Genomic DNA, 57,671 nt, shown 5'->3' with positions numbered 1-57,671 from the left:
AGATAACACTAAAGTAACTAGAGTTAACTACACTGTTGAAATAATGGCAGGAAAAAACAAACCAGAATCTAAAAGAAAGACAACTGCTGTTTTAGATATACAAGAAAATAATTCACGCTTTATGGATTTAGGCTTGTATAATCAACTCGATGTTGATAATATAAAAAATAATGAAGATATGGCTCGCCCCCTATTTAATTGGGCAGTTGTAAAAGATGGGAAAACACTTAAATTCTATGAGACAATTGGCTTAACAAAAAGTTATTATGAAGATGATATTAAATCATTAAATTGGCATATTGAACCAGAAATAATTGAGTGGCAAAACTATAATGTACAAAAAGCTACTTGCGATTATGGAGGTAGAGAATGGACCGTCTATTTTACCCAAGATATAGCAATACAAGGAGGTCCTTATAAATTTGTTAATCTACCTGGTTTGGTTGTTAAAGCATGGGACGCTAATAATGAATATTCCTTTGAAGTTATAAATAGTGAAAATATAGCAACTAATTGGATAATTCTAGATAATGATTATTACCAACCTTATACAAAAAAGGAAACAGATAAGGCAAGAAAAACAAATGCCAACAAAACGTATCTACAACTATTTGAGGAACGTGGTCAAAAAGTTGGCGAAGCAAATAAAGCTTTTTTTAATCGTAAAATTGGAGATACAGAAAACCCTATCGAAAAAGACTTTTAGAAACACTCCCTATTCACTTTTATATAGCTTACTACTTCAGCTTTTTTGTATTTTTGCTCAAAAGAGAAATTAACATATATGTTTAAATTTAAACAATTTACAATACAGCAAGATAATTGTGCGATGAAAGTAGGCACGGATGGAGTATTACTTGGAGCATGGACACCTATTAACAATAATCCTTACTCTATCTTAGATATTGGAGCTGGAACGGGATTATTAGCCTTAATGATGGCACAAAGAACAAATGCTGAACAAATAGATGCTATAGAAATAGATGCTTCTGCACATGAGCAAGCAGTTGATAACTTTGAAAACAGCCCTTGGGCAGACCGTTTATTCTGTTACCATGCAGATTTAGAAACCTTTGCTAATGAGATGGAGGAAGAATATGATTTAATTATCTCTAATCCTCCCTTCTATGCAGAAGACTATCATACAAATGATAAACAACGAGATACAGCACGATTTCAAGAAGCATTACCATTTGATTTACTTATCGAAGCAGTAGAATATTTTTTATCTGAGAAAGGTATCTTCAGCGTGATTATTCCTTCTAAAGAAGAAGATACATTAATTCGCTTAGCAGCAGAATTTGGTATTTATCCTTTCAAAGTAACCCGCGTAAGAGGGAACGAAAAAGCAGAAATCAAACGTAGCCTTATTGCTTTTTCACGTGAATTAATAGATAAAATACCGTTGGACGAGTTAATTATTGAAGAAGAAAGACATCAATACACTCCAGCATTTCAGGCACTTGTAAAGGAATTTTATTTAAAACTATAAAATAATTTACTTTTATTTTGTTTTTTACAAAAAATATTTATGATATTTGTACCAATAAAAACATAGAAGAAAAAATGAATACAGTTTATACAATGATGATGAGCATGATGATGTGGAGAAATCCGCAGGGCTTGTTATTTGCATAAACTCAAATTCTAAATAACATATAATTAGCCCTTGCAATTGCAGGGGCTTTTTTTTTGACATAAACTAAATTAAAGAAACAATGACTTTTACTACTAACAAAAATATGATGATGGCAATGATGATGAACATGATGATGTTCACACCACCCTATTGCCGTAAGTCAACGAGTTAGTAAGTCATAAAGAAGACAGAAATACTTAAAGTCCTTTCGGTAATACCGAAAGGACTTTTTTTTTTAAAACAATAATTAATAACAATATAAAAATCAGCATTATGAGCAATTTAAATTTTTCAACACAAGCATTACACGCAGGACACGATGTACAATCTACTTCAGGTACAAGAGCAGTTCCAATTTATCAAACTTCATCTTATGTATTTGAAAATGCAGACCATGCAGCGGGAGCATTTAACTTATCTATTCCTACATATATCTACACTAGATTAAATAATCCAACAAATGATGTACTAGAAAAAAGACTAGCAGCCCTTGAAGGCGGTATAGGAGCTGTTGTAACAGCATCAGGAGCAGCAGCAATTACTACAACTTTATTAACATTACTAAAAGCTGGAGATCACATTGTTTCATCAAATAGCTTATACGGAGGAACTTATAATTTATTTAATGTCACATTACCTAGATTTGGAATCAATACAACATTTGTAGATCCTTCAGATGTAGAAAACTTCAGAAAAAATATACAACATAATACAAAAGCTATATTTGTTGAAAGTCTTGGAAATCCAAAACTTGATATTGTTGACTTAAAAGCAATAGCTAAAATAGCACAAGAATTCAACATTCCTTTCATAGTAGATAATACTGTAGCTTCTCCTGCCCTATTAAAACCTATTGAATTCGGTGCGAATATTGTCATTCACTCTTTAACAAAATACATCACTGGAAATGGAACTTCACTAGGAGGGGCAATTATCGATGCAGGTACTTTTGATTGGAGCAGTGGTAGATTTCCTGAATTTACAGAACCTTCACCAGGATATCATGGTTTAGTTTATCATGAAGCTCTAGGAAATGCAGCTTTTATAGCAAAAGCAAGAATAGAAGGTCTAAGAGATTTAGGTGCTGCATTAAGTCCATTCAATGCATTCCAAACAATACAAGGGTTAGAAACACTACCTATCAGAATCAAAAAACACAGCGAAAATGCTCTTGCATTAGCAGAATGGCTAGAACAACAAGACGAGGTAGCGTGGGTAAACTATCCTGGATTAAAATCTAGTAAATACTATGATCTAGCAAAAGAATACTTACCTGAAGGACAAAGTGGCGTAGTAACATTTGGTTTAAAGAAAGGATTTGAAGCGGCTAAAAAAATAGCAAACGAAACAAAACTATTCTCACTACTTGCTAATATAGGTGATACCAAATCATTAATCATTCACCCTGCATCTACAACTCATCAACAACTTACAGTAGACGAACAAAAAGCTACAGGAGTAACACCTGACTTAATTAGACTATCAGTAGGAATAGAAGATATCGAAGATTTAAAGGCAGATCTAAAAAACGTATTCAAACAGTTATAAACAATGAGTAAACAAATAGACATATTAAATAGTATTCCTATTGACCCACTTACTGGAGCAATTGCTGTGCCTATTTACCAAACTACCACATTTGTACAAGAAGCTCCTGGTGAAAATAAAGGTTTCTCTTATACTCGTACAAATAATCCAACAAGAGAAGTTTTAGAAAACTTAATAGCTAAGCTTGAGAATGGAACATGTGGATTAGCTTTTGCTAGTGGATTGGCAGCAATAGACGCAGTATTTAAAACGCTGAGTTCAGGTGATGAGGTAATTGCAGTAGCAAATATATATGGTGGTACTTTTCGTCTTTTAAATGATGTTTATGCAAAGTTTGGAGTTGTAGCAAAATACGTAGACACTACAGTTATTAAAAATATAGAAGAAGCCATTACGCCTAGTACTAAGTTAATTTGGATTGAAAGTCCAACTAATCCAACGCTGAGAATATCAGATATTAAAAAGATAGCAGCTATTGCTAAGGAAAACAATATCACACTGTGCGTGGATAATACCTTTGCTACACCTATCGCCCAAAAACCTTTAGATCTAGGCGCAGATATAGTAATTCACAGTGCTACAAAATATATAGCTGGTCACTCTGATGTAGTAGCAGGATTAATAATTACAAAAACAGAAGAACTAGGTAATAAAATAAAGTTTCATCAAAACTCAACAGGTGCTATTCTAAGTCCATTTGATAGTTTTTTAACCATAAGAGGAATTGAAACACTACTTTTTAGGATTAAAGGGCATTCTGAAAATGCACAAAAAATAGCAGAATACTTAAATCAACATCCAAAAATTAATAAAGTCTATTATCCTGGATTAGCAACGCATCAAGGACATGAACTAGCTAAAAGTCAGCAGAAATACTTTGGAGGAGTAGTCAGTTTTGATTTAAAAGATGATAACAAAGCTACTGCATTAAGACTCATAAAATGCTTACAACAATTTAAGCTTACAGAAGGCTTAGGAGGTATAAAAAGTATGAGTAATTATCCTTACGAAATGTCACATGGCTCAGTCCCTAGAGAAACAAAACTAAAAGCAGGGATAACAGATAGTCTTATACGCCTATCTGTTGGTCTAGAAGAAGCAGAAGAACTAATAAAAGATTTAGAACAAGCTTTAGCAACAATTTAAAGCATTTACAAAATGAGCAACTTAAAAGAAATTACAATTACCGACTATTCTTTATCTACTCAAAATATTCAAGATATAACATTGAGTTACCAAGTATTTGGTCAGCCATTACATAGCGCTCCTATTGTATTGGTCAATCATGCCTTGACAGGAAATAGTGAAGTTTCTGGCAATAAAGGATGGTGGAAGAGCTTAGTAGGTCATGACCAAGTAATTGACTTAAATCGCTATACTGTAATTGCTTTTGACATCCCTGGTAATGGTTATAACCAACAAGTAGAAAACCTCATCGATGACTATAAACAATACACGACAAAGATCATAGCAGACTTATTTTGGCGAGCTCTTGATGCAATAAGTGTACACAAACTATTTGCAGTAGTGGGTGGTAGTTTAGGAGGTGGGATTGCTTGGGAAATGGCTTTTTTAAGACCTCATGATATTGAACATTTAATTCCAATTGCAACAAGTATTAAAGCTTCGGACTGGGTAATAGGTAATGTATTAATACAAGAAAACATATTAAACAATTCAACTCAACCCATACAAGATGCTAGAATGCATGCGATGTTATTGTATAGAACACCTGCATCCTTTCAACTAAAATTTAACAATCACTTCTTAGAAGATGAAAATAAATACTCCGTTGAAAGCTGGTTACAATACCACGGAACAGCTCTTAGTAACCGATTTAAATTGTCTTCATACAAATTAATGAATCACTTACTAAGAACAATTGGGAATTATATTACAGAAAAGGACATTGTACTATTTGCTCAAACAAGCAGTGTCAAAATACACAGTATCGCAGTTGATAGTGATTATATGTTTACAAAAGAGGAACAAGAAAAAACGTTCAAAACAATACAACAGTTTAAAGAGGATATCTCTTTTCATCAAATTCAATCAGTACACGGACATGACGCCTTTTTGATTGAATACGAACAATTAAACAATTTATTAAAAAATATATTTTAAATCAGCACAACATGAAAGTAGTAAAGTTTGGAGGGAAATCCCTTGCATCAGGTCAAGCTTTTGATAATGTAATAAATATTATAAAGAACAAAGCAAAAGAAGATAAAATAGCAGTAGTAGTATCGGCAATAGGTGACACTACTGATACACTAGAAAATATATTAGAATTAGCAAAAACACAACAAGATTATATCACACTTTTTGAAGAGTTCAAAAATAGAGCATATCATCAAAATGCAGATATAAAAAGTGAACTTGATATATTGAGTAAATTATATGAAGGAGTTTCCTTAATAGAAGACTATAATTTAAAAATAAAAGATCAAGTATTAGCACAAGGAGAAGTAATATGTAGTAAAATATTAGCTTCAAAATTATTAGACCAAGGTATAAAAGCTATTGCAGTCGACAGCCGTAACTTTTTTATAACAGATAATAATTTCGGAAGTGCACAAGCTAATGAAAATATATCACGTCAAAAGACACAAGCGTATTTTAATTCTTTAGACAAAGATGCAATCGCAATAGTTACTGGTTTTATTGGGGCTACTGAAAAAGGAGAAACAGTAACACTAGGTCGCAATGGTAGTAACTATTCTGCAGCTTTACTTGCCAACTTTATCAATGCTGATGAATTACAAAATTATACTCACGTAGATGGAATTTACACTGCGAATCCTGACTGGGTTAAAAATGCACAAAAAATAGAAGAGCTTCATTTCGACGATGCAAATGAACTTGCCAACTTTGGCGCTTCTATTTTACACGCTAAAACTATTCTACCATTAGTAGAAAACAATATACCATTGCGTATATTAAATACACTAAACCCTAATAGCAGAGGAACTTTAATCTCTGGAAAACCAACTACGCAAGGTATCAAATCACTTTCAGTAGAATCAAATGTTGCATTAATACAATTTGAAGGTAGAGGATTATTAGGTATTGTAGGTATTGATGCTCGTGTATTTACTGCATTAGCTAATGAAAATATAAGTGTTGGAGTTATTTCGCAGGGTTCTTCTGAAAGAGGTTTAGGTTTCATTGTAGAGAGTAAAGATGCTGAATTAGCAGCAGAAGCATTGAGAAAAGAGTTTCAAAATGACTTTTACACAAAAGATGTTAACAATATTTCTATCCTAAAAGACATCGCTGTAATTTCTATTATTGGACAAGACTTAAGCACCTTTGACAAACCTTATGCTGCATTAGTTAAAAATAAAATAGTTCCTATTCTATTCAATAATACTGTAACAGGTAAAAACGTCAGCTTAGTTGTTAAAAAAGAGGAAGCTAAAAAAGCATTGAATGTAATACATGGACAAATATTTGGAATTGCTAAGAAAATCAACATTGCTGTTTTTGGCCACGGATTAGTAGGTGGAACTTTAATTGATCAAGTATTACAATCGACCACTTCTATTGAAGAGAAGAAAAATATTAGACTTAATATTTTTGCAATAGGTAACTCTAAGAAAGTACTGCTAAGCGAAAATGGTATCTCAAACAATTGGAGAGAAAATATCAAAACAGAAAGTGTTCCTTATACCATTCAAGATGTAATAGATTTTGCAAATCAAAATCACTTAGAAAATTTAATTGCTATAGACAATACTGCTTCAGGAGAGTTTATTAAAAATTACATACCTCTAGTGCAAAATGGTTTTGATTTAATTTCATCAAATAAAATTGGAAATACAATATCATACAGTTTCTACAAAGAATTGCGTGAAACTTTAAAAGCGAACCATAAAGAATATTTATACGAAACGAATGTTGGTGCTGGTTTACCACTTATAGATACCATCAAGCTTTTACACTTATCAGGAGAGAACATCACTAAAATAAAAGGAGTATTCTCTGGTAGTTTAAGCTACATTTTCAACACCTATTCTGTACAAGACCGTCCATTTAGTGCAGTTTTAAATGAAGCAATACAAAAAGGTTTCACGGAGCCTGACCCTCGCGAAGACTTATCGGGTAATGACGTAGGTAGAAAACTTTTAATACTTGCTAGGGAATTAGACTTACAAAATGAATTTGAAGAAATCATTATTCAAAACCTAATCCCAGAGGAACTACAAAAAATAGACACACCTACTTTCTTAAAGAGCTTAGAAAAACTAGATCCTTACTTTGATAAGATTAAACAAAATCTAAAACCAGATACTGTTCTTAGATATGTGGGAGAATTATCAGGTGATCTACAAAAGGATAAAGGTGTTTTAGAAACAAAACTAATTGAAGTATCTACAAACTCTGCCCTAGGTCAATTGAAAGGCTCTGATAGTATTTTCGAAATATATACTGAAAGTTATGGCGAAAACCCAATAATTATACAAGGTGCTGGAGCTGGAGCATCCGTTACTGCGAGAGGAGTATTTGGAGATATTTTAAGACTGGCCGATAAATAAAATAGTAAACTCTAAGAGTTTACATTCACTCAATATTACCAAAAACAAATTAAAAAGATGAGTACAACTAATGCAAACGAAGGCTTTTGTTTTGAGACGCAAGCCATAAGAACACAAACAGAAAAAACACAATACAATGAACATTCAACACCATTGTATTTAACTTCAAGCTTTGTATTTGACGATGCGGAAAACATGAGAGCTGTTTTTGCAGAAGAAGTTGAGCAATATTCGTATTCAAGATTTACTAATCCTAATCAAACTGAACTCGTTGATAAGATATGTTTGTTTGAGAAAGCAGAGGCTGGTTATGCCTTTGCTACAGGAATGGCAGCTGTATATTGTAGTTTATTCCCATTGTTAAAAACAGGAGATCATATTGTTTCATGTTCTAATATCTTTGGTTCGACTAGATCACTTTTTAGTAATATGTTTCCTGAATGGGGAGTAACTACAACTTACTTTGACCTAAATAATGTCTATGATATAGAGAAAGTTATTCAGCCAAATACAAAGATCTTGTTTGCTGAAAGTCCAACAAATCCAGGTGTTGATGTTTTAGATCTAGCCTTTCTAGGAGAGATTGCAAGAAAACACAACTTACTATTTATTGTTGACAATACCTTCGCTACGCCCTATTTACAAAACCCAATTGCATTAGGTGCTCATCTTGTTATTCACTCTACGACTAAACTTATTGATGGTCAAGGTAGAGTTTGTGGAGGTGTTACAGTTGGAAATAAAGACCTCATCCAAAAAATATATGTATTTGCACGAACAATAGGAGCTTCTATCTCTCCATTTAACGCTTGGGTATTATCAAAAAGTCTAGAAACACTAGCTGTGCGTGTTGACAGACATTGTGAGAACGCACTAGCAATTGCAGAGTTTCTAGAAAAACACCCTAGTGTAGAGTTCGCTAAATACCCTTTCCTGCCAAGTCATCCTCAATATGCAATTGCCAAACAGCAAATGAAACAAGGAGGAAATATAATTGCCTTTGGTATTAAAGGAGGCTTAGAAGCAGGTAGAAAATTTATAGATGCTGTACAACTTTGCAGTCGTTCTGCAAATTTAGGAGATAGTAGAACAATTGTTACTCATCCAGCATCTACCACTCATAGTAAAGTCCCTCCTGCTGAAAAGCTAGCTACAGGAGTAACCGATAACCTGATTAGACTATCTGTAGGGTTAGAAAATGTAAAAGATATCATTAACGACTTAGACCAAGCTTTATCTGCTGCAAACTAAAGAGCTTTTTTTAAGAAATAAATGAAAACGATTAACAACAAAGATTATGTCAACAACGAAAATAAAAACTGATATTAAAAGCCTTTTAAAAGAAAAAACACTTGTACTTGACGGAGCGATGGGTACATTGTTACAGGCTTATCATTTTTCAGAAGAAGACTTTAGAGGTGCGCGCTTTGCTGATTTTGCACATCCTCTAAAAGGAAACAATGATTTGTTGTCATTAACACAGCCTGATGCTGTAAAAGAAGTTCATCGAAAATATCTTTTAGCAGGAGCGGACATTTTATCAACAAACACTTTTTCTGGTACTACTATCGCAATGGCAGATTACCATTTAGAAGATATTGTTTACGAATTAAATTACCAATCTGCAAAAATAGCGAGAGAAGTTGCTGACGAAATTGAAACGCTCATACCAGACCAACCTAGATTTGTTGCTGGAGCAATAGGCCCTACAAACAAAACAGCTAGTTTATCTCCAGACGTAAATAATCCTGGATATAGAGCAATTACATTTGACGACTTGAGAATTGCTTATAAACAACAAGCAGAAGCACTATTAGACGGAGGATGTGATCTCTTATTGGTAGAAACAATTTTTGATACCTTAAATGCAAAAGCTGCGTTGTTTGCAATTGATGAGATTCAAATAGAGCGAAATATTGAAATACCAATTATGATATCAGGGACAATTACTGATGCCTCTGGACGTACCTTATCAGGACAAACAGTTGAAGCTTTTCTTATCTCAATATCACACATTCCGCTATTGAGTATAGGATTTAACTGTGCCTTAGGAGCAGAACAATTAGAACCATATATCAAACAGCTTAGTCAACATGCAGCAGTTAATATCTCTGCCCATCCTAATGCTGGATTACCAAACCATTTTGGAGAGTATGATCAAACTCCTACTGAAATGAAAGCGCTAATAGATAGCTTTTTACAACAGAACTTAGTACAAATTATTGGAGGATGTTGTGGTACAACACCAGAACATATAAAATTAATTGCTCAGTCTGTTAAGGAGCATCAAGAAGCTAGAAAAAAAATACCTAGAGCAAACTCTTCTGTTAAACCTTTTCTGGCATTATCAGGTCTAGAACCTTTGTATGTAACTGCTGAATCGAATTTTATAAATATTGGCGAGCGTACTAATGTAACAGGTTCACGCCGATTCTTACGTTTAATAAAAGAAGAGAAATTTGATGAAGCACTAGCAGTTGCAAGAGATCAAGTAGAAAATGGCGCTCAGATTATAGATATTAATATGGATGAAGGTTTATTAGATGGCGTGCATTGCATGACTAATTTCTTAAATCTCATCGCGTCAGAACCCGATATATCTAGGGTGCCTATAATGGTGGATAGTTCGAAATGGGAAATAATAGAAGCAGGATTAAAAGTAATACAAGGAAAAGGAATCGTTAACTCTATTAGCTTAAAAGAAGGAGAAGAAAACTTTATAGCACATGCACAGTTAATTAAACGCTATGGTGCGGCAACTGTAGTTATGGCATTTGATGAAAAAGGACAAGCAGATTCTTATGAAAGAAGAATAGAGATATGTAAGCGATCTTATGACATTTTAGTAAATGAAGTAGGATTTCCACCACAAGATATCATCTTTGACCCAAATATTTTTCCAGTAGCTACAGGAATGGAAGAGCACAATAATAATGCTCTTGATTTCTTTCACGCTACAAAATGGATAAGAGAAAACCTACCTTATGCTAACATAAGTGGAGGTGTAAGTAATGTATCTTTCTCGTTTAGAGGAAACAATAAAGTGCGAGAAGCAATGCATGCCGCTTTCCTGTATCATGCTATACAACATGGTATGAATATGGGAATTGTCAATCCAGAAATGTTAGAAATCTATGATGAGGTGAATAAAGAATTGATGGAGTACGTAGAAGACGTTTTATTAAACAGACGATCTGATGCCACAGAACGCTTATTAGATTATGCTGAAAGTATCAAAACAGATACCCATACAGACTCAATAACAGCAAAAATCGAAGAATGGCGTTCTGGCTCTATTCAAGAAAGACTAACACATTCATTAGTAAAAGGAATTGAAACTTACATACATGATGATGTTGAAGAAGCTAGATTAAGTGTAGATCAACCTATTCAAGTAATTGAAATATACTTAATGAACGGCATGAATGTCGTGGGAGACCTATTTGGTGCAGGAAAAATGTTCTTACCTCAAGTAGTGAAATCAGCAAGAGTGATGAAAAAAGCAGTTGCTTATCTCCTACCTTTTATTGAAGAGAGCAAGAAGAAAAATGCCATAGCATCGACTTCGAATGCTGGCAAAATACTTATGGCGACAGTTAGAGGAGATGTCCATGATATTGGCAAAAATATTGTAGCCGTTGTACTTGCTTGTAACAACTATGAAATTATTGATTTAGGCGTTATGGTTCCCCCTGAAAAAATAATTGAAACAGCTATAAAAGAACAAGTAGATATCATAGGACTGAGTGGCTTAATTACTCCTTCTCTTGATGAGATGGTTCATCTAGCTAAAGAATTAGACAAGATTGATTGTAAAATACCAATAATGATTGGTGGAGCAACTACATCACGTGTTCACACTGCTGTAAAAATAGCACCTGAATATCACAATTGCGTTGTACATGTACACGATGCTTCTCGTTCAGTAACAGTTGCAAATCAACTATTACAAAAAGAAGTTAGAGAAGAATTTAAAGAAAATATCAAACAAGAATATGAAAAACTAAGAGGTGACTATTTAGGCAGAGCGAGAGAGAAAAACTATATCACCTTACAACAAGCGAGAGAAAACAAATTCAAAATAGACTGGAAACAAGAAGACATCACCCGTCCCAATTTTATAGGGACAAAGACAGTAACTATTGAGCTTGATGAGCTATTGCCTTTTATCGACTGGGCACCATTTTTTCGTTCATGGCAGTTATTTGGAAAATTTCCAGAAATACTAACAGACGAAATAGTAGGACAAACAGCTACTCAGGTATATGATGATGCTCTTAAAATGCTTGATAAGATCATTAATGAGCGTTGGTTTGAAGCTAGAGGAATTATAGGAATATTCCCTGCAAATCAAGTTAATGATGACGACATTGAGATATATGGAGAGAAGGGTGAAGTACTAGATTCACTACTTACTTTACGTCAACAATCATTAAAAAACGTCAAAGCACCCAATATTGCCCTAGCCGATTTTATTGCACCTAAGAAATCAGGGCTTGAAGATTATATAGGTTTGTTCTGTGTGACAACAGGTTTTGGCGTAAATGAAATAGCAAAAGAATATGAAAAAAATCTTGACGACTATAATGCTATAATGGTAAAAGCGCTAGCCGACAGATTAGTAGAAGCCTTTGCAGAATATTTACACCATCAGGTACGAAAAGAAATATGGGGCTATGCTAATGATGAGGTATTGAGTAACGAAGAGTTAATCAAAGAAAAATATCAAGGAATACGACCAGCTCCAGGATATCCAGCCTGTCCTGATCATTTAGAAAAAGGAACTATTTGGAAGTTATTGGACGTAGAAAAACAAATCGGTGTCAAGCTCACTGAAAGTTATGCCATGTTTCCAGCTGCTGCAATTTCAGGTTACTATTTTGCTCATCCCCAGAGCAGATATTTTGGACTTGGGAAAATAGAACAAGATCAATTAGAAGATTACGCTAGAAGAAGAAAAATAAGTAAAGAAGAAGCAGAAAGATGGTTAGCACCAAACTTAGCTCAGAATAATAAATTAACAGCAAACGAACTATGAAAGTAACAGAACACATCCAAAAAGCAAAAGGAAAAATCCAATTCTCATTCGAGATATTGCCTCCTTTAAAAGGTCAAAATATCCAAGGTATTTTTGATTCTATAGCGCCTTTAATGGAATTTAAACCACCTTTCATAGACGTAACCTATCACAGAGAAGAATATGAATATCGAGAAGCTGGTAATGGACTATGGGAAAAAAGAGTCGTAAGAAAACGCCCTGGAACCGTAGGTATCTGTTCTGCTATACAAAGCAAATTCAAGGTAGATGCTATTCCTCATATCTTATGTGGTGGTTTTTCTAAAGAAGACACTGAAAACTTCTTAATTGATCTTGACTTTTTGGGTATAGACAATGTAGTAGCCTTAAGAGGAGATGCTGTTAAAAATGAAACTTATTTTAAACCAGAAGAAAAAGGTAATAAATACGCTTGTGATTTAGTACAGCAAATTCAAAATCTAAATGATGGTATCTACTTAGATCCCGAACTTGAAAACACAAGTAAAACAGACTTTTGTATTGGTGTCGCTGGATATCCAGAAAAACATATGGAAGCGCCTAACTTTGATACAGATTTAAAATATCTAAAGCAGAAAATAGACAAAGGAGCAGATTATATTATCACTCAAATGTTCTTTGATAATCAGAAGTTTTTTGATTTTGTCAAGTCATGCAGAGAAATCGGTATAGATGTTCCTATTATCCCAGGTCTGAAACCATTAGCTACACTAAGTCAATTAAATCTATTACCTCAACGTTTTAAAGTAGATTTACCTGATACATTAGTAGCTGAAGTACAGAAAGCCAAAGACAATACTGCTGTTAAGGAGATTGGTATAGAATGGTGTGCTCAACAAACAAAAGAATTAATAGCAGCTGGTATCCCAATCGTTCACTACTACTCTATGGGTAAATCAGAAAACATCAAACAAATTATTAAAAGAGCCTCTATCTAATTAATTCTCTTTTAAAGAGAAATGACTCAAGAATGTATTCTTAATTCCTAATTTATAATTATTTGTTTAGCTCCTTTTATTTAATGAATAAAGGGAGCTTTTCTATTAAGCAATACAACTTCCTATCTTCTAAAAACTTATCCCTATAATTAGGGATTTATCACAATATTCTATCTTTCATTGCATTATATAATAAATCAATGTTTACATTTATAAATAAAAACGCTATGAAAAAGACGCTTAAACTCTTAACTCTTCTGCTATTCGTAGCTGTATCTTCTTGTTCTAATCCTTCGCAAGTTCATGAAACTTCCAGCATTAACTTACTAGATAATAATGCAAGTGAAACTTCTGAAAACTCAAGTAATACGAATAGTCCAAGTTCTAAAGGAACACAAAATAATCAAGAGGAATCAGAGGCCATTGAACGTTTAATTGTCAAAGAAGGAAACTTGCGTTTTGAAACTGCCGATGCTAAAAAAACACGAGAGATAATTAATAATGAAGTTAAGCAATTTAACGGTTATATAGCTCAAGATAATTCCTCTAACTACAATTCGCGTACAGAATATACAGTAACCATACGCATTCCTGCAAAAGACTTTGAATCCCTACTTAATGGTATAAGTGAGACAGCTTCAAAAATAGATAGCAAAAACATCAGTACCATCGATGTAACAGAAGAATATATTGATGTTCAAGCAAGAATTAAAACTAAAAAAGAAATAGAAGAACGCTATAAAGAACTACTTAAAAAAGGTAATTCGATAGAAGACATCTTAAATATAGAAAGTAAATTAGGCGAGTTAAGAGCAGATATAGAATCTTTTGAAGGTAGATTAAAATACTTACAAAGCAGAATCTCTATGAGCACACTGACAGTCACTTTCTACGAAAAAGGAGAGTCTAGCAGTAGCTTTAGTAATGAACTGTCCTCTGCTCTAAGTGATGGATGGGATAATATGCTCACATTTATTATCGGTATCTTTCACATCTGGCCATTTATCTTATTATCAATTGCGATAATAGTTATCATACGAAGAATACGAAAACGTAAAAAACAAAATAAAATAAGTTAGTAGTAAACGAAAAATCCTTCTGTATAGAAGGATTTTTTCATTTATCTAAAATAGAACTATTTGATGATATTACTAATTGCTAAATACAGTGATAATAAATAGAGTTTGTCATCATATAATAGCTTAAAGAGCAACTCTACCATCACATTTATAATACAAAAAGAACTTCTTAAAAAAGAAATGTCTTACCCTTTACTGTAAGACATCTCTACACCTAATTATATCACTTAATTTATGCAAGTTCAAGAAAATCAAATATAAACTTTACATATATTATTACTCCATAATTCAAAAACTGCACCAAACTATCAAATTCCCTATTTTATATTTTAAAGAAACTCAGAAGAATAACTGTCACTCCCCATATAGAGCAATACTTGTACATAAAAGTAAGTAATGATAGTGCTATGTTAGGGCAATGATAGGGCAATGATGCCGCTATTTTAATAGGTTTTACCGGCATCATTGCGGTATCATAGCGGCATCATCTACAAAAAGAGAGTAAAAAGACAGCAATTAATCCTTTCTAGAAAACAATATTTACTGCTTTCTAGAAGGACATATCTGTAAAAATTAAGTGATAAGAATAAATGGTGTAATGACTGAAAATTGCATATACAGCAAAATATAAATACTAGAGATCACTATATAAATATACCTCATCTCTATAAATGACTATTGCTTTTTATAAAGATGAGGTAGAAATAAAATGTTTTGTATTATGCGATAATGATTATCTAATAAAGAACTAGTATTTACTACTATATAAAAGTAGAATTAGATAAAGTAAGGCTATCTTTAATTAACTACTTAGAAATCAATTCTTCAATTTTTTCTTGAAAGTCATCGTCTTGAATACCCTTCAACTTTTCAATTAAATATCCTTCAGGATTAAATAAGAAGTAGCTAGGTGTCCCTGTCATTCTATACATCGTAATAATCTTAAAAAGTTCATTATCACTATGTGATAGCAATATTCCTTTATTTCCTTTTAATTCTGAATAATACTTATGTTTATCTTTTTTATCATTCCCTGTATAGAAAGTAACATAAGTCACCTGATCTTTCAGAGAGTCTGCAATCACAGCAGTCTTTGGTGCTGCCTCTTGACAAAAACCACAATTAAGAGTAGAGAAATCTAACATTACATATTTACCATCAAAATATTCACTAAACTTAACCTCATTTCTATTACTATCCTCTGCCTTAAAATTATAATACTTATCTCCTAATTCTAGTGGAGGATAATCAATATAAACTTTTAGAAGTTGTACTTCATCAGTTATATAATAATTGGGATCTATTAAATCATATAATTCCTTTGCATATTCAGGCGTAAAATTTAAAACATTGTACATCATTAGTTTTCGCCCATAACTCGTATTTATATTCTTTTTAATAAAAGCATGGTCTTTTTCTGAGATTAAAAGGGTCAACTTTTAAATTTTACCAAAAGGCTGTTGCTCACTTAGATATACTTCAGCTACACTATCTCTATCTTTGCCTTCTGCTAAAAGTTTATAGAACTCATCTACGTAGATTGCCCTTTCTTTAATTAGATGATTAATCTCTGATTTATTCTCATATCTCAAACTATCATGAGGTGAATTCATAGCTCTAAGTTTATCAGAAAAGTTATCTATTGCTCCATTTATCTCAACTGATTCATTATCCAAAAAGAAAAAAGCATATTTTGGATTATTTCCAGTATAAGCAATCAACTGTACAAAATTAGGAGCTTCTTGTAATGCCATTGATACGTCAATCTTTCCATCCTTTAAATAAAATTCTTGTTGCTGCTTACCACTTGATAATACCATTTTAATACTATCGCTAATTCCTTCAATATTACCAGTAATATGAAGTTTCTCTTGTGCTTGTACTACGACTGGTAGCAATAGGACAAGCATTATAGCTACAATACACTTCATAATCTAATCATTTTAAATATTAATATTACATTCTTAAGATAATCCACTATCGATTTAACTTAAGAAATAGCTAGTCTAATATGGTAAACTGCATAAGCAGATTTAAAAACTTACCTCTTTTTTCTTTATAGTAACACTTCCCTTTATTAAAATTAGACTATCTTCAATTAACTACCTAGAAATCAATTCTTCAATTCTTTCTTGAAAGTCACTACCTTGCATAGCTATAAACCTTTTTATTAATTTTCCTTCTGGGTTAAATAATAAATAATTAGGAGTTATATCTTGTCTATACATCGCGATGATCTTTAGAAAATCATTACCGCTTTGTGATAACAATATTCCTTTATTCCCTTTTAATTCTGAATAATACTTAACTATATCTTTTTTATCACTTTCTGTATAAAAAGTAACATAAGTCAACTGATTTTTCAGAGAGTCTGCAATCACAGCAGTCTTTGGTGCTGCCTCTTGACAAAAACCACAATTAAAAGTAGAAAAATCTAACATTACATACTTACCATCAAAGTATTCACTAAACTTAACTGTATTTCCGTTAACATCCTTAGCCTTAAAATCATAATACTTATCTCCTAATTCTAATGGTGTACTCTCCGCTAGTGCTTTTAAATATTGTACTTCTTTTTTATCAATAAACTCTGGCTTTACAGCATCTAATAAAACTTTAAACTGTTCTATACTATAATTACCAGTCGTAAATCGCAATAAAGACCTTCCATAGTCAGAATTTATATTATTCAATATAAATCCAAATTCTTTCTGCGCCATCTGATCCTCAATACCATTGTATTTTTCAATAGCTTGTTGTTTAATACTATCTGTTAGTACTCCTTCTTCATCTAGTCTCTTCATATCTAAATAAATCTGGTTCATCTCATCTTTAAATTTCTTTGTCAATAAAAAATATTCATACCTAAGAGCATCATTACTAGAGCCGATAGCTTTTAAATTTCCTCCAAAATCATTTATAGATCCTTGTAAAGTAACTTCCTCATTTCCTAAGAAAAAACTAGTACGCTTAATTCCATCATTTTTGAAAACATATAAATAAACAAATGATGGAGCTTCTTGTAACGTCATTGATACGTCAATCTTTCCATCCTTTAAGTAAAACTCTTGCGCAGCCCCCTCACCCGATAAACGTAGTTTTGTTTCATTATCAATTCCTTCAATATTACCTGTAATATGAAGTTTCTCTTGCGCTTGCACTACCACTGAAAGCAACTGTAAAACTCCTAAAAACAATAGTTTTCTCATATCAAAAAATACTAAATAGTTATAAGCTTTAATTATTCATTGCATCTAATATTGATTTTTTAAGATCAATATTAGTACCTAAAAACTTACCTAAAAACACACCTTCTGGATTAAATAATAAATAAGTAGGTGTTCCTGTATTTCTATACATTGCTATAACTTTAGAATAATCACCCTCCTTATTCCAGATAATATTTCCTTTGCCTCCTTTGAGCTTGTAATACTCTTCTGCATCTATTCTATTATTTCCCGTATGATAAGTAATATAAACCAATTTATCTTTCAAATCCTCTGCTAACTCTGCAGTCTTTGGAGCTGCCATATAACAAAAACCACAATTCACATTAGAGAAATCTAACATTACATACTTACCATCAAAGTATTCACTAAACTTAACCTCATTTCCGTTAATATCCTCTGCTTTAAAATCATAATACTTATCTCCTAATTCTAATGGTGTACTCTCCGCTAGTGCTTTTAAAAATTGTACTTCTTTCTTATCAATAAACTCTGGCTCTACAGCATCTAATAAAATTTTAAACTGCTCAACACTATAATTACCAGTCGTAAATTGCAATAAAAACCTTCCATAGTCAGAATTTATATTTTTTAAAATAAAACCAAATTCTTTTTGTGCCCTACGGTGCATTATATCCTTCCATTTATTACTAGTTTGCTGTTTAATACTATCTGTTAGTAACTCTTTTTCAGCTAAGCTCTTCATATCTATATTGAGTTGTTTTATCTCATCTTCAAATTCCTTTGTCAATAAGTAATTCTCATACCTTAAGCCATCATAGATAGAACCGATTGCTTTTAAATTTCCTCCAAAATCATCTATAGATCCTTCTAAAGTAACTTCCTCATTTCCTAAGAAAAAACTAGTATATTTACTCTCCCCTTCCTCTAAAACAATTAAATAAACTGATGACGGGGTTTCTTGTAACGTCATTGATACATCAATCTTTCCATCCTTTAAGTAAAACTCTTGCTCAGCTCCCTCAACCGATAAACGTAGTTTTGTTTCATTATCAATTCCTTCAATATTACCTGTAATATGAAGATTCTCTTGCGCTTGGACTACCACTGAAAGCAATAATAGCAGAGATATAGTTATTTTATTAATCATGATTCAGTAAATTAGACTTTAATTATTAATAATTTGGACGATATACTATCTATATAACTTAATAAAGAGTATAACTATTGTTCTAAAGTATATTATTAAAATCCTAAAGTAACTCATTTAAGCCTAATGATAACATTGCTTCACTAAAGAAAAGGAGCTATTCACAAATAAATCATACTTTATTACTTCTAATTATTTTATAGAATAATCATCTTTTACAGATCTCCTTTTTAACGTATCAATTGGTCAATTCGAAATAATGTCTATTTTTGTTTACCAACTAAAAACTATTCAAACATTATGAAACCAGATTTATTTAAAGCACCTGATTATTATTTATTAGATGATTTATTAACAGAAGAACATAAATTAATACGAGATACAGCACGAGCTTGGGTTAAAAAAGAAGTTTCTCCTATTATCGAAGACTTTGCTCAACGTGCAGAATTCCCAAAACAATTAATACCAGGCTTAGCTGAAATTGGAGGTTTCGGTCCATATATACCGACTGAATACGGAGGAGCAGGATTAGATCAGATATCTTATGGTCTTATCATGCAAGAAATAGAAAGAGGAGACTCCGGTATTCGCTCTACCTCATCTGTACAATCATCTTTAGTTATGTATCCTATTTGGAAATATGGTAATGAGGAACAACGTAAAAAATATCTACCTAAATTAGCAACAGGTGAATACATCGGCTGTTTTGGACTTACAGAACCAGACTATGGTTCTAATCCTGGAGGTATGGTTACCAATTTTAAAGACATGGGTGACCATTACTTATTAAATGGTGCAAAGATGTGGATATCAAATGCTCCATTTGCTCAGATAGCTGTAGTATGGGCTAAAAATGAAGAAGGTCGTATTCATGGGTTAATTGTAGAAAGAGGAATGGAAGGATTCACTACTCCTGAGACGCATAACAAATGGTCTTTAAGAGCTTCTGCTACTGGGGAGCTTATTTTTGACAATGTCAAAGTTCCAAAAGAAAACTTATTACCAAATAAATCAGGATTAGGCGCTCCTTTAGGATGTCTAGATTCAGCTCGTTACGGAATCGCATGGGGAGCAATAGGTGCAGCAATGGACTGCTATGATACTGCATTGAGATATTCACAAGAGCGCATTCAATTTGACAAACCTATCGGAGCAACGCAATTGCAACAAAAAAAATTAGCAGAGATGATTACTGAAATTACCAAAGCTCAATTACTAACATGGCGCCTAGGAGTATTGCGCAATGAAGGAAGAGCTACTACTGCTCAAATCTCAATGGCTAAAAGAAATAATGTGGCTATGGCACTAGATATTGCTAGAGATGCTAGACAAATGCTGGGTGGAATGGGAATAACTGGCGAGTATTCGATTATGCGCCACATGATGAATTTAGAATCAGTAGTAACTTATGAAGGTACACATGACATTCATCTATTAATTACGGGAATGGACGTAACAGGATTTCCTGCATTCAAATAAAATATATCTCAATAGATAAACTTTATATAAAGAGCTTCTCAATACAGAGAAGCTTTTTTATTTTTGTAAAAAGAAAAAACGATATGACTATTCAAGAAGTAAATAAACTAATTACCCCTGAAAGAGAAGCATTACTTCAACATCCTCTTTATACTAAAATAAAAACAATAAAAGACTTAAGCGCTTTTATGGAAGGACATGTATATGCAGTTTGGGATTTTATGTCTTTATTAAAAGCATTACAACAAAAACTTACTTGTACTACTGTGCCTTGGTTCGCATCAGAACACCCACAAACAAGATACTTAATAAACGAGATTGTATTAGCTGAAGAATCTGATATAGCAATGGATGGCAGCCGTCAAAGTCATTTTGAAATGTATCAAGATGCAATGGCTACAGCGAATGCGGATACTACACCAATCAATGATTTAATCCAAAGTTTAAAATCAGGAACTCCTATTCAGCAAGCTATTAAAAATAGTGATATTGATCAAAAGCTAAAAGACTTCTTATATTTTACATTTGATATCATTGAAAAAGGAAAATCTCATGAAATAGCTGCGGCATTCACTTTCGGTAGAGAAGATTTGATACCAGATATGTTTACAGAGATATTAAAAGGTCTTCAACAAAACTTTCCAGAGACAGATTTATCAAAACTAATCTACTACTTTGAACGCCATATTGAACTTGATGGTGATGAACACGGTCCTATGGCAATGCAAATGATTGCAGAACTATGTGGTGATGATCAACAAAAATGGGATGAAGTAGTCGCTGTATCAAAAGAAGCATTAAAAAAGAGATATGGGATGTGGGATGCAATCGAAAATAGAATTGCTAACTCATAAACTTAACAAAGAGTAAACACCCTAGTGATATATTATCACTACTTTTATATATTAACTAATAAATACGAGGACATGAAAGGAAAAAATGCAATCATTACAGGAGGAGGTAGAGGACTTGGAAAAGCTACTGCTATTGCTTTTGCAAAAGAAGGAATCAATGTAGCTATCACAGGTAGAAATGAACAAAAACTACAAGAAACTGTAAAAGAACTAAAAAGCTTAGGTGTAAAAGCTACTTATGCTGTTTTTGATGTTACCGATAAAGAAAAAGTAAAATCAGAAATTAAAAAAGTGATTGATACATTAGGAGGTATTGATATATTAGTTAATAACGCAGGAATATCAGAATTTGGTAAATTCACAGATATGCCAGCTGATAGATGGGAAGAGATTCTCTTAACTAACGTAATGGGAGTTTATAATGTTACAAGAGAAGTATTGCCTTATTTAATTGAGCAAAATGAGGGTGATATATTTAATGTAGCTTCAACAGCAGGGTTAAATGGTAATGCAACTACTTCTGCTTATTCAGCATCTAAATTTGCAGTAATTGGGATGTCAGAGTCTTTAATGAAAGAAGTGCGTAAAAACAACATTCGCGTTTGTACGTTAACGCCAAGTACTATTGCATCAGATATGTCAATTGAACTAGGGTTAACTGATGGAAATCCAGATCATATTCTTCAACCTGAAGATTTTGCTGAGTTAATCGTTGCTACTTTAAAATTACCTAGAAGAGCAATGTTGAAATCTGCTTCACTTTGGACAACAAATCCAGCATAAATATATTAAAAAGAGGGACGTACTGTCCCTCTTTTTATTTTGCCCCCTATTCTATTAAATTTCAATACTTTACTATTAGAAACAATTTTAATCAACTTAGATAATAATAATCAAGTACGCATTCGTTTTTTAATTACATTTGCGGCGTTTTTATCATTCTTCATTCTATGATTCGCAAGCTTTTTCGCTTTTCTTTAAAAGTGATATTATGGTTTATCGGACTGAGTTTATTCTTTGTTATTCTATTCAGATTTGTTCCTGTACCTTATACTCCTTTAATGTTTATAAGAGGTTATGAACAAATCAAAAGTGACAAACCCTTTACACTTAAACATCAATGGGTATCATTAGATAAGATTAATGTCAACTTACAGAAAGCCGTTATTATAACAGAAGATGGGCATTTCCTTAAGCACAACGGCTTTGATATGAAAGCGATTGAGAAGGCAATGAAGAATAATGAAAAAGAAAATGCTAGAATTAAGGGAGGAAGTACTATTTCGCAACAGACTGCTAAGAACGTATTTCTCTGGCCAGGACGCAGCTATATAAGAAAAGGATTTGAAGCATATTTCACAGTACTTATCGAAATATTCTGGTCGAAAGAACGCATTCTAGAGGTCTACTTAAATAGTATAGAGATGGGAGATGGCGTCTATGGAGCACAAGCAGCAGCCCAATATTGGTATCGAAAAGACGCAATAAAACTCACTTCTGCAGAAGCAGCTAGTATTGCAGTAATTTTACCTAATCCTCGAAAGTACAAAGCTACTAATTCGGGACCTTATATAAGTAAGAGAAAACAACTGATAACCAAATACATAAATTCATACGGAAAACTCACCTTTACAGAGGATAAAGCTGACATCAAAAAAGGGAAAAACAAATAAAATGCCCATAATTATAATTTATTTCTATTTTTTTTTCGCTGTGTGTACATTTTTTTTTAATTTTGAGTTAAACACTAAGTGAAATTAAATAAAAATAACTATGAAAAAAGCAATGTTATCATTAGCTGTATGTGGATTAATATTCGCTACATCTTGTAAAGACGCAAAGAGCGATGCTGATAAGGCAAAAACAGAAGTAAGTGCAGAGGCTAAAGAGGCAGCTGAAAAATTTGACAAAGCTAAAGAAGAAGCTGGAACAAAATTAGAAGAAGCGAAAAAAGCTGTAGAAGAAGCAGTAAAAAGCGGAGATAAAGAAGCAGAAGCTAAAGCTAAAGAAGTATTGAAAGATGCAGAAAAAACTTGGGAAGATGCTAAACAAAAAGCTGAAGATGCTTATAAAAATCTAAAAGCTGAAACAGAAAAAGCGGCTAAAGATCTAAAAGAAGATGCTAAAGACGTTAAAAATGACGCTGACAAAAAAGCTGAAGAATTAAAAGCTAAAGCTGAAGATGCTAAAAAAGACGCTGAGAAAAAAGTGGACGAATTAGAAACTAAAGCTGAAGACGCTAAAAAAGATGCTGAGAAAAAAGCAGAAGAAGAAAAAGCTAAAGTAGAGAAAGCTGCTAAAGAAGCTAAACAAGGCTTAAAAAATGCAGCTGACGCATTAAAATAATAATTACTAAAGGATAGCAAATTGCTATCCTTTTTTTATTTTCTCGTACGACATAACATTGATTACACCACTGTCGATTTACAAGATTCTATAAAATTATTCAATAGTAATATTACTATAAATTATCACAATATCAGACTTTTGTATCATTTTTTTGTACCTTTATATAAACAAAAAATCACAATGTTATGAAAGCAAATATAGGTCTTACAGACAACGCACGTCAACATATCGCTGAGGTATTATCTCATTTATTAGCAGATGAATTCGTATTATACACTAAAGTTAGAAATGCACATTATAACGTAGAAGGAATTGACTTCCATTCTAAACACGTTTATTTCGAAACTTTATATAATGAGCTAATAATTGATGTTGATGCAATTGCAGAACGTATTAAAACACTAGGACATTACGCTCCTTCTTCTTTAACTGACTATTTACGTTTAACGCATTTAACAGAGAAAAGAAGTACAACTGATAATGATAGTAAATCTTGGGTAAAAGAATTACTTATCGACTATGAAATGATTATTACTTACATTAGAGAGAACATAGACTCTATCGAAGAATATAATGATAAAAGTACTGCTGACTTCTTAATTGGGTTACTAGAACAGCATGAAAAAACAGCTTGGATGTTACGAGCTCACTTAGGTTAATAAATTACAAACTGTCCAATATTTAGGTTTGCCTTTTGATAGGCAAACCTTTTTTTATATTTTTACCTCAAACAATAATAATTAACATGAAAAAACTGTACGCCTTAGCAATTATGCTTTTTGGACTAGTATCTTGTACATCAAATACTAATGAAATAGAAACAGCTAAGACATTCCAAAATAAGTTAAATAAAGAATTTGCTAATACTGAAACTTCGCCATTACCAAAGGATGCTATAAAAACATTCAAAGGTTTAGATTTCTTCCCTGTACAAGAGGATTTCATTATATCTGGGAAATTAGAAAGAACCCCAAATGAAAAACCTTTTGAGATGAATACTACCACTAGTAGAAAACCTATATATGTAAGATATGGTATAGTGACATTTGAGTACAATAACAAAACTTATAAAGTAGATATTTTTCAAGATGTTAATTTGAGAAATAAAAAAGAATACGAAAAGCATTTATTTCTTCCCTTCACAGATTTAACTTCAGGAGATACTACTTATGGGGGAGGACGTTATCTAGATCTAGAGATACCTGATGGAGAAGACATCATTTTAAACTTTAATATGGCTTATAATCCATACTGCGTCTATAACCCAAAGTTTTCATGCCCTATTCCACCAGAACAAAACTTTTTAGAATTCGAAGTTAACGCAGGAGTAAAAGATTACAAATACGAATAGAAAAGATAGCAAGAAACGGATTGTGATGACCTAAGATGCTCTATACTTTTGAAGCTTTAAATCAAATCGATATGAAACTAAAAGGTAAAGTAGCTCTTATTACAGGCGCTACAAGTGGTATTGGTAAAGCAACTGCCCAATTATTAAGTGATGAGGGAGCACAAGTAATCATTACTGGTAGGTATAGCGATACAGTAGAAAATACTGTAAAAGAAATAGGTAGTCAAGTTATAGGCATTGTATCTGATGCAAGCTCAATGTCAGACTTAATGAAGCTGCAAGGAGTATTAAAATCACATACTGATCATTTAGATATTGTCTATGTCAATGCCGGTTTTGGCAAGTATGCTCCTATCGAATTGATAGATGAGTCACATTATAATGAGATGTTTGACACTATCGTTAGAGGAACGCTGTTCACTGTGCAACAAATACTGCCACTAATGTCCACTAATAGCGCTATCATTCTCAATACTTCTATAGTTACAGAGGTAGGCATGCAGAACTCAAGCGTGTATTCTGCTGCAAAAGCAGCAGTGCAGTCTTTTACAAAGACTTTTGCAGCTGAATTAATAAGTAAAGGGATACGCGTAAATGCTGTATCTCCTGGTCCTATACAAACAAATTACTTCGATAGATCTAATTTGTCTAAAGAACAAGTAGAACAATTTACAACATCTTTTGCTCCTCAAGTACCAATACAGCGTTTTGGACTGCCCTCTGAAGTAGCACAAGCAGTATTGTTCTTAGCCTCTGATGATGCCTCATTTATAGTTGGTACTGAACTAAGTGTAGATGGCGGTTTCCCAAAGATAAAGACCAATTAATACAAATAGAAAAGGCGAGTCAATTTCTTGACTCGCCTTTTATTTATCAAAGATAAGAGATTATTATTTTAATTTCTTAACTCCCATATTGTATAATGTGAACGCTTGTAAATCAACGTTTTCTTGTACTTGTTGTGCAATTGATTTACCTGCCCCATGACCTGCATTAGTTTCAATGCGAATAAGCATAGGATTATTCCCTGTATTTTTAGCTTGTAACTCAGCAGCAAATTTAAAGCTGTGTGCTGGAACAACTCTATCATCATGATCTCCTGTTGTAATCATTGTTGCTGGATAAGCAACTTCTCTTACATTGTGTAAAGGAGAATATCCCTTAATGTACTCAAACATCTCTTTACTATCCTCAGAAGTACCATAGTCATAAGCCCATCCTGCACCTGCTGTGAATGTGTGGTATCTAAGCATATCTAATACACCAACTGCTGGTAAAGCTACCTTCATAAGATCAGGACGTTGAGTCATAGTAGCTCCTACTAATAATCCTCCATTTGACCCACCTTTAATAGCTAAGAAATCAGAAGAAGTATATTTATTGTCGATTAAATATTGAGCCGCGGCAATGAAATCATCAAACACATTTTGTTTTTGCATTTTAGTTCCTGCAACATGCCATTCTTTTCCATACTCTCCACCACCTCTAAGATTTGGTACTGCATACACACCACCGTTTTCTAACCAAATAGCATTAGCAATACTAAATGAAGGAGTTAGACTAATATTAAATCCTCCATAAGCATATAACATAGTAGGATTCGTTCCGTCTAATTTAATTCCCTTTTTATGAGTAATAATCATAGGAACTTTAGTTCCATCTTTTGAAGTATAGAATACTTGTTTTGACTCATATTGAGAAGAGTCAAACTTTACTTTAGGTTGCTCATATACTTTAGAAGTACCATCTTTAGGATCAAAAGCATAAATAGTTCCTGGAGTAATGTAATTAGTAAACGAGTAATAAAGAGTTGTATCTTCTTTTTTACCACCAAAACCGCCTACACTTCCTACACCAGGTAATTCAATTTCTCTAATTTCTTTTCCTGAATAGTCATACTGTTTTACCATAGAAACAGCATCCTTTAAATAGCTAGCAAATATATATCCAGCACCTTTAGTAGGTGTTAGTACATTCTCCGTTTCAGCAATAAAGTCTACCCAATTATCTTGTTTTGGATTAGTAGCATCTACTGTTACTACTCTAGAGTTAGGTGCTTTATAATCAGTAACGATAAAAAGCTTACCATCTTTACTGTCTAATACGTAATTACTACTATCAAAGTTATTTACAATAGTAACTATTGGGCTATTCGCTTTAGTTAAATCTTTAATGTATAATTCATTTCCGTAAGTAGAATTAGCAGCAGAAATTACTAGATATTTATTATCTCCTGTTACTGAACCTCCTACATATCTTCTCTTTTGATCTTTTCCAAAGATTAGAGCATCGTCTTTTTGTGAAGTACCTAATTTGTGATAATACAATTTATGTTGATCTGTTTTAGCAGACAGTTCACTTCCTTCAGGTTTATCATAGCTAGAGTAATAGAACCCTTCATCTCCAAACCAAGAAACTCCACTAAACTTAACGTCAACTAGAGTATCTCCTATCACCTCTTTCGTTTTTGTATCAAGTACAATAATTTTTCTCCAATCACTTCCACCTTCTGAAATAGCGTATGCAGCTTTACTTCCGTCTTCAGAGAAATCGATACTACCCAATGATGTAGTACCATCAGCTGAGAATTTATTAGGATCTAAGAATACTTCTTCTTTTCCTTCTGCATCTTTACGATACAAAATAGATTGATTCTGTAACCCATCATTCTTAAAGAAATAAGTGTAATCACCTTCTTTAAATGGAGCGCCTATCTTTTCATAATTCCAAGCTTCTTCCATTTGTTTTTTCAATTGGTCTCTGAAAGGGATTTGAGCTAGATAATCAAAAGTCACTTCATTTTCTGCTTTTACCCATGCAGCCGTTTCTTCAGAGCGGTCATCCTCTAACCAACGGTAAGGATCAGCTACTTCAACATCAAAATAAGTATCTACTACTTCGCCCTTTTTTGTGTCTGGATATGTTAGACTAGTTGCTGATTCATTGCTTCCTTGTTTACAAGAAACAATCACCGTAGCGACTAATAGTGTCATAATCGTTTTTTTCATAAATTATTAGAGTAAAAAATTAGTTAAAAACAAATATATATAAAAGTAAACAGTAATAGAAGCGTTTACTTATAAAGAAAAAAGCAAGGAGTGGGGACTTCCTTGCTTTTTTAAAAAAATTAAATAGGATAAACATCTTCTTAATGAGTATGCCCGTGATCATGATCATGATCGTGACCATCTTCTCCTTCAATTTTATCTACTATTTCTATATTTCTAAAAACCATAGTTTGGTTTCCTGCTTTATCCACAACTTTTACTACAAAATGATAAGCACCACGTTTAGCATCCTTATCGATTACAATTTCATGTTGATGAACATGTGTATTTCTTAATCCATAGATATCATCCCATGTTCTATTGAATTTAAAAGGCTGACGTGCCTCGTTCTCTTCATCATGGTCGTGGTCGTGGTCGTGACCATCTGCAAGAATTACACTAAATGCCTTAGTATCACTATGTCCTGTATGGTCATGGCCATCAAAATTATTATGAATATCAACATTGTAAGAACCTAGAGCTTCATTATCTGAAAGATCCATATCAAAATGGACATCTTTACCTGCTTGTAATTTTGCTCCTTCTACAGGTGCATTAAGTATTACTACTGGTTTTTCTGTGTCTACATTGTCATCACCTGATGTACATGAGGTAAAAGTAAAAACACTAGCGATTGATAATAAAGAGATATATTTTAAATTTTTCATTGTATTTATTTTAATTATTTAAACTTGAGTTGTGCAAAATGAATTTCTAAATATTAGAACTATTAGGCGGCCCTCTTAACTTTAAATAAACAACTGATAAATCTCTATAATGCTCCGTTACATTATCTAGTACTTCTTTATAATCAAGAGTGTGGAACACCTCCCAATGAAAAAAAGTAACTTCTAATAATGGAGCAGTTTTACAAAGGTACTGCTCACAATAATGAACAGTATTACTATCAACCCATTCTAGGTTATTATTCTTTTTACCAAATGTATGTTTAACGATAACATAGTGTAAATTGTTACTAATATGTGGTACAATAAAGACCAATAACATAAAAGCAAACCACAGAACACGTATGTTCTTGTTTCTCATTAAAATGGTATTTGTATCATTAATTGAATAGAACGTCCTAACTCAGGTATTTCCAATGGTCTATAAAAACTCATGTGGTTCAATATCTTTTTATCAAAAATATTAGTAGCGACAAGACTCGCTTTAGCCTCTACTTTTCCAAACATTAGTGTAGAAGAAATACCAGCACCATAGCTAACAGAACTTGGTGTAATCTCTTCCCCTTGTGCGATGCGCTCTTGTTTAGCAAACCACTTACCATTAAAATAGACCTCTGGCTTTTTAAAGAATTTAAAATCATTAAACTCATATTTCAATTCACCGAAAAAGTTCATAGGAGGTGAAAAAGGAAGTGGATAATCCCCTTTCTTTCCATTAGAAACTTGTCTATTGTAGATATACTCAAATACTCCTTCTAGTGTAAAATGTCTTAAGAAACGTTGTTCTGCCTTCCACTCTATACCTGTGATAATCGCCTCTGATTGTGAGTACTCATAGATTTGCCCACTATCAGGAAGTACAGAAAACTTGCCTGATGGTTTTAAAAATATATAGTTAGAGAAATAATAAGCATAAGGACTCAGTGTAGTACTAAAATTGGTGCTTTCATAACTCGCTCTAAAATCAAAAGCTAACCCTTGTTCTGGATCTAGATTAGGATTCCCTTTTTCATGTCTAAAAGCACCGTGGTGTACTCCATTTGATGCTAACTCAATAGCTGTAGGAAATCTAAAGTTTGTTCCTAATGTTGCTGCTACTTCTATTTTAGATGTTAATTCATATTTAGCACCGATCATCGCATTAAAACTAGAAAAGTCTTTATCTAACTTGTGACTGCGTTGCGCATAATCAGCGGCAAAATTATGTGAATGTCCCATCCCTTTTAGATAGTCATATAAATACGCATCATAAAAAGGTTTAATATGAATCTCAGCATAATCTGCTCTCACTCCAGCTTCCCAACTCATACGCTCATTTACATAGTGCTCATGTGTAGCAAATACTCCAACGCCATAGCGATTAAATTTTGGAAGTAGGAATCCAAAACCATCTATTACGTTATTTTGATAATTGTATTGTAAACCAATTGTACTTTTGTGATTCTTAGGTGAAATATATTCATACTTCACTGCAGCATCAAACGTATTAAGAACAAACTGTAGCTCTAAATTAGGATTCTTAGCTGGTGCTTCTTGATTGTCGAAATGCGTATGAAACTTACTGTTCTCCTGACGTTTATTATTTTGCCATGAAAGTACTGCAGACAATTTACTATTGTCTGTAATATCATAACTAAAACTATTAATCACCTTAAAGTGATTCACGCTTTGATTTGGCAAGCCAATATCTCTGTGATTTCCATCATCAATTACAGAAGATATATCTGGTAATCCATGTGATCCAGGAAAGAAGCCACTCTTATCATAAACATTACTGATACTTAAGATATTTTTCACTTTTTTATCCACGTAACCTATCTGTCCGTATAACGCAAAGTTTTTACCTGCTGTATTCTTCATACGTCCATTGTAAATAGGAATTTTAGTATCTAAATAATTAATACGATCTGTCGGTACACGGTAATCTCCATAATCTTGACCAGTAGCTTTGAACTTATAGAAAAACTTGTCCTCACGTGCTTTTATTTGTACAGAAGCCCCATAAGAATCATTTACAGTCTTACCAAAAACAGTAGCTTGCCCAGAAAAAGAATGTACCTGAGGTACTTTTTCATTATTAATCTTAATAACTCCTCCTATAGCATCACTACCATATTCAATTGCTCCAACACCTTTTATAATTTCAACTTCTTCAGTACTAAATGCATCTATTTCTAGACCGTGATCAGCCCCCCATTGTTGACCTTCTTGTTTTGTGCCATTTTCAGCGACTGCAACTCTATTAAAACCTAATCCTCTAATTATAGGTTTCGATGCACCTGCACCAATTTCCATAGCGTTGACTCCTGGAATAGCCTCTAATGTTTTAGCAAAAGAACCATTGAACTTTTCAGTAAGTTCCTGATTGCTGATTTTATCTATATGCGTGATTGTCTTATTTCCCTTAGCAGATACTACTACTTGGTCTAATAATGTAATATCTTCTTTTAGGTGAAAGTGAAGAGATAATTCTCCATTAACATCAATAGTTTTACTAACTGACTCATATCCTATATAATTGATAACTAAAGGATAGACACCTTTTTTAACACTGTTAAATACAAACTTACCTTCAGCATCAGTCATTGTTGCTTGATCACCTAATATAATAGTACTCCCCACTAATGCAACTCCATAATTATCAGATATTTCCCCTTTGACAATAAACTTATTGTCTTGCGAAAACATATTAATTGATAGCAATAGAGAGAATACAACAAGTATAATTCTCATAATTGTTTAACGATAAACTTTTTTATTAAATATAAACACACAGAATTGTGTATTTGCTTGAACTATCTGTTCTTAGAATTATCTTAAAAATACAAGTCCCTTTAAAGCAAATGAAAATAAATACAATCAATAGATACTATACAATAACATAGTACTAATGATACCTAAGTTCAATAACTTCAGAAAACTAAATTTTTAAAATAATCAAGATTATGCCATCACAGGTGGGGCACGCAGAGAATAGTAAATGTGAGATAAAGGAACAAAAGTATTAACTACTACTTCTTGTACTTTCTCTAAAACAGGGAAAGTATCAAAAGTAATATCTAAGATATCAGCAGACAAACTTGGCACCAAGATGCTATCACAAGCAAAACACTTGTCTAGCTGTCCATGATTCTCTTTCCATTCTAATTGAGTACTTAATTGTTCACGATGTTCTGTAAAATGGGCATGTGTAGAATGCTCTTCTTCATAGACCATGAAAGAAGAAATATGCTCATAACTATGGACAAATTGAAATATTATGGTAAACATAAATGATACCATTAACAATACTCTTGCTATATTTCTCCTTTTTTCCATCGCAACAAATATAGATAAGAAATCCTAAAAATGAGCAGTATCTAACTTTTTTTTAAATAAAAATTACTCTTTGGATTGTTTTTCATAACAATTATTGTCTTCATCATCTTTTTCATTTCGTTTATTAAGACAGATGTTGGCTATTATTTCTCTATCTCTAAATGTTTAAGCTTTTATGAATCAAAATCAGCATTAGCCTTAATTAATTGATTAGTTATGTCTTCAAAAAAGATTTCTATGTCAAATAGTTCCTTTACAAATCAATAGGCTATGGGTTTTTATCTAACTATTTTAATTATCTGAGCATAATAAAAACTACCTCACTTTTTTTTAACCCTAAAAAACACAATCAGCTAAAGTACAATACTTTACTTTAAAAATAATCTATTGAGCTAAAATTGGTATGCTTGCTAAAGCTAGTATTCATAAGGACTCAAGCAAATTCCTTCAACACTTCTTCAACACTTCCCCATGATTGCTCCATATATAGGGCTGGTTATTGAAGGAATCTTGAAGAAGTGTTGATGCATTGTTGAAAAAATCATATCCTCTATAGTACTAAAGATATATATGGTATCCATTATTCCGCGAATCATTTTAGGCACTTCTATTCAAAAAGACCTCCCTTTTTTAATCCTTAGCTCTTTAAACTTATATTATCATAAGTTCATATCTAAATAAAAATCCTTTCTTACCTTTACACTCTTAATCATATTTAATAATGAATAGTAAATTATTAGGAAGCATCTTGATTATAGCTGGTTCTTCTATTGGAGCAGGTATGTTAGCAATGCCTATTACTTCTGCAGGTGTTGGTTTTTTAGGAACTACTCTCTTGCTATTTATTATTTGGTTTGCAATGTGCTATACTGCACTTTTAATGGTGCGCATATACGATTATAATCTTCCTACTGACGGCTTCGATACACTGACAAAAAAATACGCCAATAAAAGTATTAATAGGTTAGCAGGCTTAAGTCTAATGTTTTTAATCTATGGACTTACCGCAGCTTATATGACTGGAGGCGGAACTATTGTAAAATCTAATGTCGATCTATTATTTGATACTAATATCGACAATAGGCTAGCGATATTAGCTTTTTCAATTGTATTTAGTGGGATAGTAATTATAAGTACTCGATCAGTAGATATGATCACAAGAGGTCTTTTTGCCGCTAAACTAGTTTTCTTGTTATTACTTGTTTTATTAATGGCTCCATTAATAAAAGGAGAAAACCTACTGCATATGCCTCTAAGTCAAGGAATCATATTAACCTCACTTCCTGCCATTTTTACCTCATTTGGTTTTCATGGAAGTATACCAACTATTGTCAATTACCTAGATGGGAATAAAAAATTATTAAAAAAGGCTTTTATCCTTGGTAGTTTACTTCCATTAGTTGTTTATCTTATCTGGCAAATTGTAGTACTCGGAAGTTTAGACCAAACTAGCTTTATGATTATCATGAAGAAGAATCTAGGTCTAGAAGGACTTATACTAAGCATCAGAGAGATGTCTCATTCAGCTAATGTAGAAACATTATTCAGCTTATTTGCTGCTACGGGATTAGGAACCTCTTTTTTAGGAGTGAGTATAGGATTGTTTGATTACTATAAAGATTTGTTTAAGAATAAATCAAAGGCAATTATCACCCCATTATCGGGAGCTACTACCTTTATTCCACCACTCTTGTTTGCACTATTTTACCCTACTGGCTTTATAGTTGCATTAGGATATGCTGCTATTGCAGGAGTTATCTTAGCTTTAATTATTCCTTCGGTATTATATATAAAGGCAATGAAGTATCACAAACAGCCTATTTCAGCCTTACAATATGCTATATTAGGGTTTATATTCTTTTTGTCAATATTAGTTGTTATTGCTCAACTAATCATTGTGTCAGCTTAAGGCATCTTAATATTACTTAAAGAATTACTAAAGTCAGTTAATAATCTTTATTTACCCCTTTTATTTAGTTCGGAAAACAGGACAAAATCTCGTTATTTCGTACCTTTGCAAATTAACTTTGGCTTAATATGCAACAAAATTATTTATATATAATACTGCTTATTATCACGTTCTTAATTTGTCCAACTGCACAAGCACAACAACAAGAAGACGCTGATAATAAAAACATTGCACAAGATAGTGTAATGAAAAATAAAAAATTTCTTGATCGGATTGTTAATTATTTTGAAGAAGCAAAAAAAGATAAGTCACAAAGCAAATTTGATTTATCCTTTATTGGAGGACCTAGTTATTCGGTAGATACTAAATTAGGAATTGGTATAGTAGCTTCAGGACTCTATCGATTAGATAAAGAAAATATGGCTTTACCTCCATCAAGTGTATCTATTTATACTAATTTTACTACTAGTGGCTTCTTTTCAATCGGTGTTGAAAACAATAGTATTTTTCCCAATGATGACTATCGTTTTAATTATGATATGCACTTTGCTTATATGCCAAGTAAGTTTTACGGGATAGGATATGACGCTGGTGAAGCATCTAAATACACTAAATACGATGAATATCAACTAGGATTAAAAGCAGATATACTTAAAAAGGTACTTCCAAATACTTATGTTGGGCTTACATTCTCTGCGCAAAATTATAAAGCTAAGAATTTTGAAGATGACTACTTTAAGCCCCATGAGAACCCACAAAACACGGCAATAGGTGGAGGATTTATCCTTTCGTACGACTCACGAGATTTTATACCAAATCCTTATAAAGGAATTTTTCTACAATACGAACAATTATTTTTTCCGAGATCGTTTGGTAGTAATAGACACTTTGAAAGAATAGAAATAACTGCTAGAGCTTATCATCAAATTTGGCCAAAAGGAATTTTGGCATTTGATTTGAATGGTATATTTAATAGTGGTGATGTACCTTGGAATATGCTTTCTCAAGTAGGTGGTTCTAGACAAATGAGAGGTTATTTTATAGGACAATATAGAGATCGTAAACAAATAAATAGTCAAGTCGAGATAAGACAGAAAATATATAATCGCCACGGGATTGCCTTATGGGGTGGTGCTGGTAATATCTTTGATGACTTTAATAATTTTGATTGGGAACATACACTACCAACCTACGGAATAGGATATCGCTGGGAATTTAAAAATCGTGTCAATGTAAGACTTGACTATGGATTTGCTAAAGGACAAGGTGGTTTCTATTTCAATATTAACGAATCGTTTTAAGACAAACAACATGACTGATCAACTTTATAAGACCACTTGGTCTAAAGTATTAAATAATCCAATCTTTCTATTTTGGTTCTATATTTTTGTAAATATGGTTCCATCCCTTTATTTCTTTTGTGTAGAACCTGTCAATTTAATAGGTAAACTAGTGGTTCTATTATTTCCATTAGGGCTGTACTTTCTTATCTTCTCAGCTTTTAAAAATACAGGAATGTGGCAAATTATTGCATTTCCGTTACTATTTTTACATGCCTTTCAAATCGTACTTTTTTACTTATTTGGAGAAGATGTCATAGCAGCAGATATGTTCTTAAATGTTGCGACTACTAATACTTCTGAAATTAATGAATTACTTGGTAGTTTGCTTCCGTCGATTGTATTGGTATGTGTGTTATACCTACCTCCTACCATCTTAGCCATTTTACAATGGAAAAGAAAAAACTATTTAGATTGGAGTTTTAGAAAAAAAGTGTTTTTCCCCTCTTTTATACTGATGGGAATTTCTCTTTTTCTTTCATTTTTTAGTGCTAATAATAATACTGAGACGTTTGCTTTTAATCAAGATGTTTACCCTTTAAATGCCATTCACAATTTAGGATTTGCAGTAAACAAATGGGATAAAGTTAAAAGATACCCTCAAACTTCTGATGATTTTACTTTTAACGCTACAAGAGAAAAGAAAAGTGACCAAAGAGAAATCTACGTATTAATTGTCGGCGAAACTGCTAGAGCAGATAATTGGGAATTATATGGCTACGGTAGACCTACAAATCCAAAATTAAAAAGCCAAAACAATTTATTTGTTTTACAAGATGCACTTACGCAGTCAAATACTACTCACAAAAGTGTATCAATAATTTTATCAGAAGCGGATGCTGAAAACTATTCCTCTATTTATCATAAAAAAGGAATTGCTTCAGCATTTAAAGAAGCAGGTTTTACAACTATTTGTTTGTCCAACCAAGCTGAGAATTCCTCTTTTATCGAGTACTTTACAAAAGAAGCCGATATCTATCAGACAATTCGTACAACTGATAGCACTACAGGAATAACGCAAAATCACTATGATGAAGAGATCATTCCAATAATGGAAAAAGTAATAGAAGACACTCCTGGAGATCTCTTTATATTAATCCATTCGTATGGTTCTCATTTTAATTACCAAGAACGTTATCCACAAGAATTCAAAAAATTTACTCCTGATGAAATTGCAGGAGTTAAAAAATCAGAAAAAGAGCATTTAGTTAATGCCTATGACAATACCATTTTATATACTGACTATTTTCTATCAAGTACAATTGATGCATTAAAAAAACTGAATGCTAATTCCGCTCTATTATATACATCAGATCATGGAGAAGATCTATTTGACGATGCTAGAGGTCGTTTCTTACATGCCTCTCCTACTCCTACTTATTATCAATTGAGGATACCTATGTTAATGTGGTTCTCAGATCAGTACGTAGAAACTCATGAGTCAAAAATTAAATCAATAACTCAGAATAAAGCAAAAGCTGTTGCAACTAATGCAGTATTTCACACGATGTTAGATGTTGCAGATATAAAGACAAATTATTTAGAACAGGACTTATCACTTGTAAATCCAACATTTACAAGTAGACCAAGAATGTACCTAAATGACCATGACATAGCTGTACCTTATTTAAAAATGAATTTAAAAGAAGAAGACTTTGCTATGCTTCGCAAGAACAACATTCAACAATAATATAATTTTAATACATGACACATTTTAAATCAATCATATTCTTAGTTTTATCACTACTATGCTTTTCAAAACATGCTGATGCACAAAACGAAAAAGTAGAAATGATACCTTACGGAAACATGGATAAATGGATGGTACGTGAGATTAAAGAATCTTTTTTAATCGGAGGAAATACTGTCTATTTATACTCAATCACAGATATTAAAGATACTTTAAAAGATAACACACCTTATAAAAGTACTAAATCACCTTGGGCTACCTCATCTGTTTTAGCTACTGTAAGTGGAATAACTAAAGGAAGTGTAACAGTATTTCCTGAAAAAAGAGATAAAGGTTTTGCAGCTCGTTTAGAGACTAGAATAGAACGCGTAAAAGTATTAGGAGTAATAAATATTAATGTATTAGCTAGTGGTACCATCTTTTTAGGGGAAATGGTAGAACCAATAACTGACACAAAAAATCCGCAAAGTAAATTAGTAACAGGAATTCCTTTTACAAAAAAACCAAAAGCTTTACAATTTGATTATAAAGTCATTACTGGTGGACCGTCTAAACGCGTAAATGGTATGGGGAAAGGAACTGATGCAAATAGAAATGACATGGCTGAAATCCAAATACTACTGCAAAAAAGATGGGAAGACAAAGATGGTAATGTACATGCTAAGCGAATTGGTACAGGATGGGAGCGCTTTGATAAATCTGTGAAAACTTGGCAAAATAATCATAGATTAACCGTTCATTATGGCAATATTAAAGATCAATCTTTTTATGGTAACCACATGGATTTACGAACAGGTGACCAAGCTTATTATACACGAAATAGCAAAGGAAAAATGGTTCCTATTATAGAAGAAGGGTGGGGCGAAAAAGATGATGAAGTCACTCACTTAATTGTTCAGTTTTCATCTAGTAATGGTGGAGCTTATATAGGTAATACCGATAGTCGCCTTTGGGTTGATAATATTGGTTTAGTATATGATAAATAAAAAATAAAAAAAGGTCGAGTAATAATAACTCGACCTTTTTAACAAAATTTCCTTTTTCATTATATTTTTTGATTTCTCAAAACAATAAATTGAGAAATACTAATTCTCTAATACACCTTTTGGATCTGGACCATATTGATTTGGACCTTTCTCTCCTTCTAAAATTGCAAATACTAACAAAACAATAAATCCTATACCAGTAAAGGCTAGTAATAGCCACCATCCACTTTTATTAGTATCATGTAATCTTCTTACCCATAGAGAGATTACTGGCAATAAAACTAAAGCAGAATACAAATAATAAAGTATTTGTTGTCCAAAAATTAAACTATCTACCCAACCTAATACTATACTAATAATAGTACTAAACAAAGTAAACATCCAAAACTCTTTTCTTCTAGCTCTACCGTCAAAATCGACATAATGCTTCTTAATAATGTCAATAAAATACTGATTAAATAACTCCATAACAATTTTATATAATTTATACTTACTCAAAATTAACAAAAAATTATTAAAAATCACAAAATATATATAAATTATTACTCCACAAAGGAATTGGGATATGCATATTTAAAAATACTAAATAAGGAGAGAAAAAAAGACATAAAAAAAAGAATGCTAAAAGCATTCCTTTATATCTAAAACTAAACTATGTTTTATTTTTTTATACTATCGTGACTATGAGTTTCTACTCCATTATTCCATTTAGTAAGAATATCTGTTGCTACCGCTGCACCACTCCCAGCTGCAATAGCTAGTTGACTTCTATGTCCTGCCAAAGTCCCAGCGACATATATACCATCTTCTACGAAATGGTCACTATTTCGTAACTGAATTCTATTTTTACTAGCCAAAGATTTCTTATGAGGTTCCACATACTGCATCAATCCTTGAATATCAAAAGAAGAACTAGAATTCACTGCTATAACAATATCTTTTGCTCTATAAACACTCTTATTCGTAGTAACTTCATAAATATTATCAACTTTATTTACAGCAGTTACTTTCTCATTAAGGATCTGTTCTATATGTGGATAAAAAGATAAATCTTCTTGAGATTGAATAAGTAAATCTCTACCTAAAGTTCCAGGCCGGATACCATAAGCATTATTGAATAAAGCCTCTTGCAACATAGAACTTTTCTGATGCAGTGTAATTCCTATTTTCTTTTCTTTTGCGAATTCCTTTTTATAGGCACTCCCTAACACCTGAGCACAAGATACTCCTGCTACTCCACCACCTATAATTAACACGTCAAATATCTCCATGACAGTTCGTTATTTTGTTTTGTCGTCAATCATTTTTGAAGTACGATAAATCAATAGAATACAAACTGCACATAAAAGAGCCACTATACCGATTAATGCAATCAAACTATCTCCCTGAAAAAGATTACTAAAATCTAACATTGTAATATTGAATATAACTAATGCAAGAACAAAGACGATTGCGATGTAACTGAAAATTTTCATTATCTATGATAAAGTATTTGATTTTATTGTCCGAAAGTACAAAAATATTACCTAATCAAACAACCCTTTAACATTACCACTAAATAATTTAACAGCAATAGCTAAAAGCACAACCCCAAACACTTTCCTTATGATTCCCAGACCACTAGCTCCTAAAAGAGCTTCAATTTTAGACGATAACTTTAACACTACATAAACTAAAATCATATTAATTAAAATCCCTAACATGATACTGCTTGTAGCATATTGCGAACGCAAAGACAAAATAGTTGTAAGTACTCCTGTGCCAGCAATCAACGGGAAAGCAAGTGGAACAATTGATGCTGTAGAGGGAGTATCATCACGATATAATCGAATACCTAATATCATTTCTAAAGCAAGAAAAAACAAAACAAACGAACCCGCTACTGCAAATGAATTTACATCAATACCTATTAAATTTAATAATTGCTCTCCTATAAATAAAAAAGCAATCATAATAATAGCGGATACTAATGTCGCTTTTTCTGATTCTATATGACCTACTCGTTTTCGTAAATCAACAATAATCGGAATAGATCCTAAAATATCTATAACGGCAAATAAGATCATTGTTACACTAATAGTATCACGAAAACTAAAATCCATATTAATATATTTAAAGTAATTACAAACAATGAATCTAAAATAAATCATTTCAACTCATTATCATTACAATATACTATATAAACAATAAATTTTTAAATATAAATATCACTAATTTATAAAAACAACAGAACATAACAAACAACTAATAAGAGTCAATCGTTTTTACTACTTATCATAACACCACTTAAATGATTAATTCAAAAATTAAGGATTTGCAAGGAAGTGCTTAAAATTACAAACATAATATCTTATTGGTTTTCAAACCATCGCACAGTTAATTTTAGAAAAATATTATTTAGGATGATTATAAAATAACATCAGCGATGCCCCTATAAAATTATTATAGCGTAAAGATTTGTATTTTTGCACGCATTTTTAAATCATTCTATTATGTTTCAAATCGGAAAAACTATCGTTTCAGAGGAAGTTCTTGAAAAAGAATTCGTTTGTAATCTTTCAGCTTGTAAAGGTCAATGCTGTATAGATGGTGATGCAGGTGCTCCTGTAGAAGAAGCAGAAGTAGACATAATGAATGAGATATATGACAAAGTAAAACCTTTTTTAAGACCTGAAGGGATTGAAGCCATTGCATCACAAGGAACTACAATAATAGGTGAAGACGGGGAATATGAAACCCCACTTATTGAAGGAGGAGAATGTGCTTACGTAATTTATGAAAATCAAATGGCTCTTTGTGGAATTGAAAAAGCTTATAATGAAGGACTTATAGACTGGAAAAAGCCTATTTCTTGCCACTTATACCCTATAAGAATTAAAGAGTTTTCTTCTTTTTCAGCAGTAAATTATGACAAATGGCATATCTGTAGTGACGCTTGCGTACTAGGTAAAGAACTACAAGTACCAGTATATAAATTCTTAAAAGCTCCATTAATTCGTAAATATGGAGAAGATTGGTATACGGAATTAGAAGAGGTTGCTGCAGAATGGAGTAAGCAAAAACTTTAATCTATTTAATATAAAGTACTTTGTTCTTGTAATCAATTATTGCTTCACCCTGCAATAAAACATCTGAACCTATTATACCGTGAACATTTTTTGTTTTATACTCTGTTAATGCAATATTCACATGAGTTAAATCAATTATCACAAAATTAAAGTTCTTATGATGCCATCTTCCCAATTGTAAATGGTTATCATAAGTTACTTGAGTATGCATACCATTGGCTCCCGCTCCAGAAGCTTTAGTTTTTGAATCAGAAGGAATTACATTAAACATTTCTATATGTGCAAAATCAATACAACTATTAGATGCACCTGTATCTAATATAAAATCACCAATTACACCATTAATTTTAGCACGTATAAATAAGTGTTGTGTACGTGATATTTTAAATGTAACTTTCTTATATCCTTCTTTTTTTAGTAGTTCTTTTAAGTTTTCCATCACTTAAATATAGTTTTAATTCAATTTATAAGGTACTTTTGTAGTCTTGGAATAGCAAAATAAAAAAATACCCCTAGGAATGATTTTTACAGACACACATACTCATTTGTATTCTGATGCCTTTGCTGATGATCGCAAAGAAACAATAAATCGTGCAATATCTAATGGTGTTACACGTTTTTTTATACCAGCGATTGACTCTAGCTATACAGAAAAAATGTATGAACTAGAAGAAGAATTTCCAGATCATATTTTTTTAATGATGGGGTTGCATCCAACTGATGTAAAACCCGATACTTATTTAAATGAATTAGCCTTTGTAGAACAAGAGCTAGCAAGAAGGAAATTTTATGCAATTGGAGAAATTGGAGTAGATTTATACTGGGATAAAAGTACTTTAGAAATTCAACAAGAGGCTTTTCAAAAACAAATTCAGCTTGCAAAAAAATATAAGCTTCCCATTAATATTCATTGTCGAGATGCGTTTAATGAAGTTTTTGAAGTCCTTGAAAAGGAAAAAGGAAATGATTTAAGAGGGATATTTCACTGCTTTACAGGTACAGAAGAACAAGCTAATACAGCTTTATCCTATAATTTAAAATTAGGAATAGGTGGAGTAGCAACTTTCAAGAATGGAAAAATTGATCAATTTCTTAACAAAATCCCTTTGCAAGAGATCGTATTAGAAACTGATTCTCCGTATCTTGCACCGACTCCTTTTAGAGGAAAAAGAAATGAAAGTGCTTACATCGTAAATATAGCAGAAAAACTAGCTACTATTTATGATATACCACTTGAAGAAATAGCAAAACAAACAACAGCAAATTCAAAAGCTGTTTTTGGAATTTAACAACAAAAACATACAATTGTTTACAATAATAAAGCACGATAATGTCTAAGTTTGACTCAATACGCCATTACCAAGATCACGAGGTAAATGAAGTCTTAAAACAGATTTCTAAACACCCAATGATTAAAGCTTTAATGGGATTTACTTTTCCGAATAAAAAAGAGGAAGAATGGATGGAAGCACTTCGAGAAGTAAAGTCTATACAGCAATTTCAAGATGAATTTGCTTATCATTCAATTCAACGAATTTTAGAAAAAAGTTCAAGTGGATTAACCACTTCTGGATTCGAAAAATTAGAAAAAGATACACCTTATTTATATATTTCCAATCATCGTGATATTATCATGGATACTTCTTTGCTAAACGTAGCATTGAAAGACCATGGGTTAATCATGACAGCGTCAGCAATTGGAGATAATTTAGTACAAAAATCTTTCCTACTAGCACTTGCAAAAGTCAATAGAAATTTCTTAGTAAAAAGAGGTTTACCACCTAGGGAATTATTAGAAAGTTCTAAAATAATGTCTGAGTATATTCATCATTTATTAACAGAAGAAAATAGATCAGTGTGGATTGCTCAAAGGGAAGGAAGAACAAAAGACGGAAATGACGCTACACACCAAGGAGTACTAAAAATGCTAGGTATGGCATCAGATGAGTCAAATATTATGGAATATTTTAAGAAAATTAGAATAGTTCCTGTTTCTATTTCATATGAATACGACCCTACAGACGCATTAAAAATGCCGCAAATTATAGCAAAAGCAAATAATGAAGATTATATAAAAGATCGCAATGAAGATTTCATCAATCTTTACAGTGGTATTATTGGGCAAAAACGTGGTATTCATATTCATATAGGCGATGTTTTAAATCATGAACTAGACGAAGTAGCTAATTCTACAGATAAAATTAATAAACAAATGCAAGGAGTAGCTAATGTAATTGACCATTCTATAGTAGCTAATTATTATTTATGGCCTACAAACTATATAGCTTACGATATATTAAATAATACTTCGCTCTTTGCTGATAAATATACTGAACAAGCAAAACAATTGTTTGAAAGAAGACTGGAACTTAGAGTAGATAAGTGTAATAAGGTGGTTGTAGAAAACTTTTTAGCGATGTATGCTAATCCTGTAATTAATAAACTCAAAATACAAAGTAATGAATAAGAAACCTGCTATTCTACTAATCTATACTGGTGGAACGATTGGTATGGTTAAAGATTTTAAAACAGGAGCTCTACGTGCTTTTAATTTTGATCAATTAGTAGAACGCATACCAGAATTACATTTATTAGATTGTTCAATTGAAACTTATTCCTTTGAAGTTCCTATCGATTCATCTGATATGCGTCCAGAAATGTGGGTGCAAATGGCAAGTGTAGTAGAAGAATATTATGATAAATTTGATGGATTTGTAATCCTACATGGGTCGGATACTATGTCTTATTCTGCTTCTGCATTAAGTTTCATGTTAGAGAATTTACATAAACCAGTAATTCTAACTGGTTCTCAATTACCGATTGGAGATTTGCGTACGGATGCAAAAGAAAATTTAATAACAGCTATTCAAGTTGCAGCTTTACAGCATGATGACAAACCTGTTATTCAAGAAGTTTGCTTGTATTTTGAATATAAATTATATAGAGGAAACAGAACTTCAAAGGTAAGTGCAGAATTATTTAATGCTTTTACATCTCCTAACATACCTCATCTAGCAGAATCTGGAGTTAATCTAAGAGTCAATAAGCCCTTACTTGTGTACTCAAATGAAAAGTTACCACTGAAAGTACACAAAGAAATGTCAAGAAACGTAATGATTCTAAAGATATTCCCGGGTATTCAACAAAATGTGCTAGAGGCGATTTTAAATATCAAAGATTTAAAAGGTATTGTTTTAGAAACCTATGGCTCTGGTAATGCTCCTACTGAAGCATGGTTTATTTCTACCTTAAGTGAAGCTATTAAAAATGGTCTAAAAGTTATTAATGTAACCCAATGCTCTAGTGGAAGTGTCCACATGGGCAAATATGAAACGAGTACTGAATTAAAAGAGATAGGTGTTATTTCTGGAAAAGATATTACTACAGAAGCGGCAATTACCAAGTTAATGTATCTACTAAGCAAAAAAGATATTGTAGATTTCAAGACTGCTTTTGAAACACCAATTTGTGGTGAAATGGAAGCTGAATAAAGTTATTTTTAATAGAATAGTACATTATTAGATATTACAATATAATTTATATATTCGCAGACTAATAGACAGAGAGAGGTGGCCGAGTGGTCGAAGGCGCACGCCTGGAAAGTGTGTATACGGCAACGTATCGAGGGTTCGAATCCCTTCCTCTCTGCTAAAAACCTCAAAAGCTTAATCACTTTTGAGGTTTTTTATTTATCGCAATAGTAACCACATATCCTTACTTATATCTGTTAATTTCATTAACATTTAGTATCCAATAAATGTATTGCATAAATAAGCATAAAACATACGAATCTCTTACATTTGTAAAAATTCCTGAAAAGAAAAACTTAATTGTTTTTAGTAAAGTGCTAAAAAAAGGCTACCTAGTGTAGCTTTTTTTTATAAACAATTATCTAGTTGTATTATATTTAACATCTGCTGTTAGTATTTCAAAAGCAAATCGTTTAATTTACTATCAATATCACTTTCCATTACGCCACCATGATAACATATTATTTTTGAAGGTTGTAATTCTTTTAGCTTCTTTACAGATTTTATAGCCTGTTCTATATCTAAAGTAAATTGGGGATTGGCAATATTAAAGTTTCCTTCTTCTATTACCAATGCATCGTTAGCAACTAAAATCCCACTTGGTTCATGAAACAATGAAAGATGTCCTTTAGTGTGGCCAGGTGTATAAACAACTCTTAACTCACCTTCAATATAATCACCATCCGCATAGGTTCTGTTGACAGGAAAGCGTTCAATATTCTTTAGTTGTTCTGCAAATTGCAATACCCATCCTCGTTGTTCTTGTGGTACAAAAGCTAAAGAATCCTGAACTTGTACAAGTCTTTCTGCAGGAATAGTTCCCTCTATCGAATCTCTTTCTATTGCACTGCTAATGATGATTAAATTGGGGTTAGCCTTTTTAAATTTTGCTAATCCTTCCAAATGATCTATGTCGTCATGAGATATAATAATTCCATCTAATTGAGATATTGAATATCCAATTATATTAACCTCTTTTTCAAACTCTTCAAAAGTACATGAATATCCACAATCAACTAAATATTTCGTTCCGTTACTAAAAACCAATAAGGAAGGAAATAACTCAATATTCTGACCATTATCCAGTCTTTCCTCAACTTTAAAAGGTAATATTTTCATTTATTGTCTATTTTCCATTTATTAATACAAAAGTAAAAATTTTACAAATGAACTTTAGCAAAAAATATCACTAATAAAAGTGAGTACTAATACCTTATTCTTTAGGTATCTTTGTAATACATAAAATAAAAAAATGAGAAAAATACATTTACTAGTGGTATTGGTATTACTACCATTTTTTTCGTTTGCACAAGAACAGCCGCTAGACACAAGTCTTAAGATTACTCAGGGAAACAAATCGATAATCTTAAATAAAAAAAGTAATAAAATAACCTTAAAACGAGATACCTTTAGTATAGATTACTTAAATAAATCATATTTAGTAGGTAATGGAAAATTCAGAGCAGCACAAGTTTTAGTAACTGAAGATAAACTAGCGACAAAAAACTATGAGGGTATATCCCTACAAGATCTTTCTTTCTTTAGTCCAGGCACTGGCTTTGCACCTGCAATAGATAATAATAAAAATTATCCTATAAACTCAACTAAAGGTCATCAATACCTATTTTATGCTTCTGAAAAGGATAAGAGGGTCGAGAAAGTTGGTACATCAGCTGAATGGGATATCTATCAATGGACTATCCATGGTTTGTACCAAAATAGCGAGTTAAATGATTGGAAAAATTTAGAAACTAAACAAATATATATTTACTTCTTCATTGATTACAACTTAAATCAAATCATTGACAAAGGTGAATATCACTTAATTAGAATAAAATTTAAAAATTAAGCATCTATCTATTTTCTATAAATATAAAACCGCAATTATTTTCGGCTAATGAAAAGAAACCTACTTAACCAACAGCATAAATTTTCGCTTATAATACTACTCTTAGTATTATTCATAAGCCCATTGGCAGTAGGTCAAGATATATTATCCAATTATAATCAACAATACAATAACGTAAAAAAAGGAACATCAGAGAGTTTTGAAATTGCTGGAAAATATGCACAAGCGCTTTTCTTTCATGATCAACAGGAAAATGCTCTTAACTTGCTCAAACAAAATATTGCTTTGAGTAAAGAAAAAGGTAATTCAAAATATACAGCTTACCTCTATTGTATTCTTGCTATGAATTATAGAATAGAAGAAAAAATAGAAGCAGCAAATGAAAGTATTCTACAAGCACAAAAATATGCAGATCGAACTGATGACTTTGAAATAAAAGGTTATGTAAATTATTGTATTGGTTGGCTGAATACAAGAAATAACAAAGAAGCACAAGCAGTTCAGAATTTTATTAATGCTGTAAAGTTATTAGAACAAGCTCCTTCTTCTTCCTCAAGATTATCGAGACTTTCAGCAACATATAAAGAGTTAACAAGTATTTATGCAAATTGGAATGATTTCGAACTACAAGAAAAATATAGTAAACTAACTTTAGAACTAGCCATAAAACAGAAAAATGCTAATGCTATATTTGATGCTTACATGATGATGGGATATTTATATGAAGTGCAATTTGTACAAAAACCCACAAATATTGAATTGCGAAATCTTGCAGAAAAATACTATAAGCTAGCTATTGACACATATGAAAACAATAAAGATACTATTGCATCTGCATCTAATTTATCTTTTGTGGCAAATAACCTAGCTAACTTATACTTACACTATTATCCACAAAGCGAACGCCATAAGGTAAGAGAATATACAAAATTAGCAAAAGAAATAGCCGAACAAACGGGACAAATTAACCATTTGGCTTCTGCTTATGGAATAATGGCAGAACTAGCTATTGAAGAAAATGACACAGAACAGGCTAAAAGCTATTTGCTTTCCGCATTGATGAAAGTAAAATCAAGTAACTTAGTAGATAATAATATTCTCCTGTCAATTTATGAAAGCCTAACTAGAATAAGTGAACGTGAAAAGAACTATTATGATGCATTGCAATTCCATAAACTTTACATGGAAACATATAGTATTATTTATGATCATGAAAAAATGGAGATCAGTAAGCGCTTAGAATCTCAATTCGAAAAAGAACAACAAAAGCAACAGTTACGTACGTTAAAACTAGAATCTGAAAAGAAAGAGCAGCAAATAAAACTTATGCAATCCTTAGGAATTCAACAAAAACAAGAACTTGAAAACCTGAAGCTAAGTGAAGATAACCAACGAAAAAAACTGGAATTAAGTGAGTTGCAAGCTCATAAACATGAACAAGCACTTCAACTCTCCCAACTTGAAAACAAAACTAAACTACTCGATATTCAGAACTATAAGAAGGAGCTCTCTTATAAAGAAAAGCTAAATGATTACTTTATCGCTATATCTATTGGATTTGCCCTATTAATAATAACATTATTATACTTATTTAAACAACGTAATAAAAGTATGAAGCAAAAAGAAGAGTTACATAGTCTAGAATTAGAACAAGAGCGCCAAAAAACGAAGATCTCAACTTTAACAGCTTTATTAGAAGGACAAGAACAAGAAAGAGCACGTCTAGCAAGAGATTTACACGATGGTTTAGGTGGCTTATTATCTGGGACAAAGATACAGTTGACTAACCTCAATAGTAAGATAAATGATTCTTCAAAAGAAGAAATGAAAAAGTCTATTGCTTATTTAGACAATGCAGTAGATGAGCTTAGAAGAGTCGCTCATAACTTAATGCCCGATTTATTAGTTAAGTATGGTCTAGAAGAAGCATTAAAAGAATATGCCTCAAGAATGTCAAATCCAAATTTAGATATTGATGTACAATTCTTAAGCTATACAAAAAAACTTAATCAAGATAACCAGTTACTGGTCTATCGAATTATCCAAGAACTTGTAAATAATTCGATTAAACATGCCAATCCATCACAAATAATTATTCAATTTGTTGAAGATGAAAAAGAATATTTCATTACCGTTGAAGATGACGGTAAAGGATTTAAGATAGAAAATATCAAACAAAGTCAGTCTGCTGGCTTACATAATATACAATCACGTATCCGTTTTCTTAAAGGTGAACTACATATCCATTCAGAAGAAAACTTAGGAACTAGTGTTGAATTTCATTTCCCAAAAAAATAAGATATGATAAAAATTGCAATTACTGACGATCATCCTTTATTACTTGAAGGTTTAAAAAACATACTAAATTTCAAAGAAAACATCGAAGTAGTAGGCTGCTATGCTAGCACTGAAGCTTTGCAAGACGCATTAAAAAACACACCTATCGACATACTATTATTAGATATTAATTTAGAAGAAACCAATAGCCTCGAGTATATTAAACCATTAAAAAAGAAATATCCTAATCTTCAAATAATAATGTTGAGTGTTCATAATGAATACGCTGTAATTAATAGCGCATTACAAGAAGGAGCCTCTGGCTACATCCAAAAAAATGCATCTGTAGAAGAAATTATCTTGGGGATAAATGAAGTATTCAACAACAATACTTTTATTTGTTCACAGACAAAAGCTATCTTAAATAAAAAAACGAAAGATAGTTTAAACACTATTCCCAAATTAACTCGCAGAGAAAAAGAAGTATTGGTAGAAGCTGCTTATGGATTAACAACACAACAAATAGCAGATAAATTATTTATAAGTACTCATACTGTGGATAGTCATAGAAAGAATTTAATTGAGAAATTTAAAGCTCCTAATCTAAGTTCTGCTATTACCCTTGCCATTGAATATGGACTAATAAAAAAGAACAACTAAGTAAATAGCCCTTTATTTAGCAGTATTATGTCATAAATATAACTATAAATAGGGATTTCTAAATCAGCTAAAAAACACAACCTTTGTTGCATCACAAATAGATGTTTGAATTTTAAAAATTGCTATGAAAAAGCAAACATTGAGTATCGATTATTACAAAATAGAATCACTTATTAAATTTAATAAGTGATTTTTTTATAGCTATTTTTAGCACTACAATTTCACTATAAACAGCTATAAAACAATAGCTTAAATTAATGTACTTTTATAATAATAGAAGTTTAGATTATTGCTATATGAAAAAGATACTCACAAATAAAAAGAGCTTTAATAAAAAGATTTATTCTCTGTCAACGAGCTTATCTACAATTCTACTCAGTATGGTATTATTTAATTGCAGTACTAATAATAAACTAGAATTAACACCAACTGTTCTAAAACCTCAAAGAGTTACATCAACAGACATCCTAAATAATAATACAACGAGCAAGACAATACTTACCGACGAAAATGAATACCTCCCTTTTGATATTCTTAAACTAAATTCAAAAATTACTAACAATTATATTACCTATAACTTTATTCTTCAAGGTTGGTATAGTTCAAATGGATTAAACCTTAATAAAATAGCATCTATCCAAATCAACGAAGAGAACATAGTAGATAATTCATTGACTGTAAACTGTACTGTAACTATTAAAAAAATACCAGGTAAAGAAAGTAATTTAGTAACGGGATATAACTATACAAAACCTTTTACAATAAAAACAGACAAAGACATAAAAACAATTATTATCCACTTGAAAGAAGATCGCTACGGTAAAGCTGACCATAAAACAACTAAAGTAATAAAGGCATATGGTACCTAATAAAATTAGTTACTAACTCATATAATGAAAAACTTACTAATAGTAATAAAAAGATTCAATATTTAAAAAAAATAATTTTTAAATCAGCATAATACAATAGATGTACGAAAAAAGCACTATGAAACTAGTTTGCTAGGCTATACTAGAAAAGTGACTTCATAATATATCCATAATGACTCCATTAAATTCCTGCGTTTTAATAGTCTCACAATGGACTCACTATGTATTCATGCACATTAAATCCCTTTCTGTTATGGACAAATCATGCTATAAAAAGGCTGCCGTATTCAAAAATATTCAAAAAAGTTACTTTATTTATTTACAAATAACCTCTGGAATTACCTCAAAAAAAATAGATACTTCTATAAAAAAAGGGTTGCCAATAAATTGACAACCCTTCATCGCAAAACGATTACATTATAACTAACTTTAAACTTAACTGTAAATAATACTATTTACTAACAATAACTAACCTATAAAAAACAGTTTTAACTAATAACAACTAGTAATCGATTGCGACTCTATCACTTACAACTGATTTTATAAAACTTACCACCTCTAAATGCAAAGGATGGTTAGCATATATATCTAAATCTTGACTATTATTAAACTCTGTTAATAATATAACATCATAATTTGTTTCACTTATTTCAGGCAAATTAAACTCAACTGCAATTGATTTTAATTCTGCTATTTTACCTTCTAATGACAATAATCTCTTCTTAATCTCTATTTTATTGGCTTCTTTATTTTCATCTTTAAGCCTCCACATTACAATATGTCTAATCATAATAAAAAATTTTAGAGTCCAAAATACTAAAAAGTACTCAATTGCATTAGACTATTTTTTTAATTTATCCTTAATTCTATTTGCCTCCTTAATGAAATCACCTAATTGTTCTGTATCTCTATTTTCTAAATAAGTCTTAAACAAACTTAGTTTATCCAAATATATATCCAATATTGGTAAGATATGTTCAGCATTCTGCTCAAAAATAGGCAACCACATATCTACAGAACTTTTTGCTAGCCTAACAGTAGAAGCAAATCCCCCTGCCGCTAAGTTAAATATAGCAGTGTCATCTTTTTCCTTATCCAAAACAGCAACAGCCAATGCATATGATATCGCATGAGACAAATGAGAAACATACCCAACATGCTCATCATGTGAATTAGCATCCATTAAAATAAGTCGCATCTCAAGATGATAATATAACTCTGATATTATATTCAAAGCTTTAGGACTTGATTTTTCAGGATTGCAAATAATTGCTACTCTCTCTTTAAACAATCCTCTGAATGCAGCTTCTGGCCCACTAAATTCCGTACCTGCCATTGGATGAGTTGCTACAAAGAACTCTCTATTGGGATGATTCTCTATTGCAAACGACAACTTTGATTTCGTAGATCCCACATCCATTAAAACTGCTCCCTCTTTCAGGCGATCTAATGCATACAATACTAAATCTAAAGTTGCATTTACCGGTGTAGCTAGTATTACAATATCAGCTGCACTCAGTAATTCATCTAAATCAACTGCTTCATCAATTATTTTTAACTCTTGCGCTTTTTGTAGATTAGTCTTAGATAAATCAGCTCCTAAAACTTTACCTACAAAACCTTTTGCTTTCAACTCTAAGGCCATTGATCCTCCAATAAGACCAACACCTACTAACCCTAATATTTTTGCCATGACGTACTTTTGAGAACAAATAAAAACATTAATTATAACAAGACAATTAAGTTTTTAATCTTTTTATAACATTGACGTTGGGCAAATATAATTTGTCTTTTCTAATTTGCTTTCTTTACTAATCGCACCATAGCCACCAATAACATCCACTAAGTTCTTTATACCTTCTCCATATAAAATTGAAGCTGCTATCATACTTCTATAGCCACCTGCACAGTAAACTATTAATTCTTTATTTGTATCTATTTGCTTAAGGTTCTCCTTCAATTGATTAAGAGGTATGCTAATAGAATCTTTTAAATGCTCAGAGATAAATTCATTCTCTTTTCTAACATCAAGTAAAATACATTTGTCTTGTCTATCGCCCCAGTATTTATCAAATTCAGTGCTAGAAATACGTTTTATTTTTTCTGTTGGCAGACCAGCTTGCTTCCAAGTTTCATAACCACCTTCCAGATAACCAATAGTATGATCATAACCTACTCTAGATAAACGAATCATACTTTCCTCTTCTTTCCCTTTTTCAGTAACTAATACAATAGGCTGTTTAATATCACTAATCATCTCTCCTACCCATACTGCAAATGGCCCATTTAAACCAATATTTAAACTTAAAGGAATAAAGCCTTGCGAGAAAACTTGTGGATCTCTAGTATCTAAAATTAAAACCTCACCTGTGTTAATAACTTCTTTAAATTGCTCTAATGTTAATGGTTTCTTAGCTCTATCCAATACATCATCTAAATGCTCATATCCTTGGATATTCATCAAAACATTTTTAGGAAAATACTGAGGAGGAGTTGCTAACCCTGTTAATAGTTCTTTCACGAACTCATCTTCCGTCATATCATGACGTAGCGCATAATTCGTCTTTTTCTGATTTCCTAACGTGTCTGTTGTTTCCTTACTCATATTCTTACCGCAAGCAGAACCAGCACCGTGATTAGGATAGACTATAATATCATCTGGCAATGGCATAATCTTATAGCGTAGAGATTGGAATAGATGTCTTGCTAGAATCTCATCTGTTATTTCAGAATTAACTAACTGAACTAAGTCAGGACGTCCCACATCCCCGATAAACAAAGTATCACCAGTAATAATGGCATGTTCTTTACCTTCTTCATCATAAATCAAATAAGTCGAACTTTCCATAGTGTGCCCTGGCGTATGTAAGACTTTGATTTTAATATTTCCTAAAACGAATATTTCATTATCTTTTGCAATTGTAGCTTCATAACTAGGAGAAGCTGTAGGTCCAAAAACAATGATTGCTCCAGTCTTTTCCATTAAATCTAAATGACCACTAACAAAATCTGCATGAAAATGAGTTTCAAATACATACTTAATTTTTGCATGATCTCTATTTGCTCTCTCTATGTAGGGCTGTACATCTCTTAAAGGATCAAAAATAGCTGCCTCACCATTACTTTCTACATAATAAGCTGCATGAGCAATACATCCAGTATATATTTGTTCTATTTTCATATTTTTAGACTTTAATTTTTGTAAAATTATAACAGGATGTGTTAAAAAAATATGACAAATATCACATACATAACATATGGCATTTTTTTAAAATATATTAATCTCCTCTAAGATAATAGCTATTACAGTGTGTCAACCCCTAGTATTCACTAAAAACATTGAACTACTTTAAAGTACTCAATAACAAACAATAAAAAGATTAAAAACACAATAAGCTACATAATACCCTACTAAATTATAGCTTTATCACGCCCTCCTTTATTAAGAAAACAAAGTATTGTTTTTTGTCTAAATCTCAATAAACGCAAGAGTTCAGAATTCGTTTTAAATTCATAATATACGTTAAAATTAAAAATTCAATTGTATTTTTTTGTACATTATACTTTAAAATTAACAACCATGACAAAGTATAAAATTGCTTCTCTAAAAGCACTAGAAGAAAAAGGTGATAATATATCGCGACTACCTTTTTCAATTAGAATCCTATTAGAAAATGTCCTTCGCAATCATGATGGATATGTGATTACTGACGAGCATTTAGATACACTTATTAACTGGGATCCAAAAGGTACTGACAAAGATATTCCTTTCAAACCAGCACGTGTATTAATGCAAGATTTTACAGGAGTACCAGCCGTAGTGGATATTGCTTCATTACGCGATGAATTTATTAGACAAGGAAAAGACGGAAATAAGATTAATCCAGCCATTCCTGTTGATTTAGTAATTGATCACTCTGTACAAGTAGACTATTATGGAACTGACTATTCCTATAAAGGTAATGTTGAAAAGGAATATGAACGTAATTCAGAACGTTATGAATTACTAAAATGGGCACAACAAGGACTTGATAACTTCACTGTTGTACCACCGGGTATGGGAATATGTCACCAAGTAAATCTAGAATATTTAGCTAAAGGTATTATAGAACGAGATGGATGGGCTTTTCCTGACACTTTAGTAGGAACTGATTCACACACACCAATGGTTAATGGAATTGGAGTAATCGCTTGGGGTGTTGGAGGTATTGAAGCGGAAGCAGCAATGCTTGGACAACCCATTTACTTTACTTGCCCTGAAGTAATAGGTCTAAAGCTTACCGGAAAAATACCAGAAGGAGCAACTGCAACTGATATGGTATTATCCATTACTAAAATTTTAAGACAACACGGAGTTGTTGGAAAATTTGTTGAAGTCTTTGGAGATGGCTTAGACAATTTAACTGTGACAGATAGAGCTACTATATCTAACATGTCTCCTGAATTTGGATGTACAGTAACATACTTTCCAATTGATAAGCAAACCCTAGATTATATGCGCAAAACTAATCGCACTGAAGAGCAAATTAATTTAGTGGAAGAATATTGTAAAGATAATATGTTGTGGCGTACAGGAAAAGAGAATATTGAATATTCATCTGTTTTAGAACTTGATCTGAATACGCTAGAGCCAACTGTTTCTGGTCCTAAGCGTCCGCAGGATAAAATATTTGCAAAAGATTTAGGAAATGCCTTTACTAAGTTATTACATGAAGATTATCATCGTTCATATGTAGAATCAAAAGAGCGTAAAGAACATGCTTGGCTATCTGAAGGAGGTTCGGGAACAGAATTCCTTTATGAAGAACGCCAACAACCAGAACAGAATATTGAAGTTGTAAAAGATAGTTTAAGAACTGTCCGCATTAAACAAAAAAACAAAGAGTACGTATTAAGTGATGGTAGTATAGTAATTGCGGCTATTACAAGTTGTACTAATACTTCTAATCCCGAAGTGATGATTGGGGCAGGTCTAGTTGCTCGTAAAGCAATTGAGCGAGGGCTACGTACTAAATCTTGGGTGAAAACAAGTCTAGCACCAGGATCAAAAGTAGTAACAAAATACCTTGAACGCTCAGGATTATCAGAAGATTTAGAAGCACTTCGCTTTCACACAGTAGGTTACGGATGTACCTCTTGTATAGGAAATAGTGGTCCATTACCTGCACCAGTAGCGGAGGCTGTGACTAAAGGTGATTTAGTAGTAGCATCAGTTCTTTCTGGGAATAGAAACTTTGAGGCTAGAGTACATCCACAAGTAAAAATGAATTTCTTAATGTCTCCTATGCTAGTTGTTGCTTACGCATTAGTAGGCCGTGTAGATATTGATATCATCAATGACCCATTAGATTATGATCCTAATGGAGAACCAGTATACTTAAGAGATATATGGCCTACACATGACGAAATTAGATCAGTTATCAGAGAATCGCTTAAACAAGAAGATTTTGATGAAGTTTACAGCGTAATATTTGATGGAGAAAGCGATTGGAAAAGTTTAGAAGCTCCTAAAGGTCAAAAATATGAATGGAATCTAGACTCAACCTATATTAGACAAGCTCCTTTCTTTGAAAATCTTCCAAAAGAACCAAAACCTATAACTGATATTCATAATGCAAGAGTATTATTATATTTAGGTGATTCCGTAACTACTGACCATATTTCTCCTGCTGGTGCATTTAATGAAGAATCTGCAGCAGGAAAATACTTAATTAGTCAAGGAGTCGAACCAAAAGATTTCAATTCATATGGATCACGTCGTGGTAATCATGAAGTCATGATGAGAGGAACTTTTGCAAATGTTCGTATAAAAAATAAAATAGCACAGAGAGAAGGTGGTTATAGTACGTATTTACCCTCTAATGAGTCATTAACAGTCTTTGATACTGCAATGAAGTATAAAGACGACAAAACACCTCTAATTGTATTAGCAGGTAAAGAGTACGGTAGTGGTTCATCAAGAGACTGGGCTGCAAAAGGAACCTATTTACTAGGCGTTAAAGCAGTTATAGCAGAAAGTTTTGAGCGTATTCACAGAAGTAATTTAATTGGTATGGGTATCGCTCCCTTACAATTCCTAGAAGGGCAGTCAGCTGAAATATTGGGATTAACTGGTAAAGAAACATTTACAATAACAGGTCTACAAGATAATTTAACACCACATAAATTAATTGATGTTATTGCGCTTAGAGAAAATGGAGAAGAGTTAAAATTCCAAGTATTAGCGAGATTTGATTCCCTAATAGAAATTGAATATTACAGAAATGATGGAATCCTTCAATATGTATTAAGAGACTACTTAAAAAAATAAATTAGTAAAACGAAAAAAGCGTTGATGAATATCAACGCTTTTTTTTATACAAATCCTAACTTAATTGCATTCTGTACTAATGTTGCAGTATCTGCTACTCCAAAAGCTTGTTTCATCTTTGCTAATCTCTTCTTAATCGCAGGACTAGAAAGAGGAATATGATTTTCCAATTCTAATAGTTTATAACCTTTAGATAATAATACTAAAATAGTACGGTTATAATCATCATACATCATTTCTTTTCGAACTATTTCTCCCAAGCAATGTTTTACAATATCGCTTTGGTAACGATCACCACCTAATACTTTTTTAATTATTTCTACTAGACCATCAGGCGTTATCTCATGTTTTGTTGCTAAACCATCTGGTCTGACATTTTTAACAATTTCATAAATTGTTAAAACCTCAGTGTGTCCTGTTATCATAATTGTCTTACAACCAGGCATAACTTTATTCAAATATAGTATAATATCACCCCCATCATTCCAATTAAAGCTTTCGGAAGCAGGAACAGAAAAATCAACTATAGCTACATCAAAACAAATTTGTTTTGCGACCGCTTCATCAATTAGTAATTTTGCTGACTGACAATCAAACGCTTTTTTATAGTCAGATTCGAAAAAAGTATTACTGTCTTTATTTATTGCTAAAATATAACCTTCAACAATTAATGGGTGGTCATCAACTAATAATATTTTATACATGATAATAAGAATATAATAATCAACTAAAGATAATAAAAATATTAAACTAATTAAATAAAATTACTTATAGCAGACTAAAACAAGACAGTTAAAACATTTTTATAACTAATACTAAGTGAATTACATAATTTTAATAGTATTATCTAATATTAACCAATATCAAATAATCTAAAATTAAAATTTTATTTATGCGAAAAAGTATAAAATATAACAAATAGAACAATATTTACTGTATTTTTATAAGATTCAAAAGTGATAT

The 57,671-nt window shown here is 32.0% G+C and carries 50 protein-coding genes and 1 tRNA gene (1 of these 51 running past the window's edge); 32 read left to right on the top strand and 19 right to left on the bottom strand.

Annotated elements, in window-relative coordinates:
- The 10 genes from RH98_RS02065 to RH98_RS02020 form a co-directional block, all read left to right on the top strand.
- Positions 1-706, top strand: the 3' portion of a protein-coding gene (locus RH98_RS02065; RefSeq protein ID WP_026038684.1) for a GLPGLI family protein. 59 nt of this gene lie to the left of the window's left edge; only the last 706 of its 765 coding nucleotides appear in the window; its start codon lies off the left edge, out of view; the stop codon is at positions 704-706.
- A 45-nt stretch (positions 707-751) separates the two neighbouring features.
- Positions 752-1,492: a tRNA1(Val) (adenine(37)-N6)-methyltransferase gene (locus tag RH98_RS02060; RefSeq protein WP_262491723.1), complete on the top strand. Its 741-nt coding sequence runs from the start codon at positions 752-754 to the stop codon at positions 1,490-1,492.
- Between the two features lie 420 nt (positions 1,493-1,912).
- Positions 1,913-3,187 carry an O-acetylhomoserine aminocarboxypropyltransferase/cysteine synthase family protein gene (locus RH98_RS02055; RefSeq protein WP_010249965.1) on the top strand — a complete coding sequence of 425 codons (1,275 nt, stop codon included), beginning with the start codon at positions 1,913-1,915 and terminating at the stop codon, positions 3,185-3,187.
- Between the two features lie 3 nt (positions 3,188-3,190).
- The gene (locus RH98_RS02050) at positions 3,191-4,333 is read left to right on the top strand and encodes a trans-sulfuration enzyme family protein (RefSeq protein WP_010249963.1); all 1,143 of its coding nucleotides are present in this window, start codon (positions 3,191-3,193) and stop codon (positions 4,331-4,333) included.
- A 12-nt stretch (positions 4,334-4,345) separates the two neighbouring features.
- Positions 4,346-5,311: an alpha/beta fold hydrolase gene (locus RH98_RS02045; RefSeq protein ID WP_010249961.1), complete on the top strand. Its 966-nt coding sequence runs from the start codon at positions 4,346-4,348 to the stop codon at positions 5,309-5,311.
- An 11-nt stretch (positions 5,312-5,322) separates the two neighbouring features.
- On the top strand, positions 5,323-7,725 hold the full coding sequence (gene thrA, locus RH98_RS02040) for a bifunctional aspartate kinase/homoserine dehydrogenase I (protein ID WP_010249959.1): 2,403 nt from the start codon (positions 5,323-5,325) through the stop codon (positions 7,723-7,725).
- 57 nt (positions 7,726-7,782) lie between these two features.
- Complete coding sequence (locus tag RH98_RS02035; RefSeq protein ID WP_010249958.1) at positions 7,783-8,976, top strand: trans-sulfuration enzyme family protein; 1,194 nt, start codon at positions 7,783-7,785, stop codon at positions 8,974-8,976.
- Positions 8,977-9,022: 46 nt separating this feature from the next.
- Entirely contained in the window at positions 9,023-12,763 is a 3,741-nt protein-coding gene (gene metH, locus RH98_RS02030) for a methionine synthase (RefSeq protein ID WP_010249957.1), read from the top strand.
- Positions 12,760-13,719: a methylenetetrahydrofolate reductase [NAD(P)H] gene (gene metF, locus RH98_RS02025; RefSeq protein ID WP_010249955.1), complete on the top strand. Its 960-nt coding sequence runs from the start codon at positions 12,760-12,762 to the stop codon at positions 13,717-13,719. Before metH ends, metF begins: the two co-directional genes overlap by 4 nt.
- A gap of 227 nt (positions 13,720-13,946) precedes the next feature.
- Positions 13,947-14,798, top strand: coding sequence for a DUF4349 domain-containing protein (locus RH98_RS02020; RefSeq protein WP_010249953.1), 852 nt, complete (start codon positions 13,947-13,949; stop codon positions 14,796-14,798).
- Between the two features lie 806 nt (positions 14,799-15,604).
- Here RH98_RS02020 and RH98_RS15990 read toward each other — a convergent pair.
- From RH98_RS15990 to RH98_RS02005, 4 genes are all read right to left on the bottom strand, one after another.
- Complete coding sequence (locus RH98_RS15990) at positions 15,605-16,234, bottom strand: TlpA family protein disulfide reductase (protein ID WP_237717495.1); 630 nt, start codon at positions 16,232-16,234, stop codon at positions 15,605-15,607.
- A gap of 3 nt (positions 16,235-16,237) precedes the next feature.
- Positions 16,238-16,729 carry a hypothetical protein gene (locus tag RH98_RS15985; protein WP_237717494.1) on the bottom strand — a complete coding sequence of 164 codons (492 nt, stop codon included), beginning with the start codon at positions 16,727-16,729 and terminating at the stop codon, positions 16,238-16,240.
- 171 nt (positions 16,730-16,900) lie between these two features.
- The gene (locus tag RH98_RS02010; protein ID WP_010249952.1) at positions 16,901-18,007 is read right to left on the bottom strand and encodes a TlpA family protein disulfide reductase; all 1,107 of its coding nucleotides are present in this window, start codon (positions 18,005-18,007) and stop codon (positions 16,901-16,903) included.
- A gap of 28 nt (positions 18,008-18,035) precedes the next feature.
- A complete protein-coding gene (locus RH98_RS02005; protein ID WP_010249950.1) occupies positions 18,036-19,136 on the bottom strand; it encodes a TlpA family protein disulfide reductase in 1,101 nt (366 codons plus the stop codon).
- 300 nt (positions 19,137-19,436) lie between these two features.
- Between RH98_RS02005 and RH98_RS02000 the strand changes: the two genes are divergently transcribed.
- The 8 genes from RH98_RS02000 to RH98_RS01965 all read left to right on the top strand — a co-directional run bounded on the left by RH98_RS02000 (position 19,437) and on the right by RH98_RS01965 (position 25,996).
- Positions 19,437-20,615, top strand: coding sequence for an acyl-CoA dehydrogenase family protein (locus tag RH98_RS02000; RefSeq protein ID WP_010249948.1), 1,179 nt, complete (start codon positions 19,437-19,439; stop codon positions 20,613-20,615).
- 83 nt (positions 20,616-20,698) lie between these two features.
- Positions 20,699-21,469 (top strand): DUF3050 domain-containing protein, encoded by a 771-nt coding sequence (locus tag RH98_RS01995; protein ID WP_010249946.1) that lies wholly within the window; start codon positions 20,699-20,701, stop codon positions 21,467-21,469.
- 72 nt (positions 21,470-21,541) lie between these two features.
- Positions 21,542-22,252, top strand: coding sequence for a 3-ketoacyl-ACP reductase (locus RH98_RS01990; RefSeq protein ID WP_010249944.1), 711 nt, complete (start codon positions 21,542-21,544; stop codon positions 22,250-22,252).
- A gap of 167 nt (positions 22,253-22,419) precedes the next feature.
- Positions 22,420-23,142 (top strand): monofunctional biosynthetic peptidoglycan transglycosylase, encoded by a 723-nt coding sequence (mtgA, locus tag RH98_RS01985; RefSeq protein ID WP_010249941.1) that lies wholly within the window; start codon positions 22,420-22,422, stop codon positions 23,140-23,142.
- Between the two features lie 100 nt (positions 23,143-23,242).
- Positions 23,243-23,815, top strand: a complete 573-nt coding sequence (locus RH98_RS01980; RefSeq protein ID WP_010249939.1) for a hypothetical protein — start codon at positions 23,243-23,245, stop codon at positions 23,813-23,815.
- Positions 23,816-24,003: 188 nt separating this feature from the next.
- Positions 24,004-24,477 (top strand): Dps family protein, encoded by a 474-nt coding sequence (locus RH98_RS01975; protein ID WP_010249937.1) that lies wholly within the window; start codon positions 24,004-24,006, stop codon positions 24,475-24,477.
- A gap of 86 nt (positions 24,478-24,563) precedes the next feature.
- Complete coding sequence (locus tag RH98_RS01970; RefSeq protein ID WP_010249935.1) at positions 24,564-25,169, top strand: DUF1684 domain-containing protein; 606 nt, start codon at positions 24,564-24,566, stop codon at positions 25,167-25,169.
- A 71-nt stretch (positions 25,170-25,240) separates the two neighbouring features.
- Positions 25,241-25,996 (top strand): SDR family oxidoreductase, encoded by a 756-nt coding sequence (locus RH98_RS01965; RefSeq protein WP_026038683.1) that lies wholly within the window; start codon positions 25,241-25,243, stop codon positions 25,994-25,996.
- Positions 25,997-26,059: 63 nt separating this feature from the next.
- Here the strand turns inward: RH98_RS01965 and RH98_RS01960 are convergent, their stop codons facing one another.
- The 5 genes from RH98_RS01960 to RH98_RS01940 form a co-directional block, all read right to left on the bottom strand.
- Entirely contained in the window at positions 26,060-28,177 is a 2,118-nt protein-coding gene (locus RH98_RS01960; protein WP_036495398.1) for a prolyl oligopeptidase family serine peptidase, read from the bottom strand.
- A gap of 140 nt (positions 28,178-28,317) precedes the next feature.
- Entirely contained in the window at positions 28,318-28,884 is a 567-nt protein-coding gene (locus RH98_RS01955) for a DUF4625 domain-containing protein (RefSeq protein WP_010249930.1), read from the bottom strand.
- A 46-nt stretch (positions 28,885-28,930) separates the two neighbouring features.
- Positions 28,931-29,263, bottom strand: a complete 333-nt coding sequence (locus RH98_RS01950) for a hypothetical protein (RefSeq protein WP_010249928.1) — start codon at positions 29,261-29,263, stop codon at positions 28,931-28,933.
- Positions 29,263-31,635, bottom strand: coding sequence for a TonB-dependent receptor (locus RH98_RS01945; protein WP_010249927.1), 2,373 nt, complete (start codon positions 31,633-31,635; stop codon positions 29,263-29,265). Before RH98_RS01945 ends, RH98_RS01950 begins: the two co-directional genes overlap by 1 nt.
- A gap of 210 nt (positions 31,636-31,845) precedes the next feature.
- Positions 31,846-32,220: a hypothetical protein gene (locus RH98_RS01940; protein WP_026038682.1), complete on the bottom strand. Its 375-nt coding sequence runs from the start codon at positions 32,218-32,220 to the stop codon at positions 31,846-31,848.
- 721 nt (positions 32,221-32,941) lie between these two features.
- On the opposite strand from RH98_RS01940, the gene RH98_RS01935 reads away from it, so the two are divergent.
- The 4 genes from RH98_RS01935 to RH98_RS01920 all read left to right on the top strand — a co-directional run bounded on the left by RH98_RS01935 (position 32,942) and on the right by RH98_RS01920 (position 38,145).
- A complete protein-coding gene (locus tag RH98_RS01935) occupies positions 32,942-34,129 on the top strand; it encodes an aromatic amino acid transport family protein (protein WP_010249923.1) in 1,188 nt (395 codons plus the stop codon).
- A 128-nt stretch (positions 34,130-34,257) separates the two neighbouring features.
- Positions 34,258-35,430 (top strand): BamA/TamA family outer membrane protein, encoded by a 1,173-nt coding sequence (locus RH98_RS01930; RefSeq protein WP_010249921.1) that lies wholly within the window; start codon positions 34,258-34,260, stop codon positions 35,428-35,430.
- A 10-nt stretch (positions 35,431-35,440) separates the two neighbouring features.
- Positions 35,441-37,159 carry a phosphoethanolamine transferase family protein gene (locus RH98_RS01925; protein ID WP_010249919.1) on the top strand — a complete coding sequence of 573 codons (1,719 nt, stop codon included), beginning with the start codon at positions 35,441-35,443 and terminating at the stop codon, positions 37,157-37,159.
- A gap of 14 nt (positions 37,160-37,173) precedes the next feature.
- Positions 37,174-38,145 carry a PCMD domain-containing protein gene (locus RH98_RS01920; RefSeq protein WP_010249917.1) on the top strand — a complete coding sequence of 324 codons (972 nt, stop codon included), beginning with the start codon at positions 37,174-37,176 and terminating at the stop codon, positions 38,143-38,145.
- A gap of 99 nt (positions 38,146-38,244) precedes the next feature.
- Here RH98_RS01920 and RH98_RS01915 read toward each other — a convergent pair whose 3' ends face one another.
- From RH98_RS01915 to RH98_RS01900, 4 genes are all read right to left on the bottom strand, one after another.
- The gene (locus tag RH98_RS01915; RefSeq protein WP_010249915.1) at positions 38,245-38,613 is read right to left on the bottom strand and encodes a DUF805 domain-containing protein; all 369 of its coding nucleotides are present in this window, start codon (positions 38,611-38,613) and stop codon (positions 38,245-38,247) included.
- Positions 38,614-38,804: 191 nt separating this feature from the next.
- Positions 38,805-39,416, bottom strand: coding sequence for an FAD-dependent oxidoreductase (locus RH98_RS01910; protein ID WP_010249913.1), 612 nt, complete (start codon positions 39,414-39,416; stop codon positions 38,805-38,807).
- Between the two features lie 9 nt (positions 39,417-39,425).
- A complete protein-coding gene (locus RH98_RS01905; RefSeq protein WP_026038681.1) occupies positions 39,426-39,620 on the bottom strand; it encodes a hypothetical protein in 195 nt (64 codons plus the stop codon).
- A gap of 51 nt (positions 39,621-39,671) precedes the next feature.
- Positions 39,672-40,247 carry a MarC family protein gene (locus tag RH98_RS01900; RefSeq protein WP_010249909.1) on the bottom strand — a complete coding sequence of 192 codons (576 nt, stop codon included), beginning with the start codon at positions 40,245-40,247 and terminating at the stop codon, positions 39,672-39,674.
- A gap of 390 nt (positions 40,248-40,637) precedes the next feature.
- Here RH98_RS01900 and RH98_RS01895 point away from each other — a divergent pair, with 390 nt between their 5' ends.
- Positions 40,638-41,213: a DUF3109 family protein gene (locus tag RH98_RS01895; RefSeq protein ID WP_010249907.1), complete on the top strand. Its 576-nt coding sequence runs from the start codon at positions 40,638-40,640 to the stop codon at positions 41,211-41,213.
- 1 nt (position 41,214) lies between these two features.
- Here RH98_RS01895 and RH98_RS01890 read toward each other — a convergent pair whose 3' ends face one another.
- Positions 41,215-41,652: a retropepsin-like aspartic protease gene (locus tag RH98_RS01890; RefSeq protein WP_010249905.1), complete on the bottom strand. Its 438-nt coding sequence runs from the start codon at positions 41,650-41,652 to the stop codon at positions 41,215-41,217.
- 79 nt (positions 41,653-41,731) lie between these two features.
- On the opposite strand from RH98_RS01890, the gene RH98_RS01885 reads away from it, so the two are divergent.
- The 4 genes from RH98_RS01885 to RH98_RS01870 all read left to right on the top strand — a co-directional run bounded on the left by RH98_RS01885 (position 41,732) and on the right by RH98_RS01870 (position 44,861).
- Positions 41,732-42,502, top strand: coding sequence for a TatD family hydrolase (locus RH98_RS01885; protein WP_010249903.1), 771 nt, complete (start codon positions 41,732-41,734; stop codon positions 42,500-42,502).
- Between the two features lie 41 nt (positions 42,503-42,543).
- Complete coding sequence (locus tag RH98_RS01880; protein WP_010249901.1) at positions 42,544-43,680, top strand: 1-acyl-sn-glycerol-3-phosphate acyltransferase; 1,137 nt, start codon at positions 42,544-42,546, stop codon at positions 43,678-43,680.
- Positions 43,673-44,704, top strand: coding sequence for an asparaginase (locus RH98_RS01875; protein ID WP_010249899.1), 1,032 nt, complete (start codon positions 43,673-43,675; stop codon positions 44,702-44,704). Before RH98_RS01880 ends, RH98_RS01875 begins: the two co-directional genes overlap by 8 nt.
- A 72-nt stretch (positions 44,705-44,776) precedes the next feature.
- A tRNA-Ser gene (locus tag RH98_RS01870) sits at positions 44,777-44,861 on the top strand.
- Positions 44,862-45,133: 272 nt separating this feature from the next.
- Here the strand turns inward: RH98_RS01870 and RH98_RS01865 are convergent.
- Positions 45,134-45,862, bottom strand: a complete 729-nt coding sequence (locus RH98_RS01865; RefSeq protein ID WP_010249897.1) for an MBL fold metallo-hydrolase — start codon at positions 45,860-45,862, stop codon at positions 45,134-45,136.
- A gap of 133 nt (positions 45,863-45,995) precedes the next feature.
- Here RH98_RS01865 and RH98_RS01860 point away from each other — a divergent pair, with 133 nt between their 5' ends.
- The 4 genes from RH98_RS01860 to RH98_RS15180 all read left to right on the top strand — a co-directional run bounded on the left by RH98_RS01860 (position 45,996) and on the right by RH98_RS15180 (position 50,398).
- The gene (locus RH98_RS01860) at positions 45,996-46,592 is read left to right on the top strand and encodes a hypothetical protein (RefSeq protein WP_010249895.1); all 597 of its coding nucleotides are present in this window, start codon (positions 45,996-45,998) and stop codon (positions 46,590-46,592) included.
- Positions 46,593-46,640: 48 nt separating this feature from the next.
- Positions 46,641-48,890 (top strand): sensor histidine kinase, encoded by a 2,250-nt coding sequence (locus tag RH98_RS01855; protein ID WP_010249893.1) that lies wholly within the window; start codon positions 46,641-46,643, stop codon positions 48,888-48,890.
- 3 nt (positions 48,891-48,893) lie between these two features.
- Complete coding sequence (locus RH98_RS01850; RefSeq protein ID WP_010249891.1) at positions 48,894-49,529, top strand: response regulator transcription factor; 636 nt, start codon at positions 48,894-48,896, stop codon at positions 49,527-49,529.
- 296 nt (positions 49,530-49,825) lie between these two features.
- Positions 49,826-50,398 (top strand): hypothetical protein, encoded by a 573-nt coding sequence (locus RH98_RS15180; protein ID WP_141629407.1) that lies wholly within the window; start codon positions 49,826-49,828, stop codon positions 50,396-50,398.
- Between the two features lie 502 nt (positions 50,399-50,900).
- On the opposite strand, the gene RH98_RS01840 is transcribed toward RH98_RS15180, so the two are convergent.
- From RH98_RS01840 to RH98_RS01830, 3 genes are all read right to left on the bottom strand, one after another.
- Positions 50,901-51,188 carry a Dabb family protein gene (locus tag RH98_RS01840; RefSeq protein WP_010249886.1) on the bottom strand — a complete coding sequence of 96 codons (288 nt, stop codon included), beginning with the start codon at positions 51,186-51,188 and terminating at the stop codon, positions 50,901-50,903.
- Positions 51,189-51,239: 51 nt separating this feature from the next.
- Positions 51,240-52,091 carry a prephenate dehydrogenase gene (locus tag RH98_RS01835; RefSeq protein WP_010249884.1) on the bottom strand — a complete coding sequence of 284 codons (852 nt, stop codon included), beginning with the start codon at positions 52,089-52,091 and terminating at the stop codon, positions 51,240-51,242.
- 63 nt (positions 52,092-52,154) lie between these two features.
- Positions 52,155-53,579 carry an MBL fold metallo-hydrolase gene (locus RH98_RS01830; protein ID WP_010249882.1) on the bottom strand — a complete coding sequence of 475 codons (1,425 nt, stop codon included), beginning with the start codon at positions 53,577-53,579 and terminating at the stop codon, positions 52,155-52,157.
- Between the two features lie 399 nt (positions 53,580-53,978).
- On the opposite strand from RH98_RS01830, the gene acnA reads away from it, so the two are divergent.
- Positions 53,979-56,708, top strand: coding sequence for an aconitate hydratase AcnA (acnA, locus tag RH98_RS01825; protein ID WP_010249880.1), 2,730 nt, complete (start codon positions 53,979-53,981; stop codon positions 56,706-56,708).
- A 44-nt stretch (positions 56,709-56,752) separates the two neighbouring features.
- Here the strand turns inward: acnA and RH98_RS01820 are convergent, their stop codons facing one another.
- Positions 56,753-57,412, bottom strand: a complete 660-nt coding sequence (locus RH98_RS01820; protein WP_010249878.1) for a response regulator — start codon at positions 57,410-57,412, stop codon at positions 56,753-56,755.
- Between the last annotated feature and the right edge of the window lie 259 nt (positions 57,413-57,671).

Origin of the sequence: Myroides injenensis M09-0166 (assembly GCF_000246945.1) — a bacterium.
GTDB lineage: Bacteria > Bacteroidota > Bacteroidia > Flavobacteriales > Flavobacteriaceae > Flavobacterium > Flavobacterium injenense.
The sequence above is the reverse complement of the archived record's forward strand: the minus strand, read 5'-3'. Positions and strand labels throughout refer to the sequence as shown.

What these genes read in the sequence shown, in the direction of transcription:
- RH98_RS02055 (WP_010249965.1), top strand. Translation starts at nt 1,913, where the DNA reads ATGAGCAATTTAAATTTTTCAACACAAGCATTACACGCAGGACACGAT.
- RH98_RS02050 (WP_010249963.1), top strand. Translation starts at nt 3,191, where the DNA reads ATGAGTAAACAAATAGACATATTAAATAGTATTCCTATTGACCCACTT.
- RH98_RS02045 (WP_010249961.1), top strand. Translation starts at nt 4,346, where the DNA reads ATGAGCAACTTAAAAGAAATTACAATTACCGACTATTCTTTATCTACT.
- thrA (WP_010249959.1), top strand. Translation starts at nt 5,323, where the DNA reads ATGAAAGTAGTAAAGTTTGGAGGGAAATCCCTTGCATCAGGTCAAGCT.
- RH98_RS02035 (WP_010249958.1), top strand. Translation starts at nt 7,783, where the DNA reads ATGAGTACAACTAATGCAAACGAAGGCTTTTGTTTTGAGACGCAAGCC.
- metH (WP_010249957.1), top strand. Translation starts at nt 9,023, where the DNA reads ATGTCAACAACGAAAATAAAAACTGATATTAAAAGCCTTTTAAAAGAA.
- metF (WP_010249955.1), top strand. Translation starts at nt 12,760, where the DNA reads ATGAAAGTAACAGAACACATCCAAAAAGCAAAAGGAAAAATCCAATTC.
- RH98_RS02020 (WP_010249953.1), top strand. Translation starts at nt 13,947, where the DNA reads ATGAAAAAGACGCTTAAACTCTTAACTCTTCTGCTATTCGTAGCTGTA.
- RH98_RS15985 (WP_237717494.1), bottom strand. Translation starts at nt 16,729, where the DNA reads ATGAAGTGTATTGTAGCTATAATGCTTGTCCTATTGCTACCAGTCGTA.
- RH98_RS02010 (WP_010249952.1), bottom strand. Translation starts at nt 18,007, where the DNA reads ATGAGAAAACTATTGTTTTTAGGAGTTTTACAGTTGCTTTCAGTGGTA.
- RH98_RS02005 (WP_010249950.1), bottom strand. Translation starts at nt 19,136, where the DNA reads ATGATTAATAAAATAACTATATCTCTGCTATTATTGCTTTCAGTGGTA.
- RH98_RS02000 (WP_010249948.1), top strand. Translation starts at nt 19,437, where the DNA reads ATGAAACCAGATTTATTTAAAGCACCTGATTATTATTTATTAGATGAT.
- RH98_RS01995 (WP_010249946.1), top strand. Translation starts at nt 20,699, where the DNA reads ATGACTATTCAAGAAGTAAATAAACTAATTACCCCTGAAAGAGAAGCA.
- RH98_RS01990 (WP_010249944.1), top strand. Translation starts at nt 21,542, where the DNA reads ATGAAAGGAAAAAATGCAATCATTACAGGAGGAGGTAGAGGACTTGGA.
- mtgA (WP_010249941.1), top strand. Translation starts at nt 22,420, where the DNA reads ATGATTCGCAAGCTTTTTCGCTTTTCTTTAAAAGTGATATTATGGTTT.
- RH98_RS01980 (WP_010249939.1), top strand. Translation starts at nt 23,243, where the DNA reads ATGAAAAAAGCAATGTTATCATTAGCTGTATGTGGATTAATATTCGCT.
- RH98_RS01975 (WP_010249937.1), top strand. Translation starts at nt 24,004, where the DNA reads ATGAAAGCAAATATAGGTCTTACAGACAACGCACGTCAACATATCGCT.
- RH98_RS01970 (WP_010249935.1), top strand. Translation starts at nt 24,564, where the DNA reads ATGAAAAAACTGTACGCCTTAGCAATTATGCTTTTTGGACTAGTATCT.
- RH98_RS01965 (WP_026038683.1), top strand. Translation starts at nt 25,241, where the DNA reads ATGAAACTAAAAGGTAAAGTAGCTCTTATTACAGGCGCTACAAGTGGT.
- RH98_RS01960 (WP_036495398.1), bottom strand. Translation starts at nt 28,177, where the DNA reads ATGAAAAAAACGATTATGACACTATTAGTCGCTACGGTGATTGTTTCT.
- RH98_RS01955 (WP_010249930.1), bottom strand. Translation starts at nt 28,884, where the DNA reads ATGAAAAATTTAAAATATATCTCTTTATTATCAATCGCTAGTGTTTTT.
- RH98_RS01950 (WP_010249928.1), bottom strand. Translation starts at nt 29,263, where the DNA reads ATGAGAAACAAGAACATACGTGTTCTGTGGTTTGCTTTTATGTTATTG.
- RH98_RS01945 (WP_010249927.1), bottom strand. Translation starts at nt 31,635, where the DNA reads ATGAGAATTATACTTGTTGTATTCTCTCTATTGCTATCAATTAATATG.
- RH98_RS01940 (WP_026038682.1), bottom strand. Translation starts at nt 32,220, where the DNA reads ATGGAAAAAAGGAGAAATATAGCAAGAGTATTGTTAATGGTATCATTT.
- RH98_RS01935 (WP_010249923.1), top strand. Translation starts at nt 32,942, where the DNA reads ATGAATAGTAAATTATTAGGAAGCATCTTGATTATAGCTGGTTCTTCT.
- RH98_RS01930 (WP_010249921.1), top strand. Translation starts at nt 34,258, where the DNA reads ATGCAACAAAATTATTTATATATAATACTGCTTATTATCACGTTCTTA.
- RH98_RS01925 (WP_010249919.1), top strand. Translation starts at nt 35,441, where the DNA reads ATGACTGATCAACTTTATAAGACCACTTGGTCTAAAGTATTAAATAAT.
- RH98_RS01920 (WP_010249917.1), top strand. Translation starts at nt 37,174, where the DNA reads ATGACACATTTTAAATCAATCATATTCTTAGTTTTATCACTACTATGC.
- RH98_RS01915 (WP_010249915.1), bottom strand. Translation starts at nt 38,613, where the DNA reads ATGGAGTTATTTAATCAGTATTTTATTGACATTATTAAGAAGCATTAT.
- RH98_RS01910 (WP_010249913.1), bottom strand. Translation starts at nt 39,416, where the DNA reads ATGGAGATATTTGACGTGTTAATTATAGGTGGTGGAGTAGCAGGAGTA.
- RH98_RS01905 (WP_026038681.1), bottom strand. Translation starts at nt 39,620, where the DNA reads ATGAAAATTTTCAGTTACATCGCAATCGTCTTTGTTCTTGCATTAGTT.
- RH98_RS01900 (WP_010249909.1), bottom strand. Translation starts at nt 40,247, where the DNA reads ATGGATTTTAGTTTTCGTGATACTATTAGTGTAACAATGATCTTATTT.
- RH98_RS01895 (WP_010249907.1), top strand. Translation starts at nt 40,638, where the DNA reads ATGTTTCAAATCGGAAAAACTATCGTTTCAGAGGAAGTTCTTGAAAAA.
- RH98_RS01890 (WP_010249905.1), bottom strand. Translation starts at nt 41,652, where the DNA reads ATGGAAAACTTAAAAGAACTACTAAAAAAAGAAGGATATAAGAAAGTT.
- RH98_RS01885 (WP_010249903.1), top strand. Translation starts at nt 41,732, where the DNA reads ATGATTTTTACAGACACACATACTCATTTGTATTCTGATGCCTTTGCT.
- RH98_RS01880 (WP_010249901.1), top strand. Translation starts at nt 42,544, where the DNA reads ATGTCTAAGTTTGACTCAATACGCCATTACCAAGATCACGAGGTAAAT.
- RH98_RS01875 (WP_010249899.1), top strand. Translation starts at nt 43,673, where the DNA reads ATGAATAAGAAACCTGCTATTCTACTAATCTATACTGGTGGAACGATT.
- RH98_RS01865 (WP_010249897.1), bottom strand. Translation starts at nt 45,862, where the DNA reads ATGAAAATATTACCTTTTAAAGTTGAGGAAAGACTGGATAATGGTCAG.
- RH98_RS01860 (WP_010249895.1), top strand. Translation starts at nt 45,996, where the DNA reads ATGAGAAAAATACATTTACTAGTGGTATTGGTATTACTACCATTTTTT.
- RH98_RS01855 (WP_010249893.1), top strand. Translation starts at nt 46,641, where the DNA reads ATGAAAAGAAACCTACTTAACCAACAGCATAAATTTTCGCTTATAATA.
- RH98_RS01850 (WP_010249891.1), top strand. Translation starts at nt 48,894, where the DNA reads ATGATAAAAATTGCAATTACTGACGATCATCCTTTATTACTTGAAGGT.
- RH98_RS15180 (WP_141629407.1), top strand. Translation starts at nt 49,826, where the DNA reads ATGAAAAAGATACTCACAAATAAAAAGAGCTTTAATAAAAAGATTTAT.
- RH98_RS01840 (WP_010249886.1), bottom strand. Translation starts at nt 51,188, where the DNA reads ATGATTAGACATATTGTAATGTGGAGGCTTAAAGATGAAAATAAAGAA.
- RH98_RS01835 (WP_010249884.1), bottom strand. Translation starts at nt 52,091, where the DNA reads ATGGCAAAAATATTAGGGTTAGTAGGTGTTGGTCTTATTGGAGGATCA.
- RH98_RS01830 (WP_010249882.1), bottom strand. Translation starts at nt 53,579, where the DNA reads ATGAAAATAGAACAAATATATACTGGATGTATTGCTCATGCAGCTTAT.
- acnA (WP_010249880.1), top strand. Translation starts at nt 53,979, where the DNA reads ATGACAAAGTATAAAATTGCTTCTCTAAAAGCACTAGAAGAAAAAGGT.
- RH98_RS01820 (WP_010249878.1), bottom strand. Translation starts at nt 57,412, where the DNA reads ATGTATAAAATATTATTAGTTGATGACCACCCATTAATTGTTGAAGGT.